The 43,833-nt window shown below is 72.3% G+C and carries 29 protein-coding genes; 11 read left to right on the top strand and 18 right to left on the bottom strand.

What is annotated here, in order from left to right:
- Positions 1-1,294, bottom strand: a 1,294-nt coding sequence (locus ACFVYA_RS34110; protein WP_387050892.1) for an AMP-binding protein, incomplete at its 3' end; no start/stop codon positions are given.
- A 255-nt stretch (positions 1,295-1,549) separates the two neighbouring features.
- Between ACFVYA_RS34110 and ACFVYA_RS34105 the strand changes: the two genes are divergently transcribed.
- Positions 1,550-6,205, top strand: a complete 4,656-nt coding sequence (locus ACFVYA_RS34105) for a DUF6531 domain-containing protein (protein WP_387050890.1) — start codon at positions 1,550-1,552, stop codon at positions 6,203-6,205.
- An 88-nt stretch (positions 6,206-6,293) separates the two neighbouring features.
- Here the strand turns inward: ACFVYA_RS34105 and ACFVYA_RS34100 are convergent, their stop codons facing one another.
- A complete protein-coding gene (locus ACFVYA_RS34100) occupies positions 6,294-6,881 on the bottom strand; it encodes a TetR family transcriptional regulator (RefSeq protein ID WP_285991068.1) in 588 nt (195 codons plus the stop codon).
- A 101-nt stretch (positions 6,882-6,982) separates the two neighbouring features.
- Between ACFVYA_RS34100 and ACFVYA_RS34095 the strand changes: the two genes are divergently transcribed.
- Complete coding sequence (locus ACFVYA_RS34095) at positions 6,983-8,026, top strand: NAD(P)-dependent alcohol dehydrogenase (protein ID WP_387050889.1); 1,044 nt, start codon at positions 6,983-6,985, stop codon at positions 8,024-8,026.
- A 110-nt stretch (positions 8,027-8,136) separates the two neighbouring features.
- Here ACFVYA_RS34095 and ACFVYA_RS34090 read toward each other — a convergent pair whose 3' ends face one another.
- The 3 genes from ACFVYA_RS34090 to ACFVYA_RS34080 are packed head-to-tail and all read right to left on the bottom strand — an operon-like array spanning position 8,137 to position 14,433.
- Positions 8,137-10,536 carry a non-reducing end alpha-L-arabinofuranosidase family hydrolase gene (locus tag ACFVYA_RS34090; protein WP_387050887.1) on the bottom strand — a complete coding sequence of 800 codons (2,400 nt, stop codon included), beginning with the start codon at positions 10,534-10,536 and terminating at the stop codon, positions 8,137-8,139.
- A gap of 29 nt (positions 10,537-10,565) precedes the next feature.
- Entirely contained in the window at positions 10,566-12,014 is a 1,449-nt protein-coding gene (locus ACFVYA_RS34085) for an arabinofuranosidase catalytic domain-containing protein (protein WP_387050885.1), read from the bottom strand.
- 31 nt (positions 12,015-12,045) lie between these two features.
- Positions 12,046-14,433, bottom strand: a complete 2,388-nt coding sequence (locus ACFVYA_RS34080; RefSeq protein WP_387050883.1) for a ricin-type beta-trefoil lectin domain protein — start codon at positions 14,431-14,433, stop codon at positions 12,046-12,048.
- 436 nt (positions 14,434-14,869) lie between these two features.
- On the opposite strand from ACFVYA_RS34080, the gene ACFVYA_RS34075 reads away from it, so the two are divergent.
- Entirely contained in the window at positions 14,870-16,225 is a 1,356-nt protein-coding gene (locus ACFVYA_RS34075) for a glycoside hydrolase family 6 protein (protein WP_387050898.1), read from the top strand.
- Here ACFVYA_RS34075 and ACFVYA_RS34070 read toward each other — a convergent pair.
- On the bottom strand, positions 16,213-16,773 hold the full coding sequence (locus ACFVYA_RS34070) for a hypothetical protein (RefSeq protein ID WP_387050881.1): 561 nt from the start codon (positions 16,771-16,773) through the stop codon (positions 16,213-16,215). The two genes, ACFVYA_RS34075 and ACFVYA_RS34070, sit on opposite strands and share 13 nt — an antisense overlap.
- A gap of 124 nt (positions 16,774-16,897) precedes the next feature.
- Between ACFVYA_RS34070 and ACFVYA_RS34065 the strand changes: the two genes are divergently transcribed.
- A complete protein-coding gene (locus tag ACFVYA_RS34065) occupies positions 16,898-17,497 on the top strand; it encodes a TetR/AcrR family transcriptional regulator (protein WP_285991061.1) in 600 nt (199 codons plus the stop codon).
- Here the strand turns inward: ACFVYA_RS34065 and ACFVYA_RS34060 are convergent.
- Positions 17,494-17,643: a hypothetical protein gene (locus ACFVYA_RS34060; protein WP_387050879.1), complete on the bottom strand. Its 150-nt coding sequence runs from the start codon at positions 17,641-17,643 to the stop codon at positions 17,494-17,496. The two genes, ACFVYA_RS34065 and ACFVYA_RS34060, sit on opposite strands and share 4 nt — an antisense overlap.
- A gap of 176 nt (positions 17,644-17,819) precedes the next feature.
- Between ACFVYA_RS34060 and ACFVYA_RS34055 the strand changes: the two genes are divergently transcribed.
- Complete coding sequence (locus ACFVYA_RS34055; RefSeq protein ID WP_387050878.1) at positions 17,820-18,371, top strand: DUF4230 domain-containing protein; 552 nt, start codon at positions 17,820-17,822, stop codon at positions 18,369-18,371.
- Between the two features lie 73 nt (positions 18,372-18,444).
- On the opposite strand, the gene ACFVYA_RS34050 is transcribed toward ACFVYA_RS34055, so the two are convergent.
- On the bottom strand, positions 18,445-20,778 hold the full coding sequence (locus ACFVYA_RS34050) for a beta-L-arabinofuranosidase domain-containing protein (protein ID WP_387050876.1): 2,334 nt from the start codon (positions 20,776-20,778) through the stop codon (positions 18,445-18,447).
- Between the two features lie 373 nt (positions 20,779-21,151).
- Between ACFVYA_RS34050 and ACFVYA_RS34045 the strand changes: the two genes are divergently transcribed.
- Positions 21,152-22,510, top strand: a complete 1,359-nt coding sequence (locus tag ACFVYA_RS34045; protein ID WP_387050875.1) for an RICIN domain-containing protein — start codon at positions 21,152-21,154, stop codon at positions 22,508-22,510.
- A gap of 16 nt (positions 22,511-22,526) precedes the next feature.
- The gene (locus ACFVYA_RS34040) at positions 22,527-25,373 is read left to right on the top strand and encodes a glycoside hydrolase N-terminal domain-containing protein (protein ID WP_387050874.1); all 2,847 of its coding nucleotides are present in this window, start codon (positions 22,527-22,529) and stop codon (positions 25,371-25,373) included.
- 6 nt (positions 25,374-25,379) lie between these two features.
- Here ACFVYA_RS34040 and ACFVYA_RS34035 read toward each other — a convergent pair whose 3' ends face one another.
- The 3 genes from ACFVYA_RS34035 to ACFVYA_RS34025 form a co-directional block, all read right to left on the bottom strand.
- Positions 25,380-25,961, bottom strand: coding sequence for a TetR/AcrR family transcriptional regulator (locus ACFVYA_RS34035; RefSeq protein ID WP_387050872.1), 582 nt, complete (start codon positions 25,959-25,961; stop codon positions 25,380-25,382).
- A complete protein-coding gene (locus ACFVYA_RS34030) occupies positions 25,958-26,695 on the bottom strand; it encodes an alpha/beta fold hydrolase (RefSeq protein WP_387050870.1) in 738 nt (245 codons plus the stop codon). The genes ACFVYA_RS34035 and ACFVYA_RS34030 overlap by 4 nt, the downstream gene beginning before the upstream one ends.
- A 72-nt stretch (positions 26,696-26,767) precedes the next feature.
- Positions 26,768-27,346 (bottom strand): TetR/AcrR family transcriptional regulator, encoded by a 579-nt coding sequence (locus ACFVYA_RS34025; RefSeq protein WP_387050896.1) that lies wholly within the window; start codon positions 27,344-27,346, stop codon positions 26,768-26,770.
- An 84-nt stretch (positions 27,347-27,430) separates the two neighbouring features.
- On the opposite strand from ACFVYA_RS34025, the gene ACFVYA_RS34020 reads away from it, so the two are divergent.
- The gene (locus tag ACFVYA_RS34020; RefSeq protein WP_387050869.1) at positions 27,431-28,384 is read left to right on the top strand and encodes a zinc-binding dehydrogenase; all 954 of its coding nucleotides are present in this window, start codon (positions 27,431-27,433) and stop codon (positions 28,382-28,384) included.
- 47 nt (positions 28,385-28,431) lie between these two features.
- On the opposite strand, the gene ACFVYA_RS34015 is transcribed toward ACFVYA_RS34020, so the two are convergent.
- Genes ACFVYA_RS34015 through ACFVYA_RS34000 form a run of 4 tightly spaced genes read right to left on the bottom strand, consistent with a single transcriptional unit; the run spans position 28,432 to position 33,377 of the window.
- Entirely contained in the window at positions 28,432-30,003 is a 1,572-nt protein-coding gene (locus tag ACFVYA_RS34015; RefSeq protein ID WP_387050868.1) for a dipeptide ABC transporter ATP-binding protein, read from the bottom strand.
- Positions 30,000-30,824: an ABC transporter permease gene (locus tag ACFVYA_RS34010; RefSeq protein ID WP_387050867.1), complete on the bottom strand. Its 825-nt coding sequence runs from the start codon at positions 30,822-30,824 to the stop codon at positions 30,000-30,002. The genes ACFVYA_RS34015 and ACFVYA_RS34010 overlap by 4 nt, the downstream gene beginning before the upstream one ends.
- Positions 30,817-31,770: an ABC transporter permease gene (locus ACFVYA_RS34005; RefSeq protein ID WP_387050894.1), complete on the bottom strand. Its 954-nt coding sequence runs from the start codon at positions 31,768-31,770 to the stop codon at positions 30,817-30,819. The genes ACFVYA_RS34010 and ACFVYA_RS34005 overlap by 8 nt, the downstream gene beginning before the upstream one ends.
- Complete coding sequence (locus tag ACFVYA_RS34000) at positions 31,767-33,377, bottom strand: ABC transporter substrate-binding protein (protein ID WP_387050865.1); 1,611 nt, start codon at positions 33,375-33,377, stop codon at positions 31,767-31,769. The genes ACFVYA_RS34005 and ACFVYA_RS34000 overlap by 4 nt, the downstream gene beginning before the upstream one ends.
- A gap of 212 nt (positions 33,378-33,589) precedes the next feature.
- On the opposite strand from ACFVYA_RS34000, the gene ACFVYA_RS33995 reads away from it, so the two are divergent.
- Both ACFVYA_RS33995 and ACFVYA_RS33990 read left to right on the top strand, forming a co-directional pair.
- Complete coding sequence (locus tag ACFVYA_RS33995; protein ID WP_387050863.1) at positions 33,590-34,582, top strand: LLM class flavin-dependent oxidoreductase; 993 nt, start codon at positions 33,590-33,592, stop codon at positions 34,580-34,582.
- Positions 34,579-35,850 carry an LLM class flavin-dependent oxidoreductase gene (locus ACFVYA_RS33990; protein WP_387050861.1) on the top strand — a complete coding sequence of 424 codons (1,272 nt, stop codon included), beginning with the start codon at positions 34,579-34,581 and terminating at the stop codon, positions 35,848-35,850. Before ACFVYA_RS33995 ends, ACFVYA_RS33990 begins: the two co-directional genes overlap by 4 nt.
- On the opposite strand, the gene ACFVYA_RS33985 is transcribed toward ACFVYA_RS33990, so the two are convergent.
- From ACFVYA_RS33985 to ACFVYA_RS33975, 3 genes are all read right to left on the bottom strand, one after another.
- Positions 35,847-36,791 carry a TIGR03564 family F420-dependent LLM class oxidoreductase gene (locus tag ACFVYA_RS33985; protein ID WP_387050859.1) on the bottom strand — a complete coding sequence of 315 codons (945 nt, stop codon included), beginning with the start codon at positions 36,789-36,791 and terminating at the stop codon, positions 35,847-35,849. The two genes, ACFVYA_RS33990 and ACFVYA_RS33985, sit on opposite strands and share 4 nt — an antisense overlap.
- 218 nt (positions 36,792-37,009) lie before the next feature.
- Entirely contained in the window at positions 37,010-39,430 is a 2,421-nt protein-coding gene (locus ACFVYA_RS33980; protein WP_387050857.1) for a BTAD domain-containing putative transcriptional regulator, read from the bottom strand.
- 157 nt (positions 39,431-39,587) lie between these two features.
- Positions 39,588-40,817, bottom strand: coding sequence for a pyridoxal-dependent decarboxylase, exosortase A system-associated (locus tag ACFVYA_RS33975; protein WP_387050855.1), 1,230 nt, complete (start codon positions 40,815-40,817; stop codon positions 39,588-39,590).
- A 483-nt stretch (positions 40,818-41,300) separates the two neighbouring features.
- Between ACFVYA_RS33975 and ACFVYA_RS33970 the strand changes: the two genes are divergently transcribed.
- Positions 41,301-43,833 (top strand): type I polyketide synthase (locus ACFVYA_RS33970; RefSeq protein WP_387050853.1); only part of this gene is annotated, 2,533 nt, incomplete at its 3' end.

Raw genomic sequence — 43,833 nt, 5'->3', positions numbered from 1 at the left:
CCTTCATCCGGTCCACCAGCCGCAGGTACCCCTCGGCGTCGATGGTGGCGAGGTCGCCGGTGCGCAGCCAGCCGTCGGCGGTGAAGCTGCCGTCGGCGCTCACCCGGTAGTAGCCGCCCGCCACCCAGGGGCCCGCGACCTGCAGCTCACCGACGGCGTCGCCGTCGCGGGGCAGCTCGCGGCCGGTCTCGACGTCGACGATCCGCACGTTCACCAGCGGCAACGGCTGGCCCTGGGCGGCCCGCACGGCCACCTGGGCCGCCGCGGGCGCGTCCCGGTGCTGGGTGCGCGTGCCGCCGATGGCCCCGACCGGGCTGACCTCCGTCATCCCCCAGGAGTGCGTGATGGGCACGCCGATCGCGGCGCGGTAGGTCTCCGACAGCGCCGGCGGGACGGCCGATCCGCCGCCCAGCAGGAACCGCGTGGCGCTCAGGTCGTGCTCCCGCAGCCCCGGGGCCATGGTCGTCCAGACCGTGGGGACGGCGCCGGCGACCGTGACCCGCTCGGCCGCCATCAGCCGCAGCAGGTGGTCCGGGTCCGCGGACGGCCCGGGCAGCACCAGCGCGGCACCCGCCAGCATCGCGCCGTGGGGCAGGCCCCAGGCGTTGGCGTGGAACATGGGCACGATCGGCAGCACGACGTCGCTTTCGCACAGGCCGACGAGACCCGCGGCGAGCGTCCCCAGGCCGTGCAGGACCGTCGAGCGGTGGCTGTAGAGCACGCCTTTGGGCGGCCCGGTCGTCCCGGACGTGTAGCACAGCCCGGACGCGAGGTGCTCGTCCGCGAGCGTGAAGGTGTCCTCGAACGAGCCGGTGAACGGCGCCGCCGCGGCGATCAGGTCGTCGTAGTGCAGGACACGGGGGTCCGCCGGGATCGGCTCGTCGCTGTCGTCGGGCAGCACGACCCAGTACCGCACCCGCGGCAGGCGGCCCGCGCTCGGCCAGATCCGCGGCAGCAGCGCCCGATCGACGAACACCACGTCGTCCTCGGCGTGCTCGACGATGTACTCGAGGTGCTCCGCGGGCAGCCGGATGTTGATCGGGTGCAGCACCCGCTTGGTGACCGGCACGGCCAGGTAGAGCTCGAGGTGCCGCCGGTGGTTGCTCGCGAAGGTCGCGACCCGGGCGCCGGGCGGGACGCCGAGGGCGTCCAGCGCGGTGGCGAGGCGCCGGGTCCCGCCGGCCACCTCGGCGTACGTCAGCCGCTCGCCTCCGGCCGTGACGACTTCCTTGTGCGCGTAGAGCCGCTCGGCACGCTCCAGGACGTGGGCGAGGGTGAGTGGCCGTGGCTGCATCAGCCCGTCCATGGCGCCCCTTCCCGTCGGGGGATCTTCCGGTCGCGAGTGACTTTAAGAGCGGTCTCGCCGGGGAGAGAGGTCAGAACCGCCCACTCGTCCACCCTCTCCGGTGGTGATCACCTCCACGTCGGTGACCGTTGCCCGCCCCGGACAGCGATCGTGGATTTTCGGGCAGCGGGGTGCGGGTACCGGTGGGGCCGGGTCCGGCGCTGCTAATTTTGGGCCAACACTCGGTGAAAAGAGGGTGGTGCAGTGGCGAACCCGCTGGTGGCGGAGACCAAGGACTCCACGAAGGCGTACTCGGGCATTTCGCTGCTGGAGTCGGCGAACGACCTGAAGTCGGCCATCGAGAGCGGGGACTGGGCGTCGGTCGCGCTCGGGGCCGTCGGGACGGCGCTGGACGCGTTGTCGATGGCGATGGACCCGTTCGGGGCGATCCTCGCCGCCGGTGTCGGCTGGTTGATCGAGCACGTCGGGCCGTTGAAGGAGGCCCTGAACGGGTTGACCGGTAACGCCGACGAGATCGCGGCGCAGTCCGAGACGTGGAAGAACGTCGCCACCGAGCTGGGCAGCGTCGGCGTGGACCTGACCGGCATGGTCAAGACCGACGTCTCGTCGTGGACCGGCGCCGCCGCGGACACCTACCGCCAGCGCGCGCAGGACACCGTGACGCTCCTGGAGACGGCCCAGAAGGGCTGTGAAGGCGCTTCCAGCGGCGTCAAGACCGCCGGTGAGGTCGTCGCCGCGGTGCGGGCGTTGGTGCGGGACATCATCGCGGAGCTGGTCGGGCACCTGATCAGCTGGGCGTTGCAGGTCGTGTTCACCTTGGGGATCGGGATGACCTGGGTCGTGCCGCAGGTGATCAACGCGGTCGCGAAGACCGCGTCGAAGATCGCCGACCTGGTCAAGCGGCTGGTGACCGCGTTGAAGGCGCTGGTTCCGCTGCTGAAGCGGGCGGGTGATCTGTTCGCGGACGCGGCGAAGGCGCTGCGCAACATCAAGCCGGGTAAGGCCGCGCCCCCGCCGAAGCACACCGACATCAAAAGCGGTCCCAAGGACATCGGTGGTCCCAAGGGCAAGGGCGGCCCGGACGCACCACCCCCGAAGACCGACCCGCCCCCCAAGACCGACCCGCCACCGAAGGGCGACGACAGCACCAGCGCGGCGGGCGCGAAGGGCGACCCGCCGCCCAAGTCCGATCCACCGCCCAAAACGGATCCGCCCCCGAAGAGCGACCCACCGTCCGACACCCCGCCGCCACCGAAGGCCGACCCGCCCGGGGGCACGCCCCGGGGCGGCCCCGACGGCGGCGGCAAACCGAAGGGGGACCCGAAGGGCGACGGCCCGCGCGACCGCGCGGTGCCGGACGACAAGAAGGTCTGCGTCTCCGACCCGGTGGACGTCGCCACCGGCGAGGTGGTGCTGAAGCAGGTCGACCTGACGCTGCCGGGTGAGGCGGGCGACCTCGAGCTCTCGCGCACGCACCTGTCGGCCTACCGCGCCGGCCGGTGGTTCGGCCGCTCCTGGGCGTCCACATTGGACCAGCGACTGGAGGCCGACCGCGAGCACCTGCGGTTCTTCGCCGAGGACGGCATGGTTCTCGTGTACCCGCGACCGGACGGCGACCGGCCCGTGCTGCCGATCGAAGGCCCGCGCCACCCGCTGCGCCGGACCGCCGAGGGCTACCGGCTGTCGGCGGGTGCCCGCGACCTGGTGTTCGCGGCCGGCCCCGGCCGCGTGCTGCCGCTGACGGTCATCGAGCAGGGCGGCAGCCGCACCACGGTCGAGCACGCCGAGAGCGGTGCGCCGCGGCTGCTGCGCCGGGACGACGGCACCGAGATCAGCGTCGAAGCCGGCTCCGGGCGGATCACCGCGCTCGGCGTGCCCGGTGGCGCGCCGGTCGTCCGGTACGGCTACAACCGGCTCGGCCAGCTGACCCAGATCGCCGGGTTCACCGGGCGCCCGGTGAACCTCGACTACGACGTCGACGACCGGATCGTCGGCTGGCAGGACCGCACCGGTACCTGGTACCGGTACGTCTACGACGCCGAGGGCCGCTGCGTCCGCAGCGTCGGCGCCGAGCGCTACCTCAACGGCACCTTCGCCTACGACACCGGGAGCCGGACCACCCGGCACACCGACGCGCTCGGCCACACCTGGACCTACCGGATGAACGAGGCCGGCCAGCTCGTCGAGCGGACCGACCCGCTCGGGCACACGCGCCGGTACTCGTGGACCCGGTACGACGACCTGCTGTCGCAGTCCGACGAACTCGGCCGGATCACCTTCTACGGCTACGAGAACGGCGTGCTGACGACGGTGACGCGGCCGGACGGCTCCGAGGTCCGGCTCACCCCCACCGGGACCGGCGAGGTGGAACTGCGCGCCGGGAACGTGCGGGCCGTCGCCCCGGCGTCCGATCCCTACGCCGCGCTCCCCGGCGTCTCCACCCGGTTGCGCGTCGACGGACCGGCGGACGCCCTCGGCGACGAACCGGTGATCACCGCGGCGGCGCGGCCGGGCGACCGCGACCCGTTCGGCAGGCCCCGGCTGGTGCACACCGCCTCCGGCGGCGCCGCCCGGCTGGGCTGGACGGCGGAAGGACAGCGCGCCTGGCGGATCGGCCCGCACGGCGAGCGGGAAAGCTGGCGCCACGACGGCGAAGGCCGCGTCGTCGAGCACCGCGACGCCACCGGGCGGACGACCCGGCGCACGTACGGCCCGTTCGGCCTGCCGATCGAAGAGATCGACGCCGCCGGCGCGCGCACGGCGTACCGCTACGACGCCGAACTGCGGTTGGTCGCCGTGACCAACCCGCGGGGCCTGACCTGGCGCTACACCTACGATCCCGCCGGACGGCTCGTCGAGGAGACCGACTTCGACGGGCGCCGGCTGACCTACGCCTACGACGAAGCCGGGCAGCTGCGGCGGATGACGAACGGCCTCGGCGAAGTCACCGAATACGTCTACGACGCGCTCGGCAACGTCGTCGAACGGCGGACGGCGACCGGTGTCACCGGGTACGCCTACGACGCACTGGGGCAGCTCGAGTACGCGATCAACAACGAATCGGTCCTGCAGATCGTGCGCGACGAACGCGGGCGGGTGCGCGAAGAGACCCTCAACGGCGTCGGCGTGCGCTGGACCTACGACGCCGCGGGCGTCCACCGCACCACGCTGTCCGGTGTGGACAGCGAGTGGCGGTACGACGGCGATCGCCCGGCGTCGCTTCGCGTCGCGGGCCACGAAATCACCTTCGAGTACGACGAAGCCGGCCGTGAAACCGCTCGCTCGGTCGACGGCGAAGTGGTGCTGCGCCAGGTCTTCGACGCCGCGGACCGGCTCGCCGAGCAGACGATCACCGGCCTGGGCCGGCGCGCCTACACGTACACGCCGGACGGCAAGCTCGCCGCGATCGACGACCCGTGGCCGGTCCGGTTCGGGTTCGACCAGGCGGGCCGGGTCGCCGAGGTGCACGCACCCGACGGCGTCGAACGCTTCACCTACGACGCGGCGGGCCGGCTCGTGCCGCCGGCCGGGACGCGGTACGGCCACGACCCGCAGGGCCGGGTGACCGGCCGGGTGCGGCCCACGGCGGCCGGGCCGGCGGAATGGCGGTTCGTCTGGGACGAGCTGGACCGGCTGGTCGCCGTCATCGCCCCGGACGAGTCGTTCTGGACCTACCTCTACGACCCGCTGGGACGGCGGTTCGCCAAGCGGCGCTGGGTGCTCGGCGAGGACGGCGCAACGCGGCGGACCGCCGAGACGTGGTTCGTCTGGAGCGGCGGCGAGCTCGTCGAGGAGATCGAGCTGACCGACGACGGTTCCTCGCGCGTGCTCACCTGGGAGCGGCACCCCGGCGACGGCCGGCCGGTGGTCCAGGTCGAGCAGCGGGGCTCCGAGGTGCGCTTCCACACGGTGGTGACGTCACCGGCCGGCACGCCGACCGAGCTCGTCGGCCCGGACGGGACGCTCGGCTGGCAGGCGCGGACGAGCTTCTGGGGCGAGCTGCTGCCCTCGACCTCCGGCACCGCGCCGATGCCGCTGGCCTTCCCGGGCCAGTACCGCGACACGGAGACCGGGTTGCACTACAACGTCTACCGCTACTACGACCCGCGGACGGGCCGGTACCTGAGCCAGGACCCGCTCGGCCTGGCCGCGGCGCCCGACCCGGTGGGTTACGTGGCGCAGCCCCACCTGCAGAGCGACCCGCTCGGCCTGGTGCAGAGCCCCTGCGGCAAGACGGGCGGCCCGAAGGCCCCGGACAACCCGGCGGGCGGCGGCGACGCGGCGAAGCTCCCACCGGGGGCCAAGAAGCCGGACGGCCTGGCCGAGTTCCGCGACCCGGACGGCAAGGTCCGCCCGCACAACATGACCGACGAGCAGTACGCCAAGTTCTCGAAGAAGTGGGACGAGATGATGGCGCCGGGCAAGGACAAGTCCTGGTTCTGGTCGGGCGGCCACATCAAGGACTCGGTCGTCGACCCCGCGACCGGCACCAAGATCTCGGACGCGAAGTACCACGGCTCGATCGAAAACCCGGCGATCGACATGGCGAAGAAGAAGGGCGGCAACACCCTCGAAGGCATCCTGAAGGACAACGGCATCGAGATGCCCAACTTCTCCGACAACCACCCGAACGGCGAAAAGGTGTGGAAGGACGCGTCGAAGGCGCTCGGCCGCAACGCGGAAGGCGACGTCCACATCGCCCTGCCGAACACGCCGGGCAAGTCCAGCGGCTGGGCCGGCCAGGGCGACGAGCTCGCCTCCCGCCGCCCGAACAACGTGTTCGACATGGACGAGTTCCCGATCCTGCGCCACAACCCGAAGGTGGACAAGGTCATCGCCCATGACACGGACTACCCGGACGCGCCGCCGGTGGTGATCTGGGACCGCAAGACCCGCTGACCGAGCGCCAACGGGCCTCGCGTGCTCCCGTCGGCATCTCGTGTGCTGCGAGCGGCATCACCCACGAAGCCCCTCTGATCACGCCGGGTCAGGCGGGGGCGATGACGCTCTGCACGCACTCCCGCAACAACGCCCGGCGCCGGTCGTGGACCTCGGCCGGTTCCGCGTCCGTGGCGGCGTAGACGTTGCTGACCGGCGACCACGCCATGGACATCGCGATCACCATCGCCATCAGGTCGAAGGGGTCGCCCGCCCGGACCAGCCCCGCGGCCTGCGCTTCGGCGATGGCCCGCAGCTTGGGGTCGTCCCTCCGGTCGGCGTCGGCCACCAGGTGCCCGGCCGGCCGCCGCTCGAGGCGGGTCCAGGTCGCGAGCCGGATGAGGTCCGGGCGCCGCAGGTACTCGTCGTAGAGGCGGACCGCCCAGCCGGCGAGGTCGGCGCCGTCGATCGGCACCACGTTCACGATCCGCTCCAGCGAGGCGAAGAAGATCGCGTCGAACAGCCCGTCCTTGCTGCCGAAGTAGGCGTACAGCTGAGCCCGGTTGGTCCGGGCCGCCTCGACGATGCGCTCGACGCGCGCCCCGGCGATGCCGTACCGGGCGAACTCCTCGGTCGCCGCGTCCACGATGCGCTGTTTCGTGGCAGCTCCGCGCGAGGTCAGCAGCTTGTCGGCCATGCCGCCCAGCTTACAACAGAACAGTCGGTTTGCTTTTCCCGGGCCGGGCGCGCTAGCGTCGAGCAAACAAACCGACTGTTCTGTTTTTTTGAGGAGCTGCGATGCGGACCACCACCGGCTGGCTGGCCGGCGCGAACGACCCCACCCTCCGGCGCGCCACGCTCGACCGGCGCGACCTGCGCGACGACGACATCGCGATCCGCGTGGACCACTGCGGGGTCTGCCACACCGACCTGCACGCGCTGCACGGCCCTCGGGACACCGCGCTGGTGCCGGGCCACGAGTTCACCGGCGTCGTGACCGAGACCGGGCCGGCGGTGACGCGGTTCGCGGCCGGCGACCCGGTGGCGGTCGGCAACATCGTCGACTCCTGCGGGAAGTGCGCGATGTGCCGCCGCGGCCAGGAGAACTTCTGCGCCGAGTTCCCCACGCTGACCTACGGCGGAACCGACCGCCACGACGGCTCCCCCACGCTGGGCGCGTTCGCCCGCGAATACGTCGTCCGGGAAGACTTCGCCTACCGGCTCCCGGCGGGTCTCGACCCGGCGGCCGCCGCACCGTTGCTGTGCGCGGGAATCACGGTCTGGGAACCGCTGCGCGCGCTCGGCACCGGGCCCGGCACCCGGGTCGCGGTGATCGGCCTCGGCGGCCTGGGGCACCTGGCGGTCAAGCTCGCGGTCGCCCTCGGCGCCGAGACGACGGTCATCAGCCGGTCGGCCGGCAAGGCCGCGGATGCGACCCGGCTCGGGGCGCGCGAGCTGCTGGTGTCGGCGGATCCCCGGCAGCTCGAAGCGGCCCGCGACCGGTTCGACGTCGTCATCGACACCATCGCGGTGCCCCACGACCTCGGCCCGTACCTGCGGCTGGTCGCCCTGGACGGCACCCTCAGCCAGGTCGGCCACCTCGGCTCACTCACGGTCGAGGCGATGGACCTGCTGGTGGGCCGCAAGAAACTGACCTCGGCGGGCAGCGGCGGCCGGCCCGGGACCGCGGCGATGCTCGACTTCTGCGCCCGCCACTCCGTCACCGCCGACGTCGAAACCGTCCCGTCGGCCCGGGTGAACGAGGTCCTGGACCGGCTGTCCGCGGGTGACGTCCGCTACCGCTTCGTCCTCGACCTGGCCGACCTCGACCGCGCCGGCTGACCGATCCCGGCCCGGCGTCGACGGCCCTGGCCTGCTTCACCGCGCCGGTACGGTGAAGCAGGCCAGGTCCTCTCCCTCAGCGTGCCCGCCGGGCTTCCGGCGGGCTCCGGTCAGCACGTGGCGTTCGTCTGCGTCAGCAGGCCCAGCCGCCACGGCAGGCTGTTGTAGTCCCCGCCGGAGGCGGGGTCCCGGCCCTGGTAGAGGTAGCGGATGCGGCAGGGGTCGATGGTCAGCGTCTGGTCCGTACCGGCCCGGATCATCTCGCCGTGGCTGATGTCCGTCGTCCACGAGCCGGCCGGGAACGAGACGTTGGCCGCGCCGGCGAACGGGGCGCTCTCGGTGTCGGCCAGCGGTGTCCAGGGTCCGGCGATCGCGCTCGACGTCCAGGACCGGAAGTACCTTCCCCGGACGCCGATCGCCTCCACGATCAGCAGGTACTGGTCCGCGCCCGCCACCTTGTACACATTGGACGCTTCGAACAACGCGTACCGGTCCGCGTCCTGGGCGGCGATGACCGGGTCGCTCATGCCGTCCGGGAAGTTCGCGACCGACGTCTGCGACCGGTAGAGGTGACCGTTGTCGTCGGAGGAGAACAGGTGGCAGGCGGCGGCGTCGCAGATCACCCACATGTCCACCCAGTAGCCGCTGCCGATGTTCTGCTGGATGATCGCCGGCATCGACGGGTAGAAGTGCTTCGGGGCGCTCCAGCCGCTCGGGTTGCCGATGTCCGGGTTGGTCGAATAGGCCGCGTTGCCGTCCTGGTAGACCAGGTACCACAGCTTCTGCGGCGCGAAGTAGAACACCTCGGGCGCCGCGCGGTACCCGGTGCCGATCCCCGACTGGTCCAGGTAGTACTGGGCGGCCGAGCCGGCCTGCACCCAGTCCGTGAAGCTCAGGTACACCAGGTTGTACCCGGCCGCGTTCGCCGTGCTGGCGAACACGTGGTACTTCCCGTCGGCGTAGACCACCGACGGGTCCTTGATGCCGGCGATGTCGTGCGTCGCGTCGGACTTCGGGGCGATCAGCGCACCGCTGGAGCTCCACGAGTAGCGGGCCGGCAGGGTGCCGCCGCTCGGCGCGGACGGTCCGGTCCACCGCTGGTTGGCTCCGCCGGTGCAGGTCCAGATGATCACCTTGGTGCCGTTGGCGGTCGCGGCGCCGGACACGTCCAGGCACAGCCCCGACTGGCCGTGGGAGACCGTGCCGCTGCCGGTGAACGTCCACTTCTGCCCGGCCCCGCCGGTGCAGTCCGCGATCACCGCCGCCGTACCTGCGGCGGTTCCGCCGCCCGCGGTGCCCAGGCACCGCTTCCCCGCACCGGAGTAGACGCTCAGCTCCCCCGCGCTGCCGCGGGTCCACTGCTGGTTCGCGCCGCTGTGGCAGTCCCAGATCTGCACCTGGGTGCCGGCCGAGCCCGCCGAGCCGGGGACGTCGAGGCACCGGTTCGACGCCGTGGCGCGCACCGGGCCGGTGCTCCCGCCGGGATCCGGGTCGTCGCCGCCGAGCGCGTCGAGGACGGCGGTGTAAGCCTGCTTCTTGCCGTAGTTGCCGTCGAACAGCAGCGGGGTGTCGCCCGAGCGCCACGAATACTTGTCCGTGACGCCCCAGACCGTGATGCCGGTGCACCGGGTCACCGCCCGGCACGCCTGGGTCACCTGCCGGTACACGTTCGCCTGGCCGGTCCCCGAGCCGCCGACGTCCAGCTCGGTGATCTGGACGTCGACGCCGAGGTCGGCGAAGCGCTGGAGGTTGGCCTGGTAGCTGCTCAGGTTCGAGTTCGAGGAGAGGTGGCTCTGGAAGCCCACGCAGTCGATCGGCACGCCCCGGCTCTTGAAGTCCCGGACCATGTTGTAGATCCCGGTGCTCTTCGCGTTGATGCCGTCGGTGTTGTAGTCGTTGTAGCAGAGCTTGGCGTTCGGGTCCGCCGTGCGGGCCGCGCGGAAGGCGTCCTCGATGTAGCCGTCACCGAGCTTCTGCTGGAAGGTCGCCTGCCGCCGGGTGCCGTTCTCCTCGAACGCCTCGTTGACCACGTCCCACGCGATGACCTGGCCCTTCCAGTGGCCGGCCACCTGGGCGATGTGGTTCAGCATCGCCGAGCGCAGGTTGTTCGCGTCCAGCCCGCCGACCCACGGGGCCAGCTGCTGGTACCACACCAGCGTGTGCCCGCGGATCTTCATCCCCTTGCTCCTGGCCTGGCTGACGATCTGGTCCGCGGGCCCGAAGTTGAACTGGTTGCGGTTCGGCTCGACCGTGGCCCACTTCATCTCGTTTTCCGGGGTGACGCCGTTGAACTCCGACGTCCACGTGTTGACGTAGGCCGCCTCGCCGAGGTGGCTCGTCGAGATCGCGGCGCCGAAGTACCGTCCGGTCTGCGCCGCCGCGGCCCCGAGCGTGCTCGCCGCCCCGGCGACGCCGGGCGAGAGCACCAGGGCGGTCGCCGCGAGCCCGGCGGCCGCGAGGACGGTGACGGCGGTCCGGAGCGGCCGCCGCGGGGGTGAGCCGGTGATCATCGCTGTCCTCGTTTCGGTCTCGGGACGGGTCAGCCCAACGTCCACTGCTGGTTGCTGCCGCCGTTGCAGGTCCACAGCTCGACGGGTGCGCCGTCGGCGGTGGAGGCGCCGGTGACGTCCAGGCACAGTCCGGACTGGCCACCGGTGACCGTGCCGTTGGAGTTGACGGTCCACTGCTGGTTGCCCTGGCCGTTGCAGGGCCAGGTCACCACCTTCGTGCCCGCGCTCGTGCCCTGGCCGGAGGCGTCGAGGCACATCGTCGCGCCGCCGAGCGTCGCCGTCAGCCTGCCGTCCGTCGTGCGTGTCCAGGTCTGGTTGGCCTGACCGCTGCAGCCGGCGATCTGCAGCTGCGTGCCCTGGGTGGAGTTCGGGGCGGCCAGGCACTTGCCCGCACCGACCGCGTGCAGCGGCCCGGTTCCGGTGTTGCTGCCGCCGGTGCCGTACCCGGCCGCGACGATGTTGGCCTGGACGGCGTTCTCGGTGGCGTCCGAGGGATAACCGGACGTCATGACCCCTTCGTAGAAGGTGCCGGCGGATCCGATGCTGTTGTCCCCGCCGGTGCCGAGGATGATGGCGCCTTCCTTGCGCATCGGGTTGTAGCCCGCGACGTTCGGGCGCACGCCGTCGTAGAAGGTGGACACGCCGCCGGACTGGGCGTTGCCGCCGCGGATGGCCCACCGGTTCGGGCCGCCCTTGATGATCGCGGTCAGGTACCGGTGGCTGATGCTCGGGTCGTTGGCGTTGTAGCGCTGGTTGACCCCGGAGAACAGACCGTTCTCCAGGTCGGCCATGATCCACGGGCCGTTGCCGGCGCCGTAGCCCCAGACCTTGATGTTGCCGAAGTAGATGGCTTCCATCGTGCCGTTGCCGTTGTCCCGGCTGTTGCGCTCGGCGTTGCCGTAGTCGAAGCAGCAGCCGCCGTTGTAGTGCGTCCCGTCGAAGATCGCGTACATGCCCTCCGGCTGGTCACCCGTCGCGACGCCGTTGGTGTTGTTGTTGCGGTAGCCGGTGCCCGGCGCCACGAACACGCCGTACGCCTTCTGGCCGCCGACGGTGGTCGGGGCGGCCGTCGCGCTGGCCAGGTTGTCGTACCCGCCGGGCGCCGGGCCGGAGAAGCCACCCGGCGGAGCCTGGGTCAGGTGGTTGCCGCGGCCGGACTGGTCGTAGATGACCGTGATCAGGCACGTGGTTCCCGCGCAGAACGAATCCTGGGCCGCGGCGTTCGCGACACCGCCGGCGCTCAGGACCCCGATGTCCCGCGTGGTGTTGTCCGACGCGCGCCGCACTTGGTAGAGCGAGCCGTTGTACGCGCCGTACAGCGCCCGGGTGGTCGAGTGCGCGGCGACGCACGGCGTGCCGCCGGCCGCGTAGATGTCACACGGCCCCTCGGTGGCCGCCTGGGACGTCGTCGCCGTGCCGGTCAGCGCGCCCGCGGCGATCACCACGGCCGGCCACACCCTTCTCCAGCGTGCCTTCATCGACGAACTCCTTCGTCCGCTTCGAATGCGGCTAGCTCCGCGTCCACTTCTGGGCGTTGCCGCCGGTACAGGTCTGCAGGGTCACCGGCGTGCTGTTCGCGGTGCCGTTCCCGCTCGGGGTGAGGCACAGTCCCGATTGGACACCGGTGATCGTGCCGTCGGCGGCGGCGTTCCACTGCTGGTTGGTGCCGCCCGTGCAGTCCCAGATGATCGCCCGGGTTCCCGACGTCGTCCCGGAGCCCTCGGCGTCGAGGCACTTGCTGCCGTACACCTGGAGCTGCTTGCCGGAGGTGAGGGTCCACTGCTGGTTGCTGCCACCGTTGCAGTCCCACAGCGTCACCTGGGTGCCGTTGGTCTGCGACACGCCCGGGACGTCGAGGCAGCGGCCGGCGGCGGTGTTGCGCAGCACGGAGGTCGACCCGCCACCCGAGCCGGCGACGGAGAGGTTGTCGAACTGCGCGGTCTCCCCCACGCTCGTGCCGATGCCGACCTGGCCGGCCGGGAAGGTGCTGTCGGTGACCGTGCCGAGCACCGTGCCGTCGACGGAGGCGGTGATGGTGCTGCCGGAGAAGCCCAGTGACAGCTTGTGCCAGCTGCCGGTGCCGAGCGCGGTCGTCGTGCCGGTGCGCAGGGTCGTGTTCTGCTGGCTGGTGTTGTTGCGCCGGATGGACCAGGCGCCGTTGTCGCTCACCCGCAGGTAGTACGCGTTCAGCGCACCCTGGTTGCCCGTGTCCTGCGAGCCGGCCCGGCCGAGCAGTTCGACGTACCCGGACTTCTCCAGCAGCACGTCCGTGCTCAGCGTGTAGTTGCTCCAGGCCACGTTGCCCAGCAGCGCGTAGGGGTCGACGAACTTCTTCCAGGGGATCGTCTTCTGCGTCGCGGACTGGCGGACGCAGGTGCCCGCGCGGCCGGCGCCACAGGCGGAGGTTTCGAAGGCGCCCTCCATGTCCATCAGGTACTTGGCTTCCTTGCCCTTCGCGTATGCCTCGAAGTCATCGCTGTAGGGCAGGTTGAGCGAACCCTGCGGCGGGCTGGTCGCCGTGCCCTTGCCCTGCCCGGTGGTGGTCGTGATGGAGTAGAGGTAGCCGGGCTGGACGGTCAGGGAGAAGGCCCCGCCGGACGGGGTGATGTCGGTGCTGTGGACGAAGTGGTCGCCTGTGTTGTTCGAGTTGAGGTTGGTCGACCACACGTGCACCTGGCCGGTGGACAGCCCGCCGGTGACGTTCAGGTTCAGCGTCTGGGCCGACGTGGCGTCCATCGTTTCGATGATCGTGCTGTAGTCGGTGTTGTTGGGCGACTTGAGCGAGACGTAGCTGCCGTTGTTGCGGTTCCCGCCGAGGTAGCCACTGGAGGCGTCGAGGTACTTCCAGCCGGGCGCGGTGAACTGCGTCGTGTGCGCCAGCGCCCACGCGTCCTTGCCGACCGAGTAGTAGCCGGACCACGGCTGGTTGGCGAGGATCAGCCCCACGGTCGGCCACGGGATGTTCGGCGTGACGGCGGCGATCAGGTCCCAGTTGAGGTAGGCGGTCATCTTGCCGTCGAGGTAGACGCGGTTGATCCCGCGGGCCAGCGGCTTGGCGCCGTCGTTGTAGTCCTGGGAGCCGTTTTCGCTGGACCACAACGTCTTGCCGGTGTTCGTGACGTTCGCCGGGACGCTGCAGGAGGTCTGCGCGCTGAGGTAGCCGCAGGTGTAGTGGGCACTCAGCACGTCGGTCGCGTTGCGGTAGGCCGTGTTGGTCGAGATCGCGCTCGCGGGGCCCCAGTCGCCCGGCCACGAGTCACCGGAGATGATCTTGACGGCACTGTACCCGTTGGCGTTGAGCGCGTTGCGGAGGGTGACCGTCCAGTCGGCGCTCCACTGCTTCTCGTTCTGGACGCTCGTGAGGTAGTCGATGGTCAGCCCGTGCTGCTTGGCGCACCCCAGCCACGACAGGTAGTAGTCCGTCAGGTCGTTGGAGAAGAAGGTGCCGTTGCCGATCCAGCCCGGGGCGCCCCAGGGCAGGCCCACGAGCTTGATGCCGGGGTTGCGCGCCTTCGCCTGTTCCATGAGCCACCACTCGTACCCGCGGTTGCAGTCCAGATCGCCGCGGAAGTGGGCGTGGCTGGGCTCCGCGCCGCTGGTGGAGTTGGTGTCCCCGCCCATTTCGACCTTGAGGATCTGCAGGGCGGCGCCGTAGCCGGGCTTGAACAGGTAGTCGAGGATCTGGCCGCGCTGCGGCTCGGGGTAGTCGATCAGCAGGCGGGTGTTGCCCCCGCCGCCGCTGACCGCGCCGACGCCGTCGAACGTGCGGCCGCCCGAACCGCCGTTGACGGTGATCGAGGTGGCGGCCTGGGCCGGCGCCGCGGCGACGACGCCGCCGGCCACGGCCAACACGACCGCGGTCACCGCCGCTGCCGCGATTCTCGCGCTCCGGAGCATGGTAGTCCTCACTTCCGAACGAAGGCGGCGCCCGGCGAAACTCTCGGGCCAGCCGGCGAAACAATCGGTCGATCAGCGAAGGGGGAAACCGCCATGAGAACCCCATCTTCGTCGATGGCGAACACGCTGGGCGTTAACGCTAACAGCCACCCTGCCGCCGAACAACCATCGGCACCGGACCCCCGCGCAGTTTACGAAACACCGCGGTCACCGCCACCTCGGACGGCAATCACCGCAGTTCAGCGGGCCGTCGCGAGGCTCGCACCGGCGCTTCGCGAAAATGTAATTTTCGCGCCGGCGAGCGAGAACGACACCGCGGCCCCCTTTCCCGGGCCGCCTCCCCCGGCTACAGTCTCCGATTGCTGGGAGCGCTCCCAGTGGCCGGTTCCGGCGCTACCCCGCCGTTCGAAGGAGAAGGTGCATGGGAAGCAGGACAGTGGCAGCCGGCGGACTCGCCGCGGTGGCCGTGACCGCCGTGGTCGCCACGACGACGGGGGCCGGCGCACAGGCCGCCGCCTCGGCGTACTACGTCGACCCGGGCACCAACGCGGCCAAGTGGGTCGCGGCGAACCCCGGCGACTCGCGCGCCGCGGTCATCCGCGACCGCATCGCCTCGGTACCGCAGGCGCGGTGGTTCACCACCACGAACACGTCCACCGTGCGCGGTGAGGTGGACGCCTACACCAGCGCGGCGGCCGCCGCGGGCAAGATCCCGATCATGGTCGTCTACGACATCCCCAACCGCGACTGCGGCGGCGCGAGCGGCGGTGGCGCACCGTCCCACGACGCCTACCGGGCCTGGATCGACCAGGTGGCAGCCGGGCTGGCGGGCCGTCCCGCCGCCATCGTGCTCGAGCCCGACGTGCTCCCGCAGATGACGAACTGCCAGAACAGCGACCAGCAGCGCCAGACCACGGCGTCGATGGCGTACGCCGGGAAGAAGCTGAAAGCCGGCTCGTCGCAGGCGAAGGTGTACTTCGACATCGGGCACTCCGCCTGGCTTTCCCCCGGTGACGCCGCGACGCGGCTGCGGGCCGCCGACATCTCCAACAGCGCCGACGGCATCTCGACCAACGTGTCCAACTACCGCGCGACCTCCGACGAAGTGGCCTACGACAAGGCGATCCTCGGCCAGCTCGGCGACTCGCGGCTGAAGGCCGTGGTGGACACGAGCCGCAACGGCAACGGGCCGCAGGGCAGCGAGTGGTGCGACCCGGGCGGGCGCGCGATCGGGACGCCGAGCACCAACCAGACCGGCGACGGCCAGATCGACGCGTTCCTGTGGATCAAGCCGCCGGGCGAGGCGGACGGCTGCATCGCCACGGCCGGCCAGTTCGTGCCCCAGCGGGCCTACGACCTCGCCATCGCGGCCGGGCCGATCCAGACCACCACCCCGACGACGCCGACCACACCGACAACGCCGACGACACCCACCACGCCGACCACGCCCACTTCCCCGACCACCACGACCCCGCAGCCGACCGGCGGCTGCAAGGTCACCCACCGGGTGGTCAGCAGCTGGCCGACCGGCTACACCGGCGAGATCGTCATCGAGAACCGCGGCGCGGCCATCACCGGCTGGACGCTGACGTTCTCCGCACCCGGCGTGACCGTCAGCCAGGGCTGGGCCGGGACCTGGAGCGACACCGGCGACGTCGTCAAGGTCGAGAACACGTCGTGGAACGGCAATCTGGGCACGAACGCGACGGCCACGCTCGGCTACAACGCGAACTACAGCGGTGGCACGCCCCCGTTCCTGCAGCCGGCGCTCAACGGGACCTACTGCTCCTGAGCCGTGCGGCCCCGGCCCAGCCGCAGCGCGGAGACGAGGAAGAAGACGCCGCCCAGCGTGGCGTAACCGGCCAGTGCCCTCAGCGTGGCACCGTCCATTGTGGCCCGGAGGACGAACGAAGCACCGGCCACGACGGAGATCGCACCGCTGAGGATCATCGGCCACTGGCCGCCGAGCCCGCGCCGGGTGACGCCGACGACGAGCTGGACCAGACCGGCCACGATCGCCCAGCCGCCCCACACGCGCAGGACGTCCGGGATCCCGGACGAGGCGGCGACGGCCAGGCCGGCGGCGGCGAGCAGGCTGATCGCGACGTTCACGTAGAGCGCCGCGATCGGCTTGCCCGCCCGGGCCGAACGCGCGTCGAACCCGGCCGCGGCGACGTCGAACAACGGGTACAGCACCAGCAACGCGATGCTGACCGGGCCGAGGCTCGACGCCGTCGCGAAGAGCAGGCCCGCCCAGACGAGGGCGAACGCGAACCGGACGAAGTAGAGCCGCCGCAGGGTCTGCGCGAGGCCGGCGTCCGGAGCGGTGGTGGTAGCCATGCACTCTCCTAGTAGATAGAACGATCTGTCTCGTTGGCGACTATGACACCAGCCGTCCGCCGCCGTCAAGACCGACCGTTCTATCTGCTAGGCTGGGTTCAGCGAACCGGGAGGTGAAGGGCGGGTGTCCGAAGCGCGCGCACGGCTGCTGGCCTCGGCCAGCCGGCTGTTCTACACCGAGGGCCTGCATTCGGTCGGCATCGACCGGGTCATCGCCGACGCGGGCGTCACCCGCGCGACGCTCTACCGGCACTTCCCCGGCAAGGACGACCTGCTGGTCGCGTACCTGACCGAAGTGGACAAGGCCATCCGGGCCCAGGTGGCGGCGGCGCGCACGGCGACGCCCGGCGCCTCGCCCGAAGACGTCGTCCAAGCGGTGGCCGCGACGATCGCCGACGGCATCCGGGCACCCGGGTTCCGGGGCTGCGCGTTCCTCAACGCCGCCGCCGAATACCCCGACCCCGCCCACCCGGTCCACCAGGCCGTCCTCGCGCACCGGCAGTGGTTCCTGGACACCGTCACGGAACTGCTCGCCGACACGGGAGAGACCGCCCCCGAACCGGCGGCCCGGCACTTCGTCATGCTCCGCGACGGCGCCATGGCCGCGGGCTGCCTCACGGACCCGGCCCCGGTCTGCGCGACGTTCTTGCTGGGCGTGGCGGGAATCCTGCGCTACCGGGACGTGCCGGTGGCGGCCGGAACCAAGCGGCGGACCCGGGGCTAGGCCGTCCGGCCCGCGCTCCACGCCACCACGGGCACCGCCGGCGAGCCGAGCTTGGTGCCCTTGCGGTAACCGCTGCCGAAGATCAGGCCGAGCACCAGGACGGCGAGGACGGCCAGCAGGATCCACAGCCACCACGACTTGCGCACACCGTCTCCCCTCGCCGGAATCCGGGCACACGCTACCGGTCGATTGGCCCGGCGGCCGGATGGGTATTCCTCCCGGTATGGGTGCTTGGGGCAAGCGGCTGGTCGCTTTGGCTGTGGCTGTGGTGGTTCTGGTCGCCGCGGTACTCGTCGCATCGGCGGTTCACCTGTTACCCCAAATGCGCAACCCGTTCGCGGAGCGGACCGAGGAGCACTCCGGTCCGGTTCTGCTGCAGTCGATCGTCGAGCTCTCCCGCTACGAGGCGGCGAGTGGTTCGTTCCAGGTGGTCGTCGACATCAGCACCAGCTCGGTCCTCCCGAGTTTCCTGGTGGGCAGCGACACGTTGTTCATCGGAGTGGGCACGGACAACGCGTACGTGGACTTCTCGCGGTTGAAGGGCAACGCGGTCCAGGTCTCCGACGACCGCCAGTCCGCCACGATCACGCTGGGACACGCCCAGCTGGAGCCGGCAACGCTGGACGTCCACGAGTCCCACGTGTACGCCCAGCAGCAGGGCCTCTTCACCCGCATCAACGAGTTCCTCGGCGGAAACCCCAATTCCCAGCAGGCGTTGTACGAGCTGGCCCAGAAGCAGATCCAGGCGGCGGCCGCCAAGAGCACACTGGTGGCCGACGCCGAGCGCAACACCCGGACCATGCTGACCGGGCTGCTGCAGTCACTGGGCTTCAAGAACATCACGATCAAGTACGCCGACAACGACGCGGGCTGACCGCCACGCGGCACCGGGTGCCGCGTGGCGGTAAGTCACGATCAGGCTTCGGGGTGGCGGAGCACCCATCCCGTCAGCCGTTCCGCACCAGCCGCCACCGATTGGCCGCGGCGCCGTTGTCCGGGCCCTGCACCGCATAAGCCCCGGCCGAGGTGGAACCGTTCTCGATGGTCAGCAGCTTCCCGCTGTTGACGTTCCGGATCTTCGACGTCCCGTCACCCTGGTCGATCAGCGTCCACCGGTGATCAGCGGTGCCGTTGTCCGACCACTGCAGGACGCGAGCGTTGTCGGCCGTCGACATGTCCAGGACGCCCAGCACCTTGCCGCTGTTCGCGTTCCGGAACCGGACGGCGCTGCCGTCGGTGATCATCTCCCAGTTGTGGTCCGCGGTGCCGCTGTCCGACCACTGCAGCGCGCGGCCGCCGTCGGCGGTGGACATGTTCTCGACGCCCAGCACCAGCCCGCTGCCCGCGTTGACCAGCCGGTAGGTCGTCGCGCCGGCTCCCCCGGTGTTCCAGTACACGGTGTAGTTGAAGCCCTGGGCGTCGTAGAAGGGCACCAGGTTGACGGCGGAGCCGTTCGCGGTGGCGCTGAAGGTGAGTGCACTGCTGCTGGTCCGGGTGACCGAGCCCGCGTTCAGGGACGGCAGCGCGCTGAGCGTGCTGGTGCCGTAGTTGCCGGCCAGGACCACCGGGCCGTAGGTGACCGCCGCGACGTTCGCGTTGTCGTTGGCCGCCTTCAGGGCGACCTTCATCGGCAGGCGGACGGTGACCGTGTCGCCGGAGGCCCAGGACCGGGACAAGGTGGCGTAGCTGCCGGGGGTGGTGGTCACGTTCTGCGCGACACCGTTGACGCTGATGGTCGCCCCGGTGGCCCAGCCGGGGATGCGGATGCGCATGGCCCAGGTCCCGCTCACGCTCCCGGTCACGGTCAGCGTGCTGGTGTCGCTCGCCGGGAACGAGGTGGTCTGGGTGACCGTGATGCCGCGCTGGGTCCAGGTGAGCACCGAGGGCAGGAACTGGTTCACGATCAGCGTCGTGTCCGCGTAGAAGTAGATCGAGTCGGCCAGCTTCGTCTGGGTTTCCAGCCCGGTTCCCTGGCAGCACCAGAACGAGTTGTAGTCGGTGCTCCACGTGCCGCCGCCCCAGGCCGGGCCGAGGCCGCGGCGGCCGCCCGGGTTGAGCGAGCTGAAGTACGTGATGTGCCCGTGGCTGTCGGCCGGGTTCTGCTGGCCGATCATCTGGTTGAGCAGGGCGCGTTCGTAATAGTCGGCGAGGTCGGCGCGGTCCGGGTACAGCGCGATCAGTTCCCGGGTCAGCTTGAGCATGTTGTAGGTGTTGCAGCTCTCGCAGGTGTCCTGGTTGAGGTAGCCGGCGATGGCGTTGGGCGCGCGGAAGTGCTCGGCCTGGCTGTTGCCGCCGATGGCGTAGGTGTGCGCGCCGACGGTGATGTTCCACGCGTTGGTCGCGATGTCCCGGTACCGGGTGGTGCCCGTGGCCTTGTACTCGCGCGCCGCGCCGATCCACTTGGGGACCTGCGTGTTGGCGTGCAGCCCGTTGAGCTGATCCCGGTTCGCCGCCAGCGGGTCGAACACGGCGGCGTGGTCGAACCGCTGCGCGGCGGTCAGCCACCGCGCGTCTCCGGTGTACTGGTAGAGCTCGGCCAGCACGTCGTTCATGCCGCCGAACTCGGTGTTCAGCACCGACTGCATCTGCGCGGTGCTGAGCCGGGCGGTCCGCCGATCGACCCACCCCGCGAGGTTGAGCAGCACGTCGCGGGCCTGGGTGCTGCCGATGTACCGCCACACGTCGAGCAGGCCGGCCATGGTCTTGTGGATGCAGTAGTAGGGCACGTTGCCGTTCGTCAGCCGCCCGGCTTCGAGGTTGTCGAAATCGGACTCGGGGAAGCCGGACAGGTATCCGGCGGAGAACCCGGCGGCGCCGTTGTTCGCTTGGCACTTGGCCAGCTCGGCCACCATGGACGTGGCCTTGTCCCGGCACGAGGTGTCCCCGGCGACGGCCCACAGCTGCGCCCACGCCGTCAGGAAGTGTCCCTGCACGTGGCTGCGGAACGGGAAGCTCGGCGCGTCCCAGCCCCCGTTGGCGGCCGCACCGGCGGTGGAGAGCCGGTGGTTGGCCCGGAAGACGTAGAGCAGCCGGTTGACGTCGACGAACCGCAGGTAGTTCTGCGTCCGGTTCTGGTTGTCCAGCCACCGGCTCGCGGTCAGCCGAACCTGGCCGAGGTCGAACGGGAACGCGGACACCCCGGCGTCCGGGCGGACCGGCCCGGCGGCCGCGGTGGCCGCCGAAGCGGCGGGTGCCCAGCCGACGGCGGATCCGGCCGCGGAGGCGATGGCGGTGGCGCCGGCGGCTTGCAGCAGTCGCCGCCGGCTGAAGGGTGAGGTCACCGGGGTTCTCCGTTCGTCAGTGGACAGAGGGCGGGAGCATGTTAACGCTAACAACCATTCTTGTCACGGCCCTGGGGACCGGACGGCAGACGGGCATCCCGTTCTTCCCGCAGCGGGAACGGCGGGCGGAGCTCGAACTCGTCGCAACGCGGCCCGCCGGCCCGCGGGCCGGCTACCTCCACCACCGCGTGAAGCACCGGCCGGGAATCGTTTCCCGGAATCCCCGGCTCCCTTTCCGGCGTCGGCGGCAGAACTGAAACTTTCATTTCCGGCTGGACGACCATTCGAAATCTGTGCTACAACGCAAATACCCTTGAGCAGACTTCTCGCGCCGAGGGCCCGAGGATTTTCCCGTCGGCCGAAGGGGTTTCGCATGCCCAGGCTCAGATCGCCGTTCCGGACTTTGGTGACCGCCGCGCTGCTCGTGCTCGCCGTGGGCGGCACTCCCCCGGGCGCCGCCGCGGCCACGACGGCCCAGGCGGGCACGCCGAGTGCCGGCTGTGGCAAGAATCCGACGCTCACCAGCGGCAAACGGACGATCCAGAGCAACGGCAAGAGCCGCAGCTTCATCCTGAAGATCCCCGACACGTACGACAACGCCACTCCGCACCGGCTCGCGTTCGGCTTCCACTGGCTGGGCGGCACCGCCGAACAGGTTTCCTCGGGCGGCAGCGACGGCTACGCCTGGGCCTACTACGGCATGCAGTCGCAGTCGGGCAACTCCACGATCTTCGTGGCGCCCCAAGGTCTCAACAACGGCTGGGGCAATTCCGGCGGCGAGGACGTCACCTTCACCGACGACATGGTCCGGCTGATCGAGAACGACCTCTGCGTCGACACGACGCAGCTGTTCTCCGTCGGATTCAGCTACGGCGGCGCGATGAGCTACGCACTCGCGTGCGCCCGGGCGACGGTCTTCCGCGCGGTCGTGGCCATCGCCGCCCCCGGCGCGATCAGCGGCTGCAGCGGCGGCACCCAGCCCATCGCGTACATGGGCATCCACGGGGTGTCGGACAACATCGGCGCCGGCCGGGGCCTGCGGGACACGTTCGTCCGGAACAACGGCTGCACCCCGCAGAACGCCCCGGAACCCGCCGCGGGCAGCAAAACCCACTACCTGACCGTCTATTCGGGCTGCCGGACCGGGTACCCGGTGGTCTGGGCCCCGTTCGACGGCGGCCACCAGCAGGGCCCGGTGGACGGCTGCACCGGCTGCGAAAGCGGCGCCAGGAGCTGGGACAAGGCCGAGATCTGGAAGTTCTTCAGCCAGTTCGGCGACAGCGACCCGAACCCGCCCACGTCGCCGGTGCAGGTCGGCGTGAACTACTCGCTCGTCGCCGCGCACAGCGGCAAGTCGGCGGACATCAACGGGGCGTCCACCGCCGCCGGAGCCACGCTGATCCAGTGGTCGCCGCACAACGCGGCGAACCAGCAGTTCGACTTCCTGGCCTCCGCCGACGGCTACTACCGGATCCGCGCCCGGCACAGTGGCCTCGTCCTGCAGGTCGCGAGCTCCGCCGCCGGCGCGGACATCACCCAGCAGCCCGACACCGACGCGACGACACAGCAGTGGAAGGTCACCGACCAGGGCGGCGGCGCGGTCAGCTTCGTCAACCGGGCCAGCGGGCTCGCCATGGACGTCTGGGGTGCCTCGACCGCCGACGGTGCCCGGATTTCGCAGTACGCCGCCTCCGGCGGCACCAACCAGCGGTTCCAGCTCCAGCGCGCCTGAGGATCGGAGAACGACGATGCCCGACCTGACCCGCAGGCAGGCGATGCGGCTGGGTGCCGCGCTGGTGCCGATCGCGTGGACGGCCACCGCCCGGACCGGCTCGGCCGCGCCCGCGGACGTCCGGGCGGTGAACGACCTGGCTCTGTGGTACGACAAGCCGGCCGGCACCGAGTGGCTGCGCGCGCTGCCGATCGGCAACGGCAGGCTGGGCGCCATGGTGTCCGGCAACACCGACACCGAACGCCTGCAGCTCAACGAGGACACGGTCTGGGCGGGCGGCCCCCACGACTACAGCAACACCCAGGGCGCGGGGGCGCTGTCGCAGATTCGGCAACTGGTGTTCGCCAACCAGTGGACGCAGGCGCAGTCCCTGATCGACCAGAAGATGCTCGGCACCCCGGCCGCCCAGCAGCCGTACCAGCCCGTCGGCACCCTCAGCCTCGCGCTCCCCGGCGGCAGCGCCTCTTCGTACCAGCGCTGGCTCGACCTGACCACCGCCACGACGGTCGTCACCTACGTCGTGAACAACGTGCGGTACCGGCGGGAAGTGTTCGCCAGTGCCGTGGACCAGGTGATCGTCATGCGGTTGACGGCCGAGACGCCGGGCTCGATCTCGTTCTCGGCGTCGCTGGGCACCCCGCAGCGGGCGACGACCTCGAGCCCGAACGGCGCCACGATCGCGCTGGACGGCATCTCCGGGGACAGCCGGGGCATCGCCGGTTCGGTCCGGTTCCTCGCCCTCGCCGGCGTGACCGCCGAGGGCGGGAGCACCAGCAGTTCGGGCGGCACGCTGCGGGTGTCCGGGGCCAACGCCGTGACGCTGCTGATCTCGATCGGCACCAGCTACGTCGACTACCGCACGGTGAACGGGGACTACCAGGGCATCGCCCGTTCCCGGCTGGCCGCCGCCCAGGCCCTCCCCTACGACTCCCTGCGCAGCCGGCACCTCGCCGACTACCAGAAGCTGTTCGGGCGCACGACCCTCGACCTCGGCCGCACCGCGGCGGCCGACCAGCCGACCGACGTCCGGATCGCCCAGCACAACACCGTCAACGACCCGCAGTTCGCCGCCCTGCTCTTCCAGTTCGGCCGCTACCTGCTGATCTCCTCGTCCCGGCCGGGCACCCAGCCCGCCAACCTGCAGGGGATCTGGAACGACCAGCTGAACCCGTCGTGGGAATCGAAGTACACCCTCAACGCCAACCTGCCGATGAACTACTGGCCGGCCGACGTCACCAACCTCGCCGAGTGCTACGAACCGGTGTTCGCGATGATCGGCGACCTCGCGGTCACCGGGGCGCGCACCGCCCAGGTGGAGTACGGGGCCCGGGGCTGGGTCACCCACCACAACACCGACGGCTGGCGCGGATCCTCCATTGTGGACTTCGCGCAGGCCGGGATGTGGCAGACCGGCGGGGCCTGGCTCGCCACCATGATCTGGGACCACTACCGGTTCACCGGCGACGTCGAGTTCCTGCGCGCCCGCTATCCGCTGCTGAAGGGCGCCGCCCAGTTCTTCCTCGACACCCTGGTGACCGAACCTTCGCTGGGCTACCTGGTCACCAACCCGGCGAACTCCCCCGAGCTGAACCACCACGCGAACGCTTCCGTGTGCGCGGGGCCGACGATGGACATGCAGATCCTGCGCGACCTGTTCGACGGCTGCGCGGGCGCGTGCCAGGTGCTGGGCGTGGACGCCGCCTTCGCCGACCAGGTCAAGGCGGCGCGGCAGCGGCTGGCGCCGATGAAGGTCGGCTCGCGCGGCAACATCCAGGAATGGCTCTACGACTGGGTGGAGACCGAGCAGAACCACCGGCACATTTCGCACCTGTACGGCCTGTACCCCAGCAACCAGATCAGCAAGCGCGGCACGCCCCAGCTGTTCACCGCGGCCCGCAGGACCCTCGAACTCCGCGGTGACGACGGCACCGGCTGGTCGCTGGCCTGGAAGATCAACTACTGGGCACGCATGGAAGAGGGCGCCAAGGCGCACGACCTGCTCCGGCTCCTCGTGCGGACCGACCGGCTGGCACCCAACATGTTCGACCTGCACCCGCCGTTCCAGATCGACGGCAACTTCGGGGCGACGTCCGGCATCGCCGAACTGCTGCTGCACAGCCACAACGGCGAGTTGCACCTGCTGCCCGCGCTGCCGCCCGCCTGGCCGGCCGGCAGCGTCACCGGCCTGCGCGGCCGCGGTGGCTACACGGTCGGCGCGGCCTGGAGCGGCGGCGCGGCGACCCAACTCACCATCACGCCGGACCGCGACGGCGACGTCAAGGTCCGCAGCCGGATGTTCACCGCGGCCTACGAGGTGCTCGACACCACGAGCGGCGCCACGGTCCAGCCGGTGTCCGTCGAGGCGGACCTGGTCCGCTTCGCGGGCCAAGCGGGCCACACCTACCGCGCCACTTCCCTCGGCGGGCCGCCACCGGTGGTCGAGCCCGGGGTGAACTACCGGCTCGTCGCCCAGCACAGCGGCAAATCGGCCGACATCAACGGCGGCTCGACCACTGCCGGGGCGACGCTGATCCAGTGGCAGGCCACCGGCGGGCTCAACCAGCAGTTCGACTTCCTCGCCTCCGACGGCGGCTTCCACCGCATCCGGTCCCGCAGCAGCGGCCTGGTCCTCCAGGTCGCGTCGACCGCCACCGGTGCGGACATCACCCAGCAACCCGACACCGGAGCGACGACCCAGCAGTGGAAGGTCACCGACCAGGGCGGCGGGGTGGTGAGCCTGGTCAACCGGGCGAGCGGACTCGCGATGGACGTCTGGAGCGCCTCGACCGCCGACGGCGCGCGCATCTCGCAGTGGACCGTGACCGGGGCGGCCAACCAGCGGTTCCTGCTCCAGCGCACGTGACCGGCGTCAGGGCCGGCGCAGGCCGTTGACCAGGAGCTTCACCAGGTGCCGCGCGTCGTAGTACGTCGCCGTGCCCGCGCCGGCGCAGAGGCTGCCGACGCCGCGCATCAGCTCGAAGGCGTCCTGGCCTGGGACGATCTCGCCGGCCGCCGCGGCCGCGTCCAGCAGCTGCGTGCACACGGGACCGAGGCGTTCGAGGAAGTAGGTGTGGAGCGGGTCGTAGCAGGCTTCGTCGGACTGCAGCACCGACGCCAGCCCCTGCTTGGTGATGACGAAGTCGACGAACCGGTCGATCCACTCGACGAGGGCTTGGTGCGGCCCCCGTCCGCCGGCGAGCAGGGCGGGACCGGCCTCGGCCAGGGCTTCGACCTGCCGCCGGTACACCGCGAGGATCAGGTCGGCCCGGGTCGGGTAGTGGCGGTAGATGGTCGCCGTGCCCACCCCGGCCCGGGCGGCGATCTCCCGGATCGGCGCTTCGACGCCGGACGTCACGAACACCGCGGCCGCGGCCTCCAGGACGTTCCCGGCGTTGCGCCGCGCGTCGGCGCGCTGCGGCGGTTTTCCTGCCGCCGTCCGGGAATCGCTCACGACCGCATGCTACCGGCCCCCACCGGGTGGCCGGCGTCCAGCAGCAGCCCGGCCAGCTCCGCGGGCGCGGTGATCATGCAGTCGTGCCCGGCGGCGAGCTCGCGCACGTCCGCGGGCTCGCCGTTCGGCTGCACGGCCGGCACCGGGCGCCGGTCGAACCCCGCCGGCTTCACCGTGCAGTGGATGTGCGTGTGCGGGATCGCGGCGGCGGCCGGGTTGTCCAGGGCGACCGGCTCTTCGAGGCACCGGATCGACTGGTCGGACAGCATGGTCCGCAGCCACGCGACGTCCCCGGGCTCGGTCACCCCGAAGAGGCCGATGGGTGCGGGCAGCTGGGGCAGCGGCGGGACCCGCCAGCCGGTCCCGAGCATGCTGCGGGTGATCGGCATGACGTCGAACCCGTTCTCCCCGTCGGCGGGCACCATCGCGTCGAGGTACACCAGCCGCGCGAGGCGCTCCGGCACCTCGTTGGCCACCGCGGAGATCACCAGGCCCGCGTAGCTGTGCCCGACCAGGACGACGTCGTGCAGGTCCGCCTCGACCAGCAGCCGCACGACGTCGGCGGTGTGCGTGCGGAGCCCGACGTCCGGGTTCAGCAGGTGCTTCGTGTCGCCGTAACCGGTGAGCGTCGGGGTGAACACCGGCCGCCCGCTCGCGGCCAGCCGCGGCACGACCCGCGCCCAGCACTGCCCGGTGTGCCAAGCGCCGTGGACCAGTACATACGTGATCGCCATGGTGACTCGACTCCTCAAGTGGGACATTGTCCCGGTTAGCATACGGGACAGTGTCCCATTTGAGGGCGCGGGTCAGTCCTCGTCGGGCGGTGCGGCGGCCCGGAGCCCGTTGAGCGCGATCGTGGTGAACCGCCGGACGGCCGCGAGCCGCGCCGCCGGGGTGGCCGCCTGGATCCCGCCGGCCGCCCTCAGCACCAGGACGACGTCGTCCAGCGTCGTCTCCGGACGCACCTGACCCGCCTCCCTCGCCCGGCGCACCAGCTCGGCGAGCGACTTCAGCGCCCGCTCGCGATCCGCGGTGAAGTCCAGTGCGCCGGGGAACGCCGACACGAACGCCGCGGTCGTCCCCCGGTCCCGGGCGTACAGCTCACCGAGCCGCTCGATCACCCTGCGCAGGCCCCGCCCGGCGTTCGCGTCGGCGAGGCCGTCTTCGACAACCGCGTAGCAGGCGTGCAGCCGCTCCGCGAACGCCTCGGCGAACAGCTGCTCTTTGGTCGGGAAGTGGCGGTAGAGCGTCGCCGGGCCGACGCCGGCGTGCCGGGCGATCTCCCGCATCGGCGCGGTCAGGCCCGCTGCGGCGAACACGGCCCGGGCCGCATCGAGGAGCCGTTCGCGGTTGTCCCGGGCGTCCGAACGCCGGAACCGGGGCAAAGAGCCGGTCACCGTCTCACTTTAGCCGGAACGGACGGGTGCGTCCGGTACGGTCGCGGCCGCCTCGAACCCAGGGAGCTGACCGTGAAAGCAGTGGCAGTGCAGACTTTCGGCGAGCCCGGCGGCCTGGCCGTCGTCGACGTTCCCGACCCCCGGCCGGCCGCCGGGGAGGTGGTGATCACCACCGAGGCGATCGGCGTCGGCGGCGTCGACGCCCTCATCCGCCGCGGCGCCCTCGCGGCCTACGGCTTCGAGGCCGGTCACGTCCCCGGCAGCGAGGTGGCCGGGGTCGTCACCGCGCTCGGCGCCGGCGTCGACGAGTCGTGGGCCGGCAGCCGCGTCTGGGCCCCCACCGGCGTGGGCGGCGGGTACGCCGAGCAGGCGCTCGCGCCGGCCACGGCACTGGTCCCGCTGCCGGCGGGCGTGTCGCCGGTCGACGCGGTGACCGTCGCGGGTTCCGGCGTGGTGGCCCACTTCGGCCTCCGGCACGCCCGCTTCGCGCCCGGCGAGTCGGTGCTCGTCCGGGGCGCGGCCGGCGGCATCGGGGTGCTGGCGGTCCAGCCCGCGGCCCGCGGCGGGGCGGGCACCGTCGCGGTCACGACGTCGTCGGCCGAGCGCGGCGCCCGCCTGCGCGCACTGGGCGCCACCCGGGTGCTGGACCGCACCGGCGAGGGATCCACCGGCCACGACGTCGTCATCGACATCGTCGCCGGGGAGGAACTACCCTCGTTCTTCGCCAAGCTCAACCCCGACGGCCGCGTGGTCGCGGTGGGCGCGGTCGGGGGCCCGCCACCGGCCGGGCTGGCCGCGGCGATGTTCGCGGCGTTCCGGAAGTCGCTGTCGTTCGCGACCTTCAGTGCCGACACGGTGCCCACAGAGGACCGCCGGACCGTGGCCGCCGGGCTGCTGGCGGCCGTGGGCCGCGGCGAGGTGGACGCCGTCGTCCACGACGTGCTGCCGCTGGGGCGGGCCGTGGACGCCCACCGGCAGCTCGACGCCGGTGCCGTGTTCGGCCGGATCGCGCTGGTCCCCGCCTGAAGCGGCTCAGGCCGGGTTCATGCCCTTCTCGTCCGCGGGCGATGGCGTCACGGCTCGGCAAAAGCATCCACGTGCCGGGAAAACGCGCGGCGCCCGGGAATCGCCGCCAGCAGTTCCTTCGTGTACTCCGACTCCGGTTCCTCCAGGACCCGCGCCGCCGGGCCGAGCTCCACCAACGCCCCTTCGCGCATCACGCCCACCTGGTCCGCCAGCTGCCGGACCACCGCCAGGTCGTGCGAAATGAACAGGTACGACAGCCCCAGCGAGGACTGCAGTTCCGCCAGCAACGCCAGGATCTGCGCCTGCACCGAGACGTCCAGCGCCGACACCGGTTCGTCGCACACCACCAGGTCCGGGCGCAACGCCAGCGCCCGGGCGATCGCCACCCGCTGGCGCTGGCCGCCCGACAGTTCCGCCGGCTTCCGCCGCGCCACCGACGCGGGCAGGGCGACCTGGTCGAGCAGCTCCGGGACCCGCGTGCGCGGAAGCCGGAACGCCCGCAACGGCTCCGCCACCACGTCCTCGATCGAGAACTTCGGGTTCAGCGACGCGTACGGGTTCTGGTACACGATCTGCATCCGCCGCCGCAGCCGCCGCAGCTCGTCGCCCCGCAAACCCGTGATGTCCTGGCCGTCGAACGCAATCGAACCCGCCGTCGGTGTTTCGAGCCGCAGCACCATGCGGGCCGTAGTCGTCTTGCCCGAGCCCGACTCGCCCACCAGTGCCAAGGTCTGCCCGCGCGGGATGTCGAAGGAAACCCCGTCGACCGCGCGAAGCCCGCCCTCGAAGGTCTTGGCCAGGTCCCGCACCGAGACCAGCGGCTCGGCGGCCGGCGCGGGCGGCCGCCGGACGTCCGACAGGCTCGGCGCCGCCGCGACCAGCTGCCGCGTGTACGGGTGCACCGGCGCGCTGACCACCGACGGCCCCTCCTCGACGACCGAGCCCTGCGAGAGCACCACGATCCGCGACGCCCGGTCGGCCGCGACGCCGAGGTCGTGCGTGATCAGCAGGATCGCCGTGCCCGATTCCCGAGCCAAGGAAGTCAGGTGGTCGAGGATCCGGCGCTGCACCGTGACGTCCAGCGCCGACGTCGGCTCGTCCGCGATGATCAGCTTCGGCCGCCCGGCCAGTGCCGCCGCGATCAGCACGCGCTGCCGCAACCCGCCCGACAGCTGGTGCGGGTACTGGCGCGCCCGCACCGACGGATCGGGTACCCCCGCCCGTTCCAGCAGCTCGATCGCCTGCACCGACGCCGAACGCCGATCCGCGAGACCGTGGATCTTCAGCACCTCCGCGACCTGGTCGCCGATCCGGTGCACCGGGTTCAGCGACACCGCCGGGTCCTGCGGCACCAGCGCGATCTCGCGGCCGCGCACCGAGCGCCATTGCCGGGACGACAGCGCAAGCAGGTCCCGGCCCTCGAACGTGATCGAGCCGCCGTCGACGCGGCCGCCGCGCGGGAGCAGGCCGATCGCCGCGTGCGCGGTCGTCGACTTGCCCGAGCCCGATTCGCCGACGACGGCGACCACTTCGCCCACGCCGACGTCGAACCCGACGTCACGCACGGCCGGGACCGACCGGTACGACACGGCCAGGTCCGAGATGCGCAGCAGGGTCATCGTCCGCCTCCGTCCAGTGCCCGCGACAGCCGGTTCGCGGCGAGGACCACCGCCGCCACCGTCAGTCCCGGGAACGTCGTCATCCACCAGGCCGTGGCCAGGAAACTGCGTCCGCCCGCGACGAGCGCGCCCCACTCCGGGGTGGGCGGGGTCGCGCCGAAGCCGAGGAAGCTCAGCGCGGACACCTCGAGCACGGCCGTGCCGAGGGTGAGTGTCGCCAGCGCGAGCACCGGGCCCGCCGCGTTCGGCAGGACGTGCCGCAGCAGCACGCCCGACCAGCGCACCCCGGAGGCCCGCGCCGCCTCGACGAACACGCCGTTGCGCACGCGCAGCACTTCCGCGCGCATCACCCGTGCGAAGGACGCGAGGTTCGCGATGCCGACGGCGACGGCGACGTTCGTCGTGCCGAAACCCAGCGCGGTGACCAGGGCCAGCGACAGCAGGATCGGCGGGATTGCCAGGAAGACGTCGACGACCCGCATGATCACCGTGTCCGCCCAGCCGCCGCGGAAGCCGGCGAGCAGGCCGAGCGCCGAGCCCGCGACGAGCGCCACGAGCACGGCGATCGCGGTGGCCCGCAGCGAGAGCGACGCGCCGTGGACCACCCGGGCGTAGACGTCGCGGCCGGTCTCGTCGGTGCCGAACAAGTGCCGCGGCGACGGGCCGTGCAGCCGCTCGGCCGGGACGCCGCCGATCGGGTCGTAGCCGGTCAGCAGCCCCGGTACGAAGGCCGCGAGCAGCACGAACGCCAGCACGGCGACGGCGACCACGAGCCCGGGGCGGCGGACCGCCTGGCGGGCGGGGGTGGCGAGGTCAACCACGGGCCACCTCCGGCGTCCGCGCGATGCGCGGGTCGAGCAGCGGGTACAGCAGGTCGACGACGAGGTTGAGCACCACGAACACCAGCGCGGCCAGCACGATCACCGCCTGCACCACCGGGACGTCCTGCGCGGTGACGGCGGCCGCGGTGATCCGGCCGACGCCGTCGCGCGAGAACACCGTCTCGGTGATCACCGAACCGGCGACGAGGTTGCCCGCCACCACCCCGGCGACGGTCAGCGCCGGCACCGCGGCGTTGCGCAGCAGGTGTCCGAAGTGGACGCGCCAGCGGCTCGCGCCCTTGGCGGCGGCGATCTCCGCGTACGGCTCCTCCTGCTGCGTCGCCAGGCTCTTCGCCAGCACCTGCCCGATGATCGCGCCCGTCGGCAGGGCCAGCGTGACGGCGGGCAGGATCACCGTGGAAAAGCCCTGCGTGCCCAGGGCGGGCAGCAGCCGCAGGCGGAACGAAAAGAACTGGATCAGCAGCAGGCCGACCCAGAACGGCGGCAGCGAGATGGCCAGCGACGGCAGGGACAGCAGGGCCTGGCGCAGCCAGCGGAACCGCGTGAAGGTGCCGAGGAACGCCGAGCCGCCGCCGAACAGCACCGCGAACACCAGCGCCAGCCCGGTCACCGCGAGCGTCGGCGGCAACGCCGTGACGACCATGTGTGTCGCGTCGTCGCCGGTCGCGACACTGCGGCCGAAGTCGCCGTGCAGGGCCGAGACCAGCCGCCTCAGGTACTGCACGGGCAACGGGGAGTCGAAGCCGTACTCCGCGCGGGCCGCGGCGACCTGCCCCGGCGTCATCGACGCCCCGGCCTCCCCGCCGGCTAGCTTCGCCGAAACGGCGTCACCCGGCAACAGGTAGAGGATCAGGAACGACAGCGTGAACGCCGCCCAGAGCACGAACACCGCCTGCCCGACGCGGCGGAGGAGGTAGCGCCTCACGACAGCCACGCGTCGAACAGCTGCAGCCGTGACGACGCCTCGAAGTCGACGGCGTGCGCCTGCGAACTCAGCGCGACGACCTGGGTCAGCTCGAACACCGGGATCGCGTAGGCGTGGTCGACGATCAGCTTCTGCGCCTCGTCGGCGGACGGCTTGCGCTTGGCGAGGTCCACAGTGGACGACTGGGCGTCCAGGGCACCGTCCAGGGGGTTGCCCGGCGCGAGCTTGCTGCGGTTGCCGGCCTTGGTCGAGAACTGGCTGCGCAGGATGTCCGGATCGGCGCGGGTCACGTTGTACCAGAGGAAGTCGTAGTCGCCGCTCAGCTGGATCTGCGTGGTCTCGGCCGTCGTGTGCTGTTCGATCCGCAGGTCGAAGCCGATCTTGCGGAGCTGCTGCTGGATCAGTTCCAGCACGCTGCGGTTCTGGTTGAACACCGGGGAGAACACGACCGACGCGCTCAGCGGCTGCCCGTTCTTGACGCGGATGCCGTCCGGGCCGGGCACCCAGCCGTCGCCGTCCAGCAGCGCGGCCGCGCCCTTCTGGTCGTGCGCGAGCTGACGCGAGAGGTCACTGGCCAGCGGCGTCGCCGAGCCGAGGATGCTCGTAGCGGCCTGGTAGCTGGGCGTCAGCACGGTGTTCACGACCTCGGCGCGGTCGACGCCCTTGAGCACGGCCTGGCGCACCTTCTCGTCGGTGAGGACGCCGCGGGTGGTGTTGGCGTGCAGGTTGAAGACCACGCCGGGGTTGGGCCGGATGTTCTCGGTGAAGCCGTTGCCGGTGAACTGCGGCTCGTCGACCGGCTGGATGTCGGTGGCGGCGTCGAGCTGGCCGGAGGCGAGGCTGCCGGTGCGGACGCCGGGCTCGGGCACGATCTTGTAGTCGATCTTGTCGAGGTAGGCCTCGCCCCGGTGCTTGAACAGCGCCGAGCCCCAGGCGTAGCCCTTCCGCTTGGCCAGCACGATTTCCTGGTTCTGCTTCAGGCTTTCGAACGCGAACGGCCCGGAGCCGGTCAGGCCGGCGCCCTGGCAGCGCTGTTCCGGCGTGTTCCGGTACGCCGCCGGCGCCAGGACGCCGAGCGAGACCGTCGAGCTGGCCTGCAGGAACTGCGCGCTGGGCGCGGAGAACTCGAGGCGGACGGTCTGCGGGTCGACGACCGCCGAAGTCCGGTACGCGGCCAGGTAGCCGTAGCCGAGCTGGGCCTTGGTGCCGAGGGCCTTGATGCCGTCGAAGCTCGTTTTCACGGCGGCCGCGTCGACCGGGCTGCCGTCGGAGAACGTCGCGCCGGAACGCAGGTGGAAGGTGAACACCGTGGAGTCGGCGTTGATCTCCCACTTCTCGGCCAGCCAAGGCTTGATCTCGCCGGTCGTCGGGTCCTGGTCGGTCAGCGAGTCGACCAGCTGACGGGCGACGTTGATGGCCGCGTTCGTGGCGGCCTGCTGCGGGTCGATGCAGTCGGGCGCGGACGAGATGCCGAGCCGCAGCGTGCCGCCGGGCTTCGGCGGGCCCGCGTCGGCCGCGGGTTCACCGCCCGCCGCGGAGCAGGCGGTCAGCAGCACGGGCAGGGCGAGCAGGGCCGCGGCGTAGCGGGCACGGGGGAAAGGGGACACCGGACGGCCTCCAGCGGGGAGCGGTTGCTTCTTCGGAACGCGACGCTAGCCATGCCCCGGGACCCGTCCCACTGGGCGGACCTGCGTCCCAGTCCCTGGCACCGCGGCGAGACACCCTTGACACGCAAGCGTTTCCGGTCCCCTCGGCCGGGCGCCGGTCCACATCCTGAACGTGCGTGCGCCACGGCGGCGCACCGGATAGCTGTGGAGCCATGACTTCTCGCAGCCTGCACGTCGCCGTGGAGCTGGACGGCGCGCTGTCCCCCGGCGCGCTGGCGGGCACCGTCACGACCGCCGAACGGGCCGGGTTCACCTTCGCCACCTTCGACGACTCGCCGCTCGGCGGCCCGCGACTGGACGCCACCAGCCGGGCGGCCTACGTCGCCACGCTGACCGACCGGCTCGGGCTGGCCCCGGCCGCGAACGTCACCACGGCCGAGCCGTTCCACCTCGCCGCGCAGCTGGCCAGTCTCGACCACGCTTCGCACGGGCGCGCGGCCTGGGTCGTCGGCGCCGACGGCTCGGCCGAGGCACTGGCGACCGTCGGCGGCTCCCGGCTCACCCCGGACGCGGTGCACCACGAAGCCGCCGAGGTCGTCGAAGTCGTGCGCCGGCTGTGGGATTCGTGGGACGACGACGCCGTGATCAAGGACGTCGCCACCGGCCGCTACCTCGACCCGGACAAGGTTCACCACGTCGGCTTCACCGGGACGCGGTTCTCGGTCATGGGGCCGTTGATCACCCCGCGGCCGCCGCAGGGCCGGCCGGTGGTGCTCGCGTCCGACGCACTGGCCGAGGCCGTCCGTCCGGACATCGCGCTCGTGGGTGGTGCCGGGCTCGACGACGTCCGCGGCCGCGCCCGGCGCGCTCGCGACACCGGAGCTGCCCTGGTTTTCGCCGAGGTCGAAGTGGTCCTCGACGCCCAGCGCGCCCCGGCCGGGCGGGGTCCGCGGCGGGACCGGCTGCGCTACACCGGATCCGCGCCCGGCCTGACCGAGCTGCTGGGCTGGCTGGCCACCAGCGTCGACGGCGTCCGGCTGCACCCGGGCGAGCCGGCGACCGACCTGCCGGTACTGGCCGGCGAGGTCCTGCCGGCCCTGCGCGCCGAAGGCCTGCTCGTCCCGCCCGCGCCGGGCGCCACCCTGCGCGGGTCGCTCGGGCTCGCCCGCCCGGTGAGCCGGTTCGCGGCCGGGGGTGCGGCATGACCGCGCGGCTGCACCTGGGCGTGTTCTACACCGGCGTCGGCCCGCAGTTCCTGTGGGACGACCCGTCGAACGCCGACCACACCGCGATCGAGACGTACGTGTCGGTGGCCCGGACCCTCGAACGCGGGCTGTTCGACGCGTTCTTCCTCGGCGAAGGGCTGCGGGTGCGGGAGAACCGCGGCCGCGTCCACGCCCTCGACGTCGCCGGCCGCCCGGACGCGATCACCCAGCTGAGCGCGCTGGCCGCCGCGACCACCCGGATCGGGCTGGTCGCCACCCAGAACACCACCTACAACTTCCCGGCCGACCTCGCCCGCCGGTTGTCCTCTTTGGACTTCCTGTCCGGCGGCCGGGCGGGCTGGAACATCGTCACCACCGACAACGCCTGGACCGGCGCCAACTTCCGCCGCGGCGGCTGGCTCGCCCACGAACGCCGCTACGAACGGGCTTCACAGTTCGTCGAAGCGGCGCTGGCACTGTGGACCGGCGAGGGTCTGGTGGACCGGCACACCGACCTGGTCAACCTGCGGGCGGCCCCGACCGTGCCGCCGAGCCCGCAGGGCCGCCCGGTGCTGTTCCAGGCCGGCGACTCCCCCGGCGGCCGCGAACTGGCCGCCAAATACGCGGACGTCGTCTTTTCCGCCAACACCGCCTACGACAAGGCGCTGGCCTACGCCGAGGACCTGCGCGCCCGGCTGGCCCGCCACGGCCGTCCCGCCGACGCCGTCCGGATCCTGCCCGGCGCGACCGTCGTCCTCGGCGACACCCCCGCCGACGCGGCCGAGCGCGCGGAGGACATCCGGCGCCGCCAGATCACCCCGCAACGCGCGCTGGCGTTCCTGGAGCAGTACTGGGGCGCGGATCTGTCGGCCTGCGACCCCCACGGCCCGCTACCGGACATCGAACCCGTCGAGGGTGAACTGGACCCGTCGCGCGGGACGATCCCGATCGCCGACCGGACCGGGAAGCTCGACCGGGTCAAGCGGTGGCGGGAGCTGGCGGAGGCGAAGAACCTGTCCATCCACCAGCTGGTCCTCGAAGTCCAGCCGCGTCAGCACGGCTTCGTGGGCACGCCGGGGCAGGTCGCCGACGAATGGGCGCGGTACGTGCGCACTCGCGCGGTGGACGGGTTCAACATCAGCCCGCACCTGGTCCCGGCGGCGCTCGACGACATCGTCGACCGGCTGGTGCCCGAGCTGCAGGACCGCGGCGTCTACCGGACGGAGTACGACGGCACGACGTTGCGCGAACACCTGGAGCTGCCTTAGCGCGGCTGCGGCCGGACGGTGAGCGACCCCGCCAGCTGCCAGGTGCGCAGCCGTTCGCGCGGTGACCGCATGCCGGACTGGATGAGGACGATCTCCGTGGCGCCCGCGTCGAAATACCGGCGCAGGCCCGCCTCGACCGTGCGCTCGTCGCCGATCAGCGCGAGGTCGGCCGCGTGCGTGGCGCCTTCGGCGTCGAGGATGCGGCGGTAAGACGGGATGTCACCGTAGTAGCCCAGGTGAACCGCGGCGATCTGCCGGACCGTGTCGGCGTCGTCGGTCACCACCGCCGGGACGGCCGCGATCACCCGCGGTTCGGGCCGCCCCGCGTCGGCGGCGGCCTTGGTGAGCGTGGGCACGACGTGCTCGGCGAGCGCGCGCGGGCCGGCCAGGAACGGAAGGGTGCCGTCGGCGAGCTCCCCGGCCACGCGCAGCACCTGCCGGCCCATCGCGGCGACGACGATCGGGACACCGCCACCGCCGGGCACGGCCGTGGGCAGGGGCGGGCAGGCGGTGAGGGTCTCCCCGTCGAACACCGGGCGGCGGCCGTCGAAGACGTCGCGCAGGACGGTGAGGGATTCGCGCAGCGACGTGATGGGCGGCGGGTATTCGAAGCCGAACGCGGGTTCCAGCAGGCTTTGCACGCCGAGGCCCAGCCCGAGGGTGAACCGCCCGCCGGTGGCGGCCTGCGCGGTCTGCGCCTGCGCGGCGAGGTGGAGCGGGTGCCGCGGATAGAGCGGAACGACGGCGGTCCCGACGGCGACCTCGGGCACCTCGCGCCCGGCGAGGGCGGCGAGGGTGAGGGCGTCGTGGTCGAAGAGCTGGGAGAACCAGACCGAGCGCAGGCCGGCCTCCGCGGCCTCACGGGTCTGGGCGAGCAGCGCTTCGACGCTGTTGGCAGCCCCGGACAGATCGCCGGCGGGCAGGGCGGCACCGATGGTCATGGTGTTCCTCCGGATTGGTGACGGATCGAGCTTTCTTCAGGCCGGGCGGCACGGCCACGTCGGTCTCGAAGCCGGAACTCGCGTGATCAGAGCCGGATCTCGCGTGATCCAGCCCGTGATTCACGTGACCAGAGCCGGTACGGCTTCAATCACGCGAGTTCCGGCTTCAATCACGCGAGTTACGGGTTCGATCACGCGAGTTCCGGAAACCGGCCCGGTCATGCTTCCTCGGGGTACTCCGACTCGCGCCGCCACGAGATCGGGCGGGGGCGCGGCAGGCGGCGGTGGCCCGCGCGGGCCGCCGACCGGGGGGTCCCGTCCGGCTGGGCGCGGTCGGCCGCCAGCTCGAACTGGTTGCGCCCCAACGCTGTTCGCGGTGACGCCGTGCGGTTGGCCGCCCCCGGCCCCCCGGACCACGACGCCAGTGGCACCGGCTCGGCCACCACCGTGGCGCGGGCCCGGTCGACCCCGGCGAGGACCTCGCGAACCAGCTCCTCCCAGCTCATCCCGCCCGCCTGCTCGCCGGCGGTGAGGGCGCGAGTGATCCGGCCCGCCGCGTCGGCGAAGCGGCTTTCGCGGACCGCCAGCTCTCCGAGTGAACGCTCGAGCGCCGCCTCGGTCCGGCGATCGCCCGTCGGCACCACCGCGCGCAACGCCGTTTCGCCGCTTTCGCGCCAGTCCGCGTACCGGCCGCGCCCGCCCGCCAGGTCGGCCACCGCCAGTGCGAGTTCCGCGCAATACCCCGGTTCCCCGGCGTCGGCGGCTTGGCGCACCGCGGCCAGCAGACCGGCGGACTCGCGGTCGTACCAGGTGCCCGGGTCACCGACCTCGGCCGGAACGGGCGTCCGCGGCACCCCGCCGGCCGCGGCACCCCGCACTTCGTCGGTCAGGTGCAGCCACGCGCCGAAGAGCCGCCGGGCCGCCGCCGCCCGCGCCGGAAGTGGTTGCGCTGCCAGCAGTTCCAGCGCGAGCAAGCGGGTCAGCGACGGCAGCCGGTAGCGGGTGCCGGCGACGTCGACGAGACGCGCGTCGACCAGCGCCTCCAGCGCGTCGGCCGCTTCGGCCGGGCCGACGTCGGCCAGCGCCGTCGCGGCCCACCCCGCCCAGCTGCCTGCGGGCAGCAGCGCCAGCCGCCCGAACAGCTCCCGGGCCGGGGCGGGCAGGTCCGCCAGGCCGCGCCCGACGGCGGCGCGGACGCCCGCGCCGAGCCGGCCGATCCGGTCGCCCTCGGCCCGCAGCCGGGCCACCGCCTGGGCCAGCGTGCGCCCCGGCCGGGCCGCGACGTGCGTGGCGGCCGCCGTCACGGCCAGTGGCAGGCCGCCGCACAGCTCGACCAGCTCCACCGCGTCCGACAGCTCCGCCGTCACGCGGTCCTCGCCGACCAGCGCGGACAGCAGCTCGACGCCCTCCGCGCCGTCCAGCACGTCGAGCTCGGCCACCGCCACGCCGGGCAGGGACGGCACGCGGGCGTGGGTGGTGACGAGCAGCCGGCAGCCCCGGGCGTCCGCGACGAACGGCGTGACGCGCGCCAGGCTCGCCGCGTCCTCCAGCACGGTCAGGACCCGGCGCCCGGCGAGCACGCTGCGGTACAGCGCGGCGCGGCCGTCCAGCTCGTCGGGGATCTCCGCCGGAGGCACGCCGAGTGCGTGCAGGAACCGCGCCAGCACCTCGGCGGCGTCCTCCTCGGCGAGCCGCGCGTAGAGCACGCCGTCGGGGAACGCCGGCGCGGCGCGGTGCGCGGCCTCCGCCGCCACGGCGGACTTGCCCGCCCCGCCGCGTCCGGTGAGGACCGTGACCACCGCGGCGCCGGGCCCGTCGTCGGTCAGGCCACGCCGCAGCCCCGCCAGCAGGCGCTCGTGCCCGGTGAAGTAGGGCAGGCGCGCGGGCAGCATCCGCGGCACCGCGCGGCCGCTCGCGGGCGCCTCGCTCGAACCGGCGAGGATGTCCTGGTGCAGCTCGCGCAGCGCGGCGCCGGGCTCCAGGCCCAGTTCGTCGACGAAGCGGCGGCGCACGGCCCGGTAGGCGGCGAGCGCCTCGACCCGGCGCCCGCACCGGTGCAGCGCGGTCATCAGCTGCAGCACGAACCGCTCGCGCAGCGGGTATTCCTCGGTCAGCACCGCGATCTCGCCGACGACCTCCCGGTGCAGACCCAGCTCGAGCTCGGCGTCCAGGCAGTCCTCCAGGACTTCCACGCGCCGCTGTGCGATGCGGACCTGGTGGGCGCGCACGACCTCGCTGTCGATGCCGGTCAGCGGTTCCCCGCGCCACAGCGCCAGCGCCTCGCGGAACGCGGCGCGCGCCTCCTCCGGCCGCCGCGCGGCCCGTCCGCGGGCCACCAGCGTCTCGAACTCGTGCAGGTCCAGCTCACCGGGCGCGAGGTCGAGGCAGTAGCCGCTGCCCCGCGCGGAGATCCGTTCGCCCAGCCCGGCTTTCGCCAGCGCGCGACGCAGGGCCGACACGCAGGTCTGGACCTGCGCCCGGGCCGTCGCGGGCGGCCCGGCGCCCCACAGCGCGTCGAGCAGCACCTCCAGCGGCACCACGCGGTTGCCGTTGAGCAGCAGCAGCGCGAGCACCACCTGCTGGCCGCGGGCGGTCACGACGACCGGCTCGCGGCCGCGGACCTGCAGCAGGCCGAGCACGCGGAAACTGGTGCGGGAAAACGGATCGGCTTCTTTTCGGGGGCTCCGGGTGGCGGAGCCCCCGGCCCGGGGCGAAGCCCCGGTTGGCACAGCGGCTTCGCGGAGCACGGCGGCTCCGGGTGTCGGCACGGTGGTCTGCACGGTGTTCCCTCCGGGGTCAGACGAGGACTTCGGGCGGCGCCGGGTGCCCGAGGAAGGCGGTGGGACTGGCGGTCAGGCCGTAGGCGCCGGCCTGGAAGATCGCGATCAGGTCGCCGATCGCCGCACCGGGCAGGGAAACCCGGTCGCCGAGGAGGTCGAGCGGGGTGCACAGGCAGCCGACCACCGTCACCGTCTCTTCCGGACCGCCGGGCGCGGACGCGAGGGCGAGCGGGTAGTTGCGGCGGATGGCCTGGCCGAAGTTGCCGGACGCGGCCAGCTGGTGGTGCAGGCCGCCGTCGACGACGAGGAACGTCGTCCCGCGCGAGACCTTCCGGTCGACCACGCGGGTGAGGTACACCCCGGCCTCCCCCACCAGGTAGCGGCCGAGCTCGAGCACCACGCGGGCCTCGGGCAGCGCGGGCCGAAGCGAAACGGCCAGCAGCTTCGCCAGGTTTTCGCCGACTTCGTCGAGGTCCAGCGCGGTGTCGCGGGCGGTGTAGGGAATGCCGAAGCCGCCGCCCAGGTTGACCGACCGCACCGGGCCGGGCGCCGCCTCGGCCAGCTGCAGCACCAGGTCGACCGTCGCGCGCTGGGCTTCGCAGAGGCTTTCCGCGCGCAGGTTCTGGGAGCCGGCGAAGACGTGGAAGCCCTGGAAGTCGAGTCCCGCGGCGCCGACCTCGGCCAGCACGGCGGGGACGCGCTCGGCGTCGATGCCGAACTGCTGCGGGCCGCCGCCCAGGCGCATGCCGGACCCGCGCACGGCGAAGTCCGGGTTCACCCGCAGCGCCACGCGCGGGGTGAGGCCGAGGCGGTCGCCTGCCTCCCGCACGCGGGCCAGCTCGGTGGTGGATTCCAGCTCGACCGTGACGCCGGCGGCGACCGCGCGGGCCAGCTCGGCCGCCGTCTTGCCGGGCCCGGCGAAGCTGATCCGTTCCGGCGGGACGGTCGTGTCGAGCGCCTGCCGCAGTTCGCCGGCGGAGGCGACGTCGAGTCCGTCGACGAGGCCGCTGAGGTGGTGCAGCAGCGCGGGCATCGGGTTGGCCTTGACCGCGTAGCTCAGTTCGACGTCGTCGGGCAGCGCGGCCCGCACCCGCTCGACGCGGGTGGTGACGAGCGAGCGGTCGTAGGCGAAGAAGGGGGTGGTGCCGACCCGCGCCGCGAGCCGGTCCACGGGCACGCCGCCCACGGTGAGCACACCGCCGGCGCGGCCGAACGGCGCCGCCGCGGCTTCCGTCGTGTTCGCCATCGCTTTCCTTTTCTTCGAGCACGGGAAATGAATACCGGAATGACGCCCCGGACAGTTCCGTGGCGGTACGGGACCACTGAAGCAACTACCCACCCACCCGGGCATGGGTAGTCCTCACCCAGATTCGGCGCTCGAGTGGGGAACGCGGCACCCAGGTGTACCTGCTGTGTCCGTGCGGTCACTCCGGTGGCACCACCCACACCGGTCCGGAGCCACATTTCCGCAGGTAGAAGCAATTGACCACACCGTTCGGCGCAGTCACCCACCCCCGCTGCTCCAGGCGGGTGGCCGCTCCGGTGACAGCTTCCTGCCGTCGCCTGCCTGCCACCGGCGGTGCCGGGAACAGCCCTTGACGAACGGGGTCCGCAGCACGCACGATCGGAATCCACCGGCCGACGGGGAATTCCCGGAAACCGGCACGATTCGGTCAGCACCACGGGCATTCCCCGAATTTCCGCGACCCCTTCCGACGATGGGTGAACTATGTCTTCCCTGCCTGCTCCCGGTGAGCCGATCGCGGTGGTCGGCATGTCCTGCCGGCTGCCCGGCGCCGCCGGCCCGGCGCGGCTGCGCCGGCTGCTGGCCGAAGGCTGCGAGGCCGTCGGCGCGGTCCCGCCGGGCCGGTGGCCGGACGGCGACGGCACCGGCCGAGCCGGCTTCGTGTCCGATGTGGACGGATTCGACGCGCCCTTCTTCGGCATCTCCCCGCGCGAAGCCGCGGCGATGGACCCGCAGCAGCGGCTGGTGCTGGAGCTGGCGTGGGAGGCCTGCGAGGACGCCCGGATCGCCGCCGGCACGCTGCGCGGCAGCGGCACCGCCGTCGTGGTCGGCGCGATCAACGGCGACTACGCGCTGCTGCACGACCGCCTCGGCACCGGGCCGCACACGCTCACCGGCACCCACCGCAGTCTCATCGCGAACCGGGTCTCCTACCTGCTCGGGCTGCGCGGCCCCAGCCTGACCGTCGACTCGGGCCAGTCGTCGTCGCTGGTGGCGGTGCACCTGGCCGCCGAGCAGCTGCGCCGCGGCACGGCGGCCGTCGCGCTCGCCGGCGGGGTGAACCTCAACCTCCTGAAAGCGGGCACCGAGACCGTCGACCGCTTCGGCGCGCTGTCCCCGCAGGGGCGCTGCCACACCTTCGACAGCCGCGCCGACGGCTACGTCCGCGGCGAGGGCGGCGGCCTCGTGGTCCTCAAGCCGCTGAGCACCGCGCTCGCGGACGGCGACCGTGTCCACGCGGTCCTGCTGGGCGGGGCCGTGAACAACGACGGCGGCGGCGCGGGACTCACGGTGCCGCGGGCGGCGGCGCAGGCCGAGGTGATCCGGCTGGCCTGTGCCGACGCCGGAGTCACGCCGGCCGACGTCCAGTACGTCGAGCTGCACGGCACCGGTACGCCGGTCGGCGACCCGATCGAGGCCGAAGCCCTCGGCGCCGCGTTCGCCGGCGAGCGTCCCGAGCCGCTGCCCGTCGGTTCGGTGAAGACCGTGGTCGGTCACCTCGAAGGCGCCGCCGGCATCGCCGGGCTGCTGAAAGTGCTGGTGTGCCTGAAAGAACGCCGGCTCACCCCGAGCCTGAACTTCGCCACGCCGAACCCGGCCATCCCGTTCGAGACGCTGAACCTCGAAGTGGTCCACGAAGGCCGGGACTGGCCGCGACCGCAGGACCGGCTCGTCGCCGGGGTCAGCTCCTTCGGTGTCGGCGGCACCAACTGCCACCTCGTCGTCGCCGAAGCTCCGGCGGTCCCGCACCACGAGAATGTCACCGCCGTCGCCGACGTCGCCGCCGCCGACGACGTCCCGCTCGTCCTTTCGGCTCGTTCGGCCGCCGCCCTGCCCGCACAGGCCCGGGCGCTCGCCGAACACCTCGCCGATCACCCGGACCTCGCCCACGGCGATGTCGCCCGGTCGCTGCTGCGCACCCGGGAGCTGTTCGAGCACCGCGCGGTCGTGTTCGACGACCTCGCCTCGCTGGCCGCAGGCACGCCGTCGGAGCACGTCGTGACCGGGCGGACCGCCGACGGCACCGACGTCCTCGTGTTCCCGGGGCAGGGTTCGCAGTGGCCGGAGATGGCCGTCGCGCTGCTGCGCGACTCGCCCGTGTTCGCCCGCCGGCTGACGGAGTGCTCGGCCGCGTTGGCGGAGTTCGTGGACTACGACCTGCTCGGCGACCTCCGCGCCGGGACCGCCGACCTCGGCCGCGTCGACGTCGTCCAGCCCGCGCTCTGGGCCGTCATGGTGTCGCTGGCGGAGGTCTGGCGCGACGCCGGGCTCACGCCGTCGGTCGTGGTCGGGCATTCCCAGGGCGAGATCGCCGCCGCCACCGCGATCGGCGCGCTGTCCCTCTCGGACGGCGCCCGCGTGGTCGCCTTGCGCAGCCACGTGATCGCCGGGATGCCGCCCGGCGGCGGGATGCTGTCGGCCGGCGCGCCCGAGGACACGGTCCGTCCGCTGCTGCCCGCCGCGGTGTCGGTGGCCGCGGTGAACGGCACCCGGTCCGTGGTGCTGTCCGGGCCCGCCGACGCACTGGCACGGCTGCACACCACCCTCACCGAGGCCGGCTACCGGGCGAAGATCCTGCCGGTCGGCTACGCGTCGCACTCGGCGGCGGTCGACCCGCTGCGGGAGGAGATCCTCCGGCTCCTGGCCCCGGTGCGCCCGGTGTCCACTCCGGTCACGTTCGTCTCGGCGCTCACCGGCGAGCCGTTCGACACCGCGGGGCTCGACGCCGGGTACTGGTTCGAAAGCCTGCGGCGCCCGGTCCGGTTCGCCGAGGCGACCGCCGGGGCACTGGCCGCCGGCGGCGCGCGGTTCGTCGAGTGCAGCCCGCACCCGGTGCTGCTGGGCAGCATCGAGGAGACCGCCGAAGCCCACGACCGTCCGGTGGCCGTGGTCGGCACGCTCCGGCGTGCCGACGGCGGGGGGGGGCCCCCGGGGGGGCGCGGAGCGCGCGCGGTTGGCCCCGGGGGCGGGGGGGGGGGGGTGGGGGCGGGGGGGGAGGGCAAACAGGACAGGGGAG

Origin of the sequence: Amycolatopsis sp. NPDC058278 (assembly GCF_042881395.1) — a bacterium.
GTDB lineage: Bacteria > Actinomycetota > Actinomycetes > Mycobacteriales > Pseudonocardiaceae > Amycolatopsis.
The sequence above is the reverse complement of the archived record's forward strand: the minus strand, read 5'-3'. Positions and strand labels throughout refer to the sequence as shown.

What these genes read in the sequence shown, in the direction of transcription:
- ACFVYA_RS34070 (WP_387050881.1), bottom strand. Translation starts at nt 16,773, where the DNA reads ATGGCTACCACCACCGCTCCGGACGCCGGCCTCGCGCAGACCCTGCGG.
- ACFVYA_RS33975 (WP_387050855.1), bottom strand. Translation starts at nt 40,817, where the DNA reads ATGGCGAACACGACGGAAGCCGCGGCGGCGCCGTTCGGCCGCGCCGGC.
- ACFVYA_RS34030 (WP_387050870.1), bottom strand. Translation starts at nt 26,695, where the DNA reads ATGGCGATCACGTATGTACTGGTCCACGGCGCTTGGCACACCGGGCAG.
- ACFVYA_RS34095 (WP_387050889.1), top strand. Translation starts at nt 6,983, where the DNA reads ATGCGGACCACCACCGGCTGGCTGGCCGGCGCGAACGACCCCACCCTC.
- ACFVYA_RS34090 (WP_387050887.1), bottom strand. Translation starts at nt 10,536, where the DNA reads ATGATCACCGGCTCACCCCCGCGGCGGCCGCTCCGGACCGCCGTCACC.
- ACFVYA_RS34085 (WP_387050885.1), bottom strand. Translation starts at nt 12,014, where the DNA reads ATGAAGGCACGCTGGAGAAGGGTGTGGCCGGCCGTGGTGATCGCCGCG.
- ACFVYA_RS34015 (WP_387050868.1), bottom strand. Translation starts at nt 30,003, where the DNA reads ATGACCCTGCTGCGCATCTCGGACCTGGCCGTGTCGTACCGGTCGGTC.
- ACFVYA_RS34040 (WP_387050874.1), top strand. Translation starts at nt 22,527, where the DNA reads ATGCCCGACCTGACCCGCAGGCAGGCGATGCGGCTGGGTGCCGCGCTG.
- ACFVYA_RS34080 (WP_387050883.1), bottom strand. Translation starts at nt 14,433, where the DNA reads ATGCTCCGGAGCGCGAGAATCGCGGCAGCGGCGGTGACCGCGGTCGTG.
- ACFVYA_RS33985 (WP_387050859.1), bottom strand. Translation starts at nt 36,791, where the DNA reads ATGACCATCGGTGCCGCCCTGCCCGCCGGCGATCTGTCCGGGGCTGCC.
- ACFVYA_RS34055 (WP_387050878.1), top strand. Translation starts at nt 17,820, where the DNA reads ATGCGCAACCCGTTCGCGGAGCGGACCGAGGAGCACTCCGGTCCGGTT.
- ACFVYA_RS33995 (WP_387050863.1), top strand. Translation starts at nt 33,590, where the DNA reads ATGACTTCTCGCAGCCTGCACGTCGCCGTGGAGCTGGACGGCGCGCTG.
- ACFVYA_RS33990 (WP_387050861.1), top strand. Translation starts at nt 34,579, where the DNA reads ATGACCGCGCGGCTGCACCTGGGCGTGTTCTACACCGGCGTCGGCCCG.
- ACFVYA_RS34100 (WP_285991068.1), bottom strand. Translation starts at nt 6,881, where the DNA reads ATGGCCGACAAGCTGCTGACCTCGCGCGGAGCTGCCACGAAACAGCGC.
- ACFVYA_RS34045 (WP_387050875.1), top strand. Translation starts at nt 21,152, where the DNA reads ATGCCCAGGCTCAGATCGCCGTTCCGGACTTTGGTGACCGCCGCGCTG.